The following is a 57,671-nucleotide window of genomic DNA, read 5'->3' on the forward strand; positions in this document are numbered from 1 at the left end:
ACCGATTACTAAGATGCGAGTTGCAGTTTGCGATTCGCGGTTTGCGCTATTATTTTGTTCCATTGTTTTTCTTTGTTAAATAGTTTTGAAAATTTTGATTCATTCTACAATAATGATCAATTAATTCTAAAGCTTCATTTAATTCTGCCTCTGTTATATAATTCAACTCAAAAGCTATTATTAATTGAGCTTCAACTTCAAAAGCAGAACCTTTTGAAATAGATAGAAAATTAATCATTTGCTGATTTGAATTTCTTCCAGAACCTTCCGCGATATTTGAAAGAATTGAAACAACGGCTCTTTTTATTTGAACAGTTAATCCATATTTTTCTGATTCTGGAAATTTATTCGAAAGATCGTAAACCAATCTCAAAATCTCCAAACTTTTTTGCCATATGTCTAAATTTCTATAACTTCTCATTTACACTAAGTTAATCTTAAATTCCAACATCGCAAAACGAATATCGCACATCGAGTTTTAGTGCATAAAATGTCTCATTCCTGTGAAAACCATTGGAATTTCGCGTTCGTTACAAGCATCAATAGATTCTTGATCTTTAATTGATCCACCTGGTTGAATAATTGCTTTAATTCCATTTTCTGCTGCAAAATCTACTACATCACGGAAAGGGAAAAATGCATCAGAAGCTAAAACTAAATCTTCTTCCACTTTTTCTTTTGCACGAGCAATCGCTTGTTGAGCTGCCCAAATGCGGTTTGTTTGACCTCCTCCGATTCCGTAAGCTTGACCATTCGTTGCTACAACAATCGCGTTAGATTTTACCCATTTTACAATTTTTTGAGCAAAAACTAAATCTGTCATTTGACGATCAGTCGGTTGAGCTTCTGTTACTACTTTAAGATCTGTTGAAAACTGATTATCTGTAGACTGAACAATTAGTCCTCCATCAACTTTTACATAAGTAACTTTATCTGAAACAGGATTTTTCACTTTTATAATTCGTAAATTCTTCTTTTGTTTGAAAATTTCTAACGCTTCTTCTGTAAATGAAGGCGCGATGACAATTTCTAAGAAAATTTTATTTAATTCAACCGCAGTTTTTCCATCAACTTCTCTATTGAAAGCGATGATTCCACCAAAAATTGACATTGGATCACATTCATACGCTTTTTCATAAGCTTCTAAAACATTATCTCCAATCGCCACTCCACAAGGAGTTGAATGTTTCACTGCACAACAAGTTGTTTCTTCAAATTCTGAAACCACTTTATAAGCCAAATCCATATCACGAATATTGTTGAAAGAAAGTTCTTTTCCTTGTAAATATTCGAAATCTTTCATTGCGCCATTTTTCGTTTTATCAACATAATAAGCCGCTTTTTGATGTGGATTTTCTCCATAACGTAAATCCATCACTTTTTCGTAAGAAGACTCTAAAAATTGAGGAAAATCTTCACCTAAAATGTAAGTAGAAATCGCCGCATCATAAGCAGAAGTTAAGTTGAACACTTTACCAGCACATAATTTACGCGTTTCGATAGAAGTTGATCCATTCTCGCGAATTTCATTCATCACCACTTCATAATCATTAACATCCGTTACAACTGTTACATCATAAAAATTCTTTGCAGAAGAACGTAACATTGATGGACCACCTATGTCGATAAACTCAATCATTTCAGCTTCAGAAAGACCTGTGTTCATCTTTTCGAAGAAAGGATAAAGGTTTACAATAACGATATCAATAGGATTAATTCCGTGCTCTGCAATAGTCGCCATATGGTTTTCATCTGAACGACGAGCCATAATACCACCATGAATTGCTGGGTGTAAAGATTTTACGCGACCATCTAAAATTTCTGGAAAACCAGTAACATCTTTTACTTCTGTTACTTCGATTCCATTATCTTGTAAGTGTTTGTAAGTTCCTCCAGTTGATAAGATTTTATAATCTTGCTCAATTAAGAATTTTGCAAATTCTAACAAATTTGATTTGTCCGAAACACTGATTAGCGCTTGTTTTTGCATTTTGTATTTAGTTTTTAAAGTTTTTGTTTGTTTACTATTTATCGGAAATGAAAAACCTCAATGTACAAAACATTGAGGCATTCTATATTTTATGCTTCACTAATTTGCTTTATTGCCTGAATAAAAATCTTACTTTCTACTTCGGCTACCTTTCGCTGCAAATCTGCTACTTCATCACCTTCTTCTATTTCAAAAGTTCCCTGACAAATAATTTGACCTTCATCTACACCTGCAGTTACGTAATGAACAGTTGCTCCTGATGTTTTTTCGCCAGCTTCTAAAACAGCTTTATGAACTTTTGCACCGTACATTCCTTTTCCACCAAATTTTGGTAATAATGAAGGATGAATATTAATCATTTTTGATCCCCATTTTGTAGTAAATTCTGGGGATAATATTGTTAAGAAACCTGCTAAAACAATCAAATCAATGTCTTCATCAATTAAATTGTGTTCGGCATCTTCCGAAAAAGTTTTTCTGTTCAAGACATAGGTTCTTATGTCTTTATCTAACGATCGTTCTATTGCATAACAGTCGCGGTCAGTCATTACCATCGAAATCTCGACATTTGGCAATGTTCCGTCTTCAACTGCATCAATAATATTTTGAAGATTTGTTCCGCCTCCGGAAACAAATACAGCTATTTTCATGTTTGTTTGTAAGTAATCTTGTTTGTTTTACAAAGATAAGATTTTAGTTGAAGCAAGCCGAAAAATATAACTTGGATTTAATCTATTTATTAATGATTTATTCACAATTAAAAACAAAAAAGGCTATCTCTTATCGAAATAGCCTTTTGAAAATATTTTTTAGTGACCTTGAGTTCCGTCAACTCCATGTGCGTATCCGTGAGATAATTCTTCCTCAGTTGCTGGACGAACATTTAAAACTTCAACTTCAAATTCTAATGTTTTTCCTGCCATTGGAGGATTCAAATCTGCAATAACAGCTTCTTCTGTTACCTCTACAACTGAAGCACGGAATTGATTTCCTGCATCATCAGTCAAAGGTAAAATTGCTCCAACTGGTGGTAATCCAGATTCTTTGAACATATCTAAAGGTAATTGAGCAACAGCTTCTTCTACTCTTTCACCGTATCCTTCTGCTGGAGTAATTACGAATGATTTTTTATCTCCAACTGCTAATCCTTTTAATTCTTCTTCAAATTTTGGAATCATCATTCCAGCTCCGAATAAAAAAGTTAATGGCTCTTCTGCATTTGATTGTTCTACAAATACTTTTTCACCATTCGCTTCGATGGTATGTAATGAGTAGTTTACTGATACTACATTGTTGTTTTCTATTGACATAAATTGTAAATTATGGATGCTTAATAAAAGCGTTCATTTTTAATACTTATCTTTTAACAACAATTATTCCTTTCGAATAATTTGACCAATTTTGTCAGTTATTTAGATTTTTGAACTGACATTTTTTATTTAATCTATAAAAAGTAATGCTTTTTTGATGTCTTCATAACCAATTTCACCATTGAAATAATCGTAAATTGGTTTTAAAACTTTATTCTCTTCAAATTCGATTTCACTATAAGCCAATCGAACTTTATCAATAAGTTTGTCAGAAGGTTTAAATTTTGAATAATCTAAATCAGGCTCACTTTCTTTGATTTTACCAATATGATCCACAATTGCTGAAGTAGTTAAACCTCTTTTTTCTGAGATTTGATCCAAAGTCAAGCCTTCTTTCACATATTCTAGTGTGATTTCGTAAGTCGATTTCTTTTGACCTTTTTCTTTGGTTTTATTCTTTTCGATATTTTTTGCAATTTGCTTTTTATCCAACGTTCCACCAGAATATCGAATAAAAGCAGCCCAAGAATTTTGCAATTCTTTTTCGTCTAAAAACTTATCCATTTCATTCGATAAAACTTGAAAACGTCTATCAGCCTTCATTGCAAGCGAATCAATTTCTAAAGCCGTTTGATTAAGACCATGTAACATCAACGAATTTAAATCTCGCAAACGTGAAAGTGCAACATACCCTTGACCTTTTTCGAATGCTTTCGACAAATCAATAAACGCAGAATCTAACGTCATTCCTTGCGATTTATGAATCGTAATCGCCCAAGCTAAACGCAACGGAACTTGTGTAAATGAAGCCAATGCTTTTCCGCTTTCGTCCTCTATCGCCCAAGTTTCTGGTTTTGCAACATAAAATTCTCCATCTAACGTTTTGATAATTGGCTCATCTTTTTCGGTATAACCTGATACATTTCCAAGCGTTCCGTTTACAAAACCAACTTCGAAATTGTTACGAACAAACATCACTTTTGCTCCAATCTTCAATTCTAAAATTTCTTCTGCTAAAACAGATTTTTTAAGAACCTCAACCAAAGCTGGATTTCCCGCAACTTTTGCTTCAAATGTTTTGGAAGTAGAATCAATATTAATCAATTGACCTTTGTTGATTCGATCTACATCCATATTATGCGTGTACAAACGCGTTTGCGAATCTATTTCATCAGGAAAATATTCGATTCGAGATTCTAATAAATCAACTGTTTTTTGCGAAATATTTCCCGAACGAATTTCATTCAAAATATCATTCAACGCATTATTTGTCTGACGATATTGTTCTGTCAAATAGCAAATATGCACTTTCGATTGCACCCAAGCATCCGACATAAAACAGAATTTATATTTTGACTCTTCCCACTCTTCACCAATCGGAGGTAACTGGAAAAAATCTCCCGAAAAAATCACTTGAACACCTCCAAAAGGTTCATCATTTTGCTTGAAAAATTTCAAAACATAATCCACAGCATCCAACTGATTTCGGTGCAACATCGAGATTTCATCAATAATCAAGACTTTTACTTTGTCCATCTTATCACGAAAATATTTTTTGTCACGAAGCGAAGCTAAATATCGATCTGAAACATAATCTTTTATCCCAATTCCAGCCCAAGAATGTATCGTTTGACCATTCATGTGCGTCGCAGCAATTCCTGTAGAAGCCGTTATAGCAACAGGAACGCCATGCTGTTTAAGATATTGAATGTATTGGTTTAACACATAAGTTTTTCCGGCACCCGCAGAACCTGTTAAAAATACATTTCGACCAGATTTTAGAATTGCCAAAGCCTTAGATTGTTGCATAACTTATGAGTGAATTTGGAGTTTTTGAATGAAATGCAAAGATACAAAGATTGAATGAAGTGAGGAAATGATAAATATTTTAAATAATCCTCACCCATATTTAGCTAAAATTAGTGAGTTTTTTTGAGTGACGATTTTACAACTTTGTAATACAACAACTCAAAAAAACTACTACCATGAATTTATCATCAAGCGGACCTTTTATCGAAATTATCGAGTGGATAGAACAAGATCCAAACTTATTGATGTTAAAATTTCCTAATCAAGACAAGGAGATAAAAAATGGCGCAAAATTAATCGTAAGAGAAAGCCAAGCCGCATTATTTCTTAATCAAGGAGTTTTTGCAGATGATTTTTCAGCAGGAACATTTTCTTTAGCAACCGAAAATATTCCTATTTTATCAAAATTAAAAGGTTGGAAATATGGTTTTCAATCTCCTTTCAAAGCAGATGTTTATTATTTCTCAATAAAAGATTTTGTCAATTTAAAATGGGGAACTCCTGCTCCTGTTTTGCTTCGTGACCCACAATTTGGACCAATTCGTATCAAAGCTTTTGGAACTTATAATATCAAAATTTCGGATGTCAGAAAATTCTTTTCAAAATATGCAGGAACTTTTCCAATCTTAACAGTTTTCGAGTTAGAGCATCAATTACGTGATTTTATAGCTCCTATTTTTGCCGAAGTTTTGGCTCAAGCAAATATTTCTGCGCTTGATATTGCGGGAAATCTTTCTGCACTTAATCAAAAAATTCAACCATTAATCGCTCCACATTTCGAGCAATTCGGAATCGATGTTACTCAGTTTACCATTAGTTCGGCGACTTTACCAAAAGAGGTGAACGATAACATTGATAAAATAAGTAGTATGAATATGATTGATGATATGAATAAATTTCAACAATTCAATACTTCTTTGGCGATTGGAAAAGATGGAAATCCGATGCAACAAAGTCTGCAAGACGCAGCTGCGCTTGGATTGATGATGCAAGGAATTACGCAACAAAACATTCAACAGAACACACATCAACAATCTACTCAAAATCAAGAAGAATCGGTTGTCGATAAACTAAAAAAATTAAAAGAAATCTATGATTTAGGCTTAATTGAAGATACTGAATATCAGTCAAAAAAAGCTGAATTATTAGATAAATTATAACCACTAAAAACTAAATTTTATGAAAACTATTGGAACTTACATGGCTATTTTCGGATTATTAGCAATCGTTTTGAACTTCTTTAATGCCGTTCCTCGTCTATTGGCTTGGATCTACAATTGGGGCGAAGGCGTTGCGTGGGGAATTAAAATTGCGTTCGTGATCGTAGGTGCGATTCTCTATTTTATGGGAAGAAAACAAGAAGAAAATGTCGCAAATTAAAATAATATGAATGACGAAAAGCCAAAATTATCATTGATTGAAAAATTGAAACTTCAAGCAGAAAATCAAACTAATCTTGGAGGAGATTTCATGAAAAATCAATCAAAATTAGAAACTGTAGATTGCCCAAATTGCGGTGCTGGTCGTGCAAAACAAGATGGTGTTACCAAATGTGCGTATTGCAATTACGAATTTATTAGTGGAAAATTGGACGATGGAATACATATTAAAGCTTCAGATAATTCGAGAGAATAATGGAAAATAATTTTGTAGAATTAGACAACTTAATTGATCGTTTCAAAAGCTTTTTATTGAAATTAGAACTGCGTGCTTTGGAATTAGAAACTGAAACGATAGAAGCTGGTCAACAAATAAATGATTTGGATGAAATAAGATTCATTCACTTCAAAGCTGGAATTACAGGGCAATATGAAACATTAAAGGTTAAAGCTAAAGAGATTTTTAAAGAGCAAATTGAGAAAAAATCTTTTTCATATTATTACTCAGATGAAGATGTGAGAGCGGATGATTATATGTATTCTCATGACGCTAAGATTTATGAAACTTCGCTTTTGTTAGATGATTTTGATGATAAAATTGATTCGATTTTGGAGAATATTTTTAGTCAAGTAAAAGCTGAAAGTTCTGAAGATAAACTCAAAAAATTATTAGCAGAATACGAAACAACAAAGAACAATTTTTGTTGTGTGCAATGTGGAGCGAACCTAAAAATCGAGAAAGTCTATTTTGTTTCTGCTTATGTTACATGCGAATTTTGTCAAACGCAAAACACATTTGTTCCGTCAACGAGAATGTCACTTTTACCTGATTTGGTAAGAGAAATTGCGACAGAAAAAACAGGGATTTTAGATTATCCAATTCCTGGAAATTCAGTTTTTGAAAAATTTTTGAACAATGAAAAACATGCAAGACAACAATTCTTTATAAAAAAGAATCTAATTCCAGAATTAACCGATTCTTACAAAGAAGTTTATAAAAGAGACATCAGTGATTTTGTACAAACTTTTCAGCATGAAACGGAAACAGAAGCGGCTTTTCATCAAAATATTATTGATCAATTTGGAACAAAATTTATCAATCAAAATTTGACTATAAATGATTTAGAAAAAATAGATCAACTTACTTTTGAAACACTTTTAAACAAAGAATTACTCAGTATGAATTTCATGAAAGAAGCTGTTGAAAAAACTACAATTCTGACTGATTTAGAAAACTATTATCAATCATTAAAACAACAAAATAATTATAATTAAACAACTCAAAACTATGTTCGGAAAATTAAAAAACCTTTTCAATAAAGCAGAAGAAGCAATTGAAAATTTACAAGAAAATAACACAACACAATCATCAAATTCAGAGAATGAATCTGTTCAAAGTTCTTATCAACCAGAACCAATTTATTTCGAAAATTATATTGATTATAGTAACATCATTCCAGAAATTGATGAGCATTATGTAGACAATTACGAAAATTTTTACAATGCTTTAAATTCTAATAATCGTCAAAAAGTAGAAAAAGCAATTACTATTTGGAAAAACGATCTTGAAAAATACAAAGAACAAGTGCGTAAAATGGGACCTTATGAAGGTGATGATTCGTTGCAACAACATGCTATTGCATATTTTAATGATAAGATCAAAAATATTGAAAATGATTTTGAGCCTTATGCAGAAGCTTTTTTAACGGATGCTACAAATCAACAAGAGTTATATGACAGAGCTGAGAACAATAAAATGGCTTTGTATGATCGTATTAATGATCAATTAGAAAAGTTTGTGCAAAAATATGAAGATAAAAATTCGGATATTGGAATTGAACAAATGTATCAACAACATGACGCAAAAGTGCTTGAAGACTCAAAAGACAATCCTTTGTTAGAGCCGATTCATGGAATTTCTTTGTACGATTATGCTGCAGGAGTTGTGAAAATTGGTTCTAATGTTCCAGAAGCTGATGTTTTGAAAGCTTTGGGAGTTGATAAACCACAATGGGACGAAGCAAGTTTGATTTGGAATCAACGAATGGAACAAGATACAGAAATGACTGTAATGACCTTATATAGCCAATATTTCACAAAAATTGATGAACATCCAACATTAGGAAATAACGGAAATCTTTCTGCTAATATAGCTTCAAATCCAAACTTAGAACGTTTGAAAACGGACGAACATTTCTTCTATGATTTAGCTGCCGAAAGAGATGCTGCAATGGAAGTTGGAAAAGATGGCGCGCAATATATTTTGGATAAATACGGAATTGGAATTATAGATTTTCAGGCGCAAGCTGTTGTTTGGACTCGTTCTGGAAATTATTCTTCAATGATTACTTATCAAATGGAAAAGAAAGAAGAATATTTAAAACAATTTCAAAATGAAATGGGCGGAACAATCGCTGATGATATCGAGTTTTAATATTCTACCTAAAACAAAAAAACCGGATAAGAAATCTTATCCGGCTTTTTTAAACTATTTAATCTACTATTTCAATATAATTTTGTCAGCACCCTCTTGAATTTCTCCAATCAACGCACTTCCATCAATAATATTCAATACTTTTTCAGCGTCAGTTTGGTCAACGATGACAACCATTCCGACACCCATATTAAATGTTCCAAACATTTCGTTTTCTGCAATTCCTCCGCGTTTTGCCAATTCTTGCATTATTGTTGGTACATTTATTTTTGTTTTTTCTATTACAGCCGTCAAACCGTCATTTATAATACGAGGAACATTCTCGATTAATCCACCACCTGTAATATGAGCAATTCCAGACATTTCGATTCCAGCATCTTTGATTTTGAAAATATCATTTTGATATAATTTTGTTGGAACTAATAAAGTTTCGAACAAAGGTTTGCCTTCAAATTCTTCGTTAAAATCTGGAAAGACTTTACGAACCAAAGAGAATCCATTCGAATGAAAACCACTTGATGGTAACGCAATAATTACTTGTCCAGCTTTTATTTTAGAACCATCGATAATTTCGTCGCGCTCTACTACTCCAACACAAAATCCTGCAACATCATAATCACCAACTTGGTACATCCCTGGCATTTCTGCTGTTTCTCCACCAATTAATGCTGTCCCAGTTTCTTTACAAGCCTGTGCAATTCCACCTACAATTTCTGCTGCGATATCAGAATCTAATTTTCCACAAGCTAAATAATCTAAGAAAAATAATGGTTTTGCACCATGACACAAAATATCATTTGCACACATTGCGAAACAATCAATCCCAACTGTATCGTAAACTTTAGAATCTAAAGCCACACGTAGTTTAGTTCCTACACCATCGGTTCCTGATACCAAAACAGGATTTTTGTAACCTCCTAATTGGTAAAATGCACCAAAACTTCCAATTCCATTCAACACATTTGAATTGTGTGTTGCTGCAACTGCATCTTTAATTTTCGATACCGTTTGATAACCTTCTTCCTTATCTACTCCGGCTTGTTTATATGTATTGCTCATTTTAATTATGATTTAGTTTTTTCGAAATACGAGATTCGAAATTCGTATAACTTATTAATCTATATGCAAAGGTTTTACCGCTTTACATTCTTCATTAGAATAATTTACGGGATATTTTTCTGTAAAACATCCAAAACAATGTTCTTTACTTCCTAATAAATCAATCAGATTATCAACTGTTAAGAAATCTAACGAATCGACATTCAAATAATCTTCAACCTCTTTAATTGACTTGTTTCCTGAAATTAAATCTGCTTTAGAAGGCATATCAATTCCTAAATAACAAGGCGCAATAATCGGAGGCGAAGCAGAACGGAAATGAATTTCTTTTGCTCCTGCTTCTTTTAAGATTTTGATTAATAATTTCGAAGTTGTTCCACGTACAATCGAATCATCTAAAACAACCAAACGTTTTCCTTTGATTTTATTTTTGATGGGATTCAATTTTAAATTTACCACACGCTCACGCATTTCTTGCGAAGGCACGATAAACGAACGAGACATATAACGATTTTTAATCAAAATTGGTTCGTAAGGAATACCCGAAGCTTCTGAATAACCAATTGCAGACGGAATTCCAGAATCTGGAACACCAATTACAATATCGGCATCAACAGGAGATTGTTCGTATAATTTTCGACCAGATTCTACACGTAAATCGTAGATTTCATTTCCTTCTATATTCGAGTCAGGACGTGCAAAATAAATGTACTCAAAAGCACAAATATTTCGTTGCGTTGGTTGATTTAATGAATAAGATTTCAAACCTTGTTCATTTACAACAATCAATTCTCCTGGCTCTACATCACGAATAAACTCTGCTCCGACAGCGTCTAATGCACATGTTTCTGAACAGAAAACATACGCATCATCTAATTTACCTAAACATAAAGGACGAATACCATTTGGATCGCGAAAAGCTGCCATTTGATTATTCGCTAATAACAAAACCGAATAAGCTCCTTTTACCTTTTCTGTTCCTTTCTGAATAGCTTCTACAATATCTAAATGCGAATATTTTTGAATAGAACGTAATAAAACCTCCGTATCCGAAGTTGCTAAAAATGGTAATCCTTCTGCTTCTAATTCAGCTCTCAATTCTTCAACTTCAATCAAATTTCCGTTGTGAGCAATAGAGAAATGAGGTTTTCCGTAAATATTGTACGTGTAAAGTGGCTGAATGTTACGACGACTTCCACCTCCAGCAGTTGTGTAGCGTGTATGTCCGATCGCAGCATTTCCTTGGTATTCTTCAATTTCGGCTTCCATTGTTTTGAAAACGTCTAATACCAAACCTGTTTTTTTCACCGTTTTGATGTTTCCATCTTTCAAGAAAGAAACACCACACGCTTCCTGTCCACGGTGTTGAAGCGCAAATAAACCAAACTGCGCAATAGAATACGTGTTGATGTTCTTTGGCGAATAAACCCCAAAAACACCACATTCTTCGTTTACACTATCCACAGTATCGGCTGCATATTTTTTCAATAAATTTCTTTCGTAGAAATTCGTTAAATATTCAGCTTTTAATTGGCTTTTATGTAATTTTTTATCAATCATTATAGAATGAAAAAAATGTTTATTTTAAAACTTCTGTCAAACGATTATATACTTCGTGATAAGCTTCAGAAACATCACCTAAATCACGACGGAAACGGTCTTTATCTAATTTTTTACCTGTTTCAACATCCCATAAACGACATGTATCTGGAGAAATTTCGTCAGCTAAAATGATATTACCATCAACATCTTTACCAAACTCAATTTTGAAATCAGCTAAAATTAAACCAGCTTTTAAGAACAATTCTTTCAACGCTTCGTTAATTACTTCTGTTTGTGTGTACATTTCATCTAACTCATCGTACGTTGCAGCACCTAATAAAACTGCATGATGATCGTTGATTAATGGATCTCCTAATTCATCTTTTTTGTAACAGATATCAAAGATTGTAACTGGAGATTTCGCTCCTTCTTCTAATCCTAAACGTTGAGCCATAGACCCAGCAACATAATTGCGCACAACCATTTCAATTGGAATAATTGATACTTTTTTTACCAATTGCTCACGATCATTCAACTGCTCGATGAAGTGAGTTTTCACTCCTTTTTCAATCAAATAGTTGAAAATTAAAGTCGAAATTTTGTTGTTCATTTCTCCTTTATCCTCAACAGTTCCACGCTTTTGTGCATTAAATGCAGTCGCGTCATCTTTGTAATACACAATTACTTTGTCTGCTTCCTCTGTTGAGTAAACTTGTTTTGCTTTCCCTTCGTAAATGAAGTCTTTTTTTGTTAAGCTCATCGTTGTTTGTTTTTTTCGAAGCTCGATTTTCGAAATTCGAAGTTAAAATTCATCTAACTTCTAGTTTCTAGTTTCTAACTTCATTACATCGTTTTTTTTGTTTTGTTTGAAATGAAAAAGTCCACTTCGTGTTTGTTGTTTGTTTTGAAAATTAACTTGTTCAAGGTTAACTTTCGAGATTAATTTCGATTGGTTCAGGATCGAAATTGGTATTAGTTTGTTGTTTGTTTCTTTTTTAGAAATTCGAAATGCGAGATTCGAAATTCGTTATTTTATTTCCAATTGTCATTCTGAATGAAGCTTTAGCGTAATGAAGAATCTTTTTTAGATTCCTCGATAAGCTCGGAATGACAAGTTTTTATTTAATTTTTAGAAGTTAAATTTTCTCAAATCTAACATCTAATATCTCATATCTATAAACTACCCTCTAAAATACTCCACCGCATTTTTGAAGATATTCATATATCCATTTCCTGGAATGTTCTTGAATAATCCTTCTTCGTAACGCTCTGGATGTCCCATTCGTCCATAAACTTTTCCACAAGGCGATACAATTCCTTCTACCGCAAACGTAGATCCATTTGGATTATAAGGCATTTTCCCAGCTAATTTCCCATCCAAATCAACAAACTGAGTGGCAATTTGTCCTTTATCAATTAACTTTTCTAATTCAACCTCATTTGCTACGAAACGACCTTCTCCATGCGAAAACGGAATCCAATATTCTTGTCCTTCCATTCCTTTTAACCAAGGTGAATGCGATTTATTCACTCTCACTTTCGCTAATTGTGTAATGTGACGACCAATTTCGTTGAACGTTAATGTTGGTGTATCTTCTTCTAAATCTTGAATACGTCCATAAGGCAATAATCCAGATTTAATCAAGGCTTGGAAACCATTACAGATTCCTAAAACTAGTCCATCACGCTCCAATAAATTGTGAATTGCATTTTTGATTTTCTCATTACGTAAAACCGTTGCAATAAATTTACCTGATCCATCTGGCTCATCAGCAGCTGAAAAACCGCCTGGTACAAAGAAAATATTGGCTTGATTGATTTCATTTACAAAAGCATCTACCGATTCTTCAACATCTTGTTGTGTTAAATTACGGAAAGGCAAAGTCGAAACGATTGCTCCTTCTCTACGGAACGCTTTTGCTGAATCATATTCTGAATTTGTTCCTGGAAAAATTGGAATGAAAACTTTCGGATTCTCCACTTTATGATCTGCGAATGCAAAACAAATTTGTTCAGCTTTCAAATCTTTTTCCTCTACAACTGTTTCAGAAGTTGATTTATATGGAAACAATGAATTGAATGTTTTTTTCCATTGTTGTTTCAATTCAATCAAATTGATTTCTTCTCCATTAAAGTTGAATGAAGTTGAATCATTCGTCTGACCTAAAACATGGTAATTTTGAGCAATTTCAGCAGGAATATTTAATTCTTCTGAATGTTCAATCACAATCGAAGCTGGATAATATTTTGCTAAATCTAAATCAGTGTTGATTTCAAATCCGATTTCATTACCAAAAGCCATATTTGCTACAGTTTCTGCAATTCCACCAAATTTAACCGTCATCATCGATTTTACATCAGAATTAATTGTTCCAATAAAATCAAAAATAGATTTTGCATTTGCTTCGTCAATTAAATAGTCTTCAGTCAATGGTGGAATAAAAACTGAAAGTTTAGAATTCTTTTCAACTAAAGTTCCTTGTACAATTTTTTCAGCCTTAGAAGGCGCAACTGCAAAAGAAATTAACGTTGGCGGAACATCAATATCTTGGTAAGAACCCGACATCGAATCTTTTCCTCCAATAGCAGGAATTCCAAATTGTTTTTGTGCTTCAATCGTTCCTAATAAAGCCGCAAATGGTTTTCCCCAACGCGTAGCTTCATCACGTAATTTTTCAAAATACTCTTGAAATGTTAAACGAATGTCAGCGTAATTTCCACCAGCAGCAACAATTTTTGTCATTGAATCAATTACCGCGAAATAAGCTCCGTGATAATTTGACCAACGAGAAATTGTAGGATTATAACCAAATGAAGCGATTGAAACCGCATTTGTAAATCCGTCTGTTGGGAATTTTTGTACTGAAACATCTTCTGGCGTATCCATTGTTTGTCCACCAAAAGCATTCAAAATAGTAGAACGTCCAACGTTGTTGTCAAACATTTCTACCATACCTTTTTGTGACGCATGATTTAACTCTTGCATCATTGTAATAAACGCTTCTTTATTGAAAGCTTTATTCTCAAAAGGGTTTGTATATTCTTCGTCCGTAACTTCGATTTTAGCTTGTTTACGAACGCCGTTTGTATCTAAAAATTTACGGTCTAATTCAACAATCTTTTTTCCTTTCCAAACCAAAGTCATTGTATCATCTCCCGTTACCTCAGCAACACAAGTCGCATCAAGATTTTCTTCTTTTGCTAATGCGATAAATGTATCCACATCTTTTGCCTCAACCGCAACAGCCATACGTTCCTGAGATTCAGAAATAGCTAATTCTGTTCCGTTTAATCCAGCATATTTCAATGGAACTAAATCTAAATCAACATTAATTCCGCGTGCAATTTCACCAATTGCAACAGAAACACCTCCCGCACCAAAGTCGTTACATTTTTTGATTAATGCTAAAACGTCTGGATTACGGAATAAACGTTGAATTTTACGTTCAACAATTGCATTTCCTTTTTGAACTTCTGCTGATAAATCGTCTAATTTTAAACCATCATGTGTTTTAGATGAACCTGATGCTCCACCTACTCCATCACGACCTGTTGCTCCACCTAATAAAATAATTCGGTCACCTGCAACGGGTTCTTCACGACGAACATATTCTTTTTTTACAGCTCCAGCCACAAAACCAACTTCCATACGTTTTGCTTTGTATCCTTCGTCATAAATTTCTTTCACAAAAGTTGTCGCTAAACCAATTTGATTTCCATAAGAACTGTATCCGTTTGCAGCTTCTTTCGAGATTTTACGTTGTGGTAATTTACCTGGTAACGTGTCTTCAATTTTTTCTAAAGGATTTGCAGCTCCTGTAATACGCATCGCTTGGAAAACGTAAGATCGTCCACTCAAAGGGTCGCGAATTGCTCCACCAACACATGTCGAAGCTCCACCAAATGGTTCCACTTCTGTTGGGTGATTATGTGTTTCGTTTTTGAATTGTAATAACCATTCTTCCTCAACTCCATCTACATCGATTGGAACGACAATAGAACATGCATTGATTTCTTCTGAAACATCAATATTTTTCACAATTCCTGTACGAGAAAGATATTTTCCCATCACAGTTGCTAAATCCATCAAACGAATTGGTTTTGTAATTCCTAATTCTTGACGAACTTGTTGGTAATAATTGAATGTTTTTTGAAGTGTTTCGTTAAATTTAGAATTAAATTGAACATCTGTAATCTCCGTCTCAAAAGTTGTATGACGACAGTGATCAGACCAATATGTATCTAAAACTTTTAACTCCGTTTCGGTTGGATTACGATTGATTGATTTGAAATAGTCTTGAATAAAAACTAAATCATCCATTTCTAACGATAATCCAAATTGGTTGTAAATGTCTTGTAGTTTATTTTCGTCAGCAGAAATAAAACCTTCAATAATTGGAACTTCTGTAGCTTCTGGATTAGCTGGAATTTCCATTTTAGAAAGATCTTTCTCACGCGACTCAATTGGATTGATTAAGTAATCTTTTACTTTCTTTAAATCTTCCGCAGACAAATCATCATTGAAAACATATAATAAACCAGACTTTACTGTTACATTTTCAACATTCATCAACACTAAACATTGTTCCGAAGAATCATCGCGTTGATTATATTGACCAGGTAAAAATTCGGTTGCAAAATAGTTTTTAGAATAAGGAATACTTTCGTTAACTGCGTCTTCTACGTATTTGAAAACAATGTCTGTCACAGGATCGACAAACACCTTATTTTGAACCTCTTGTAATTGGCTTTCTTCTATATTAAATAGATCATAAATAACAAAAACCTTGCACACAATTGTAGGTACAAGGTTTTTGAGTTCTATTGTAGTCTTCTGACTGATAACGTCAAAATTCGATTTCTTCTGAATGAAAAGTCTGTGGTTCATTGTATTGTTTGCTGTACTATTTGGTTTAATGTGTTTAAACCATTTGTATCATCTACATCAACAAACAAACTATTTTCTAACAAGAGTGGTTCAAGACTCATTTTGTAGAAAAAAAATTCATTTGTAGTGGCAATTTTTTATGGTCTGCCGTAGAGACGCTCAACCTTATTATGAGCTATACAAATGTTGTAAACTTTAAAAACTAAATCACCTTTAAAAGTGAACTGCAAAATTAAACATTTTAATTAGTAAAATCAAATCTAAATCAACAATATTTTATTTAATTTTTTGGTTAAATATTTTTCTTAAAATTTAAGCATGATTATCAATCAAATGTCCCATTTTACAACAAAAAAAATCCTTATCAAAATTGATAAGGATTTTTCGTTTTCCGTAATTATCTTGTAATTGTCAAATCGTATTCGTTGTCTGATTCATCATATTTATATGATAATTTCATATTGAAATCTTGCATAAACTTTTTGCAAAACGTTTCTATATTTAATGAATCTGGAAAAGTAGCTTTGTTAACTGTCATAAACAAAGTTGTCCAACTTGTATTGTCTTTAAAAATTGTAGAGAATCTTTTCTCCCAATATGTTAAAAACTTTTCTTCTTTTTCATTGATTAATATCTCTTCCATTATACCTACTTTATAAACCAATTACAAATTTACAACTATTTCTAATCAAAACCATTTTTTCACGAATTATTAACGTTTTCAGCTTCTATTTTTCATTCAAGAATCGCAAACTTAAGATTCGCTTAAGATTCACTTTTCTATGTTAATAATCTATTAAATATCAAGACATTTGAACAATAATTCAAAAACAAAATGTTTACAAATAATTTAAAAGGACGTTACAGTATTTTACTATTTTTCAGTTCGTTATTTATTCTAATTTCATTTATTCTACGCCTAATTTTTGCGATTTGGGTAAAAAGTGATTTCGATTGGAATATCGGCTCGTTATTACACACTATTTTTTATGGATTAGTGTACGACATTAGTGTTGTAAGCTGTTTCACGTTATTCTTATCATTTTATTTTATGATTTTACCAAACAAATTCGTCAATTCTTTATTTGATCGAATTTTCGTGTATTTCGTTTATACATTGTATTTGGTAATCATTTATTTTACATTTTTTGCCGAAGTTACATTTTGGGACGAATTCAAAAGTCGATTCAATTTTATTGCAGTCGATTATTTAATTTATACATACGAAGTTGTCAAAAACATTCAAGAATCATATCCATTACCTGTTTTAATTGGCGGAATTGTGTTGATTACAGGCTTGACAATTTTCGCAACAAAAAAAGGTTACTTCTTTTACAATACATTTCATAACAAACCAAAAACAAGTCAAAAAGTTAGCGTTTTTGTGTTCAATTTATTACTTGCGGTTGGCTCATTATTCCTTTTAAACAACGATAGCAGTTCAACTTCTGAAAACCGATACAACAATGAAATTTCTAAAGCTGGAATCTTTTCATTCTTTTCAGCTTTCCGAAATAATCACTTAAAATACGACGAACATTATAAATCTATTCCGATTGAAGATGCTTTTGCAGTAATGAAATCTGAATTGCAAGATTCGAAAACTGTTTTCGATCAACAATTCAAAAATCCAATACGAAGAACAATTTTAGCGAGTAATCCGTCACAAGCAGAGCAAAAACCAAACGTGATTTTTGTGTTGATGGAAAGTATGAGCGCTTCATTTTTGCAAGAGCAATTCAACGGAAAATCAATCACTCCAAACCTTAATGATATTGCAAATAACAGCATCTATTTTTCGAATATGTATGCCAACGGAACGCGTACAGTACGCGGAATGGAAGCTGTTACATTATCAATTCCTCCTACTCCTGGAAACAGTATTGTGAAACGTGTTGATAATCAAAACTTATATACTATTTCGAACGTTTTCAAAGCAAAAGGTTATCACAATATGTTCTTTTATGGTGGCGATGGATATTTTGATAATATGAATGCGTTTTATGGTGGAAATGGTTTTGACATTTACGATCGTGGTCGTGGTAGTGTTTTGAGTGATAAAATCAACACCAATCGTTTCAATATTAATGATGATGAAGTTACTTTTGAAAATGCTTGGGGAATTGCAGACGATGATATTTACAGAAAAGTAATCAAAGTTGCTGACGAAAAATACAAAACAAAACAACCATTTTTTGCTTTTGTGATGTCAACTTCTAACCACAAACCTTATACATACGAAGATGGAAAAATTGATATTCCGTCTGGAACTGGTCGTCCTGGTGCGGTGAAATATGCCGATTATGCGATTGGAGATTTAATTGCAAAAGCGAAAACAAAACCTTGGTTCAGTAATACCGTTTTTGTGTTTATTGCCGATCACTGTGCAAGTAGCGCGGGTAAAGATGCGATTGATGTTAAGAATCATCACATTCCGGCATTTATCTATAATTTGAAATCGCATACCAAAGAAAATGTCACAAAAGAAGTTTCTCAAATTGATATTTTCCCAACATTATTTTCGTTGTTCAATTGGAAGTATACATCTCAATTTTACGGAAAAGATATTTTCGATCCGCAATACAAATCGCGTTCTTTTGTTGGTACGTATATTAAATTAGGAATGAAAAAAGGAGAAGATGTTTCAATTTTATCCGATCAAAAGAAAATTAATCAATACAAATGGATTGATAAAAATTTAATTGATACAAAGGTTGATCCTATTTTCGAGCGTTCTATCATATCTAATTATCAAACAGCCGATTATTTATTTAGCAATCATTTATTAAATGAAAAATAAAATCATTTTTATCATCAATCCAATTGCTGGAAAGGGAAAAGGACGAATGATTGAAACTGAAATTCAAAGTTATTTTAATCAAAAAAATGTTGAATTCGAAACATTTTTGACTGAAAGTATTGGTCATGCAACTGAAATTACAAATCAAGTTCTAACAAAAAATCCTGATATAATAGTAGCTTGTGGCGGCGACGGAACAATAAACGAAGTCGCTCAAGCTTTGGTTGGTAGCAATGTTGCTTTGGGAATTATTCCGATTGGCTCTGGAAATGGATTAGCGGCTAATTTGCATATTCCTAAATCTACTGAAAAAGCTTTTGAAATGATTCTCAATGCAAAAATCAATAAAATTGATGCAGGAAAAATCAACGAAAATTACTTTTTTAGCAATATGGGATTAGGAATTGATGCAGATGTGATTAATAATTACGCACAAACCAAAACCAGAAACTTTTTGGGCTATGTAACTGCCAGTACAAAAGCAATTTTCAACTTTCAACCAAAAAAATTTAACATTGAATTAGACAATGAACACACATTAGATGATGATTTCTATTTTGTATTCTGCTCCAACTCTAACGAAGCGGGTTACGGCATCTCATTTTCGCCCAATGCAAAATTAAATGATGGAAAATTAGACTTTCTTGCGGTAAAAAAGCTTAATTTTATCGAACAAATTCAGTTTTCAGCGAATGTATTAGGAAAACGAATTGAAAAAATGAAGCAAGCAAAAGTATTGCAAGTTAATTCAGTAAAATTCAATTCCAAACAAACAAAAACCATTGCACAAGTTGATGGTGAAGCTGTTATTTTTAACCAAAATTCTATTGAAGTTTCGATTGTCCCGAATGCTTTAAATGTTATTGTTCCGAATTAGAAAATGAACAAACCAAAAGTTTTAATTGTTGAAGATGAATTGGGAATTGCCAATTTTATGCTTCAAGGTTTAGAAGAAGAAAATTTATCGCCAACGCACTGTTTAAGCGGCGAAGATGCCTTAGTGAAAATAAATAACGAGAAATTTGATGTTATTTTATTGGATTGGATGATGTTAAATATTTCTGGATTAGAAGTTTGTCAAACAACGCGATCTACCGAAAATCCGAATAAAAAAACACCTATTATTTTCATTACAGCGAAAGATACAGTTCAAGATACAATTGAAGGTTTGAATGCTGGTGCAAATGATTACATCAAAAAACCATTTGATTTCAATGAATTAGTAGCACGAATCAACGTTTATCTTCATCAAAATGAATCGAATAACCTTTTGAATTTCGGAAATATTTCATTAAATACCGAAACACATCAAACTTTTTTAGACAATAATTTAGTTGAATTAACACTAAAAGAATTTCAACTTTTAGCTTACCTATTCAAAAATAAAAACCGAATTTGTACACGCAAAGAAATCATTGAAAACGTTTGGGATATTCATTTTGAATACGATACAAGTGTGATTGATGTTTTTATTAATGCGATTCGTAAAAAATTGAATCTAAAAAAAGACGATCCGCGCTTACATACCATTCGTGGCGTTGGTTACATTTCGAAAGATGCTTAAAAAATTCTCGGTAAAAAATAGAATTGCGCTTTTCTACAGCCTTACTTTTTCGGTTATTTTACTGATTATCTTCTCTTTAATTTATTTTTCGGTAAACCGAGGCATCAACAAAACGATGTACGAAACGTTGGAGGAAGAAATTAACAGCCACGTTGATTATGTTTTACACGAACCAACATTAGAAAACTTTGTTCAACCGCGCGAATGGGAAGAAGTTGAACATACAGACATTGCACTGAATCCTGTTTTTATCTCAATTTATGATAAAAATTTCAAGCTGATTGAGAGTTCTCCAAACATGGTGCAAAATCAATTGGATTGGAACAATGAAGAACCAGAAAATAAGCCATTTTACGCCGAATATAATTCAATTCAGTTATTAATTTCTCAAGCAAAATTGATTCATCACGGCGAAGTTGTGGGATATTTGGTCGTCGGCGTTTCGACAAAACACAATCAATTAGCGCTAGATTATTTGAAAACTGCCTTACTTATTATCTTTCCTATTTCGGTTTTATTGACGTTTCTTTTAGCTCGTTTTATTGCTGCTAAATCGATTAAACCTGTTTTCAATGTGATTCATACAGCACAGTCTATCACAGAAAATAATCTTTCAGAACGCATTCAATTACCTAAAAATAAAGATGAATTATTTCAACTTTCAGCGACAATAAATTCATTGTTAGATCGATTAGAGTTTCAAATATTAAAAGCTAAACAGTTTTCGGCTGACGCTTCACACGAACTTCGAACACCATTAGCGATTATAAAAGGAACGTTGGAAATTTTGATTCGACGCGAACGCACGCCTGAACAATACAATGAAAAAATAGATTACACATTGAAACAAGTGAATCGTTTGGATCGTTTGGTGGAACAATTTTTATTGCTTTCTCGTGTCGAAAATAATAGTTTGGAGTTAAAAACTTCTTTATTTGAACTAAAATCCGAAGTTTTAAAATCAATTGAACGTTTTGATGTTTTGTTACAAGAAAAACAAATTTCTGTTGATACGGAACAACTTCAAGCTTATGAAATTGATAATTACCAAGAATTTTTTGAGATTATTATAGATAATATTTTGTCAAATGCCATAAAATATTCGAACTTAAAAGGTCAAATCACAATTCTTTCTAACATCGAAAATGATTGCTATGAATTGATTTTTGAAGACAATGGAATTGGAATGAATCAAGAAGATTTAAAATTTGTTCAAGAACGATTTTTCCGAATTAAAAATGATTCAACACTCCATATTTCTGGTTCTGGATTAGGATTAAATATTGCAACACAATTAGCTAAAATGTCTGATATTAAAATGCGAATTGAGAGTTCTCAAAATATTGGGACTAAAATTATTTTAACGTTGAATATAGAAAATTTTTAAGTAACTTCAATTCATCAAAAACCAACAAAATGAGCCAACACGAATACACAAACGGAGAAATCACCATAATCTGGAAGCCCAAATTATGTCAACACGCAGGCATTTGCGTAAAATCACTTCCAAATGTTTACAAACCAAAAGAAAAACCTTGGTTAAGACCAGAAAATGCAAGTAGTGATGAACTTATCAAACAAGTTCACCAATGTCCTTCAGGGGCGTTGAGTATAAAGAAGTAAAATAACAACCAACGAATTGAGAATTAATCATCTTTTGAAACGATTTGCATATGAACCAAATCTCAAAAAATATACAATAAAAGACTGGTTTTTAATTCAAGAAAGACTTTTTCGGATGCTTTTTTGGAACATACAGGTTGTCGTCCGTCTCAATATTTACGGAATATTCTTGAATAAAAAAAGCAATCCAATTGGATTGCTTTTTTACTATTATATGAAATTGATTAATTCACTTTACTTAATGTACGAACTCTAATTTCTTGTAATACGTCTTCTACAGACATTCCTACATATGCACCTTCTTCTACAATTGGATACAATTGATCATAAGACATAATACGTGTATTGTCGATACGTAAATTTACGTGAGAACGATTGAAATCTCTGTGAGATTTAACACCTGTTGCAGAAATTAATTCAGATAAAATATGCATTGTTTTCTTGTGGAAATTATACATACGAGTCGCTTTATCTTCTACATCCAAACCTTTCATCAATTCACGATCTTGCGTAGCAACACCAACTGGACATGTATTTGTATTACACTGTAAAGCTTGGATACATCCTACAGCCATCATCATAGCACGAGCCGAATAAACTAAATCTGCACCAATCGCCATTGCACGAGCAATGTGGAAAGAAGAAATAATTTTTCCAGAAGCTACAACACGAATATCTTTTTTAAGACCATAACCACGTAATGTATCAACAGCGAAAGCTAAACCATCTAACAAAGGCATACCCAAAGAGTTTGAGAACTCTACAGGAGCAGCTCCAGTTCCACCTTCACCACCGTCAATTGCGATATAATCTGGTTTGATACCAGTTTTGATCATTGCTTCACAAATTTCGATAAACTCGCGTTTAATCCCAATACACAATTTGAAACCAACTGGTTTTCCACCTGATAATTCTCTTAATTGTTTGATGAAATGTAACATTCCTTCTGCATCAGAGAAAGCTGAGTGAGATGGAGGAGAATCAACAGTTGTATATGGTTCTACAGCACGAATCTTAGCGATTTCTGGCGTATTTTTATTTGCTGGTAAAATTCCTCCGTGACCTGGTTTTGCACCTTGAGAAATTTTTAACTCAATCATTTTTACATTTGGTAAAGTAGCGCGTTCTACGTACTTATCTGGATCGAAACCACCATCAGTAGCACGACAACCAAAATATCCTGTACCAATTTGCCAAATCAAATCTCCACCTGGCTGTAAGTGATATGGAGAAATTCCCCCTTCACCTGTATTGTGAGCAAAGTTTCCTAATTTAGCTCCTTTATTCATCGCTAATACAGCATTTTCACTTAACGAACCGAAAGACATTGCAGAAATGTTTAATAAACTTGCTAAATAAGGTTGTTTACATTCGCTTCCTCCAACTTTTACACGTGGATCATCAGCATGTTTGATTTTTCCAGCATACATCGAGTGATTTAACCACTCATATCCTGGTTCATAAACATCTAATTGCGTCCCAAAAGGAACTGTGTCAATTACATTTTTTGCACGACGATACACCATACTACGCATCAAACGGTCAATAGGTTTTCCTTCAGTATCCGTTTCAACAAAGTATTGCATGATTTCTGGACGAATACTTTCTAATAAATAACGACCATGTCCTACAATAGGAAAGTTTCTTCTGATAGCGTGCTTTGTTTGCGAGATATCAGCAATTCCTAAGGCAATCAAAGGAAGAATAATTATTAAAGACCATAAGATACCTGGCCAAAAATAAGAGATTACTCCAATTGCAACAAGAGTAATGATAGATCCTACTACGAAAAGTTGTCTTACTTTCATAAGTAAAAATTTAAATGATTTTGATTAAAAATTTGGTGTCAAATATATCTAAAAAAACTCGGTTTAACGCCTTTAATTCTGAAATTATTTCTTTTAAAATATTGATTTCAAACGTTAGAGAAAACTGATTATTTCAAATAAGTTAACAATTATCTAATGTCGTGAAATAAAATGAAATATTATTTAGATTTTTTTAAAAGATGTTCAAACTTTTTGAGAAATGTCAAAAGAATTATTCTTTGTAAACTCTCGTTAAATCCAATAATTTGATTGGTCCCATCGAAAAATTCTTAACTTTTTTCTTCAAAAATAACGTTGTTTGATCATAGAATAATGGCAAAATTGGAGCGTTTTGCATCATCAATGCATCCATTTTTTGATAAATTTTGGCGCGCTCTTCAGGATTATTGGTCAAAAATGCTTGTTCATACATTTTATCAAATTCACCATTTTTGTAATGTGAATAATTTGGACCTTCTGGCGCAAAGTTTTTCGAATAATATAAGGATAAAAAGTTTTCGGCATCTGGATAATCTGCTCCCCAATTTGCACGGAACAATGTAAATTTTCCTGTTGCTTTTCCATCACGCATCGTTGGTCCAGGTACAACATTCACTTTTATTGGTAAACCTAATTTTGCCATTTCTGCCGCAATATATTCGCAAACATCTACATATTCTTGTACTGTTGTCAGCTCGATTGGCGTAATTTTTTCGTTCGTTTTTTTATAGCTATTGATTAATTCACGTGCTTTTTCGGGAGAATATTTGTAACCACTTTCTGGCGAATAACCTGGTAAACCTTTCGGAATGAAACCTCCATCTGCTTCAAAAGCTTGTCCTTTCATCATATATTTGATGATTTTGTTTTTATCAACTCCATAATTCAATGCTTGACGCAATTTCAAATCAACTGCATTTGGTGCATCAAGGTAAAAACATAAATAAACAGTACTTAAATAAGGAACTTTTTGAATGGTTAAAATATTTGAATATTTTGGATTCAAATCTCCAATTGGATTTAAAATTTCATCTTTATAAGAAGGATCCAAATCTGCCATCATATCCAAATTACCTTTGATTAATTCTAAAAATTCTGAATTCTTTTCTGGTAAAAAAGATAGATTAACCGCTTCTAAATATGGTAAACGTTGTCCTTTTTCATCAAACTCGAAATAGTTTGGATTTTTTCTGAAAACCATTTTTACATTATCTTCCCAAATCTTGAATTGAAAAGGACCTGTACCAATTGGATGTTTCAAGAATTCATCGTTTCCATTTTTGAATAATTCTTTTGGGACAACAGAAGCATATTTCATCGAAATTAATCCCAAAAATGCAGGATAAGCTTCTTTCAATTTAATTTCAAAAAGTGTATCATTTATTGCTTTATACGAATTAATATTATTCATAATCCAACCTCCAGAACCTCCAGCTTTCGGATCTTTTAAACGATTAAAACTATATTCAAAATCAGAAGCAGTCACAATTCGAGTCGAATCTTTTCCGAAAGCTTCATGTTTATGAAAAAAAACATCGTTTCTTAAAGTAAAAGAATACGTTTTTCCATCTTCTGAAATTGACCAAGATTTTGCAATATCGGGCTGAATTTCTAATTGATTATCAATTTTCACTAAACTGTTGTACATCAAATTACACGCCCAGTTATTGGCTTGCGTTCTTGCATTAATCGGATCTAAAGAAGAAATATTATCGTAACGATTTAGTTTAAATACTTTGTTTTCATCGATTTCAATTTTCTTAGAACACGAAAATATTGAAAAGAATAACATAATGTAGATAAAGTATTTAGTCATTTTGAATAGCTGATTTATTTATGTTTCAAAACTATGGATAATTTCTTAAATTTGCAGCTATGAATAATCAAACTAAAACAGTTGCATTTCATACATTGGGATGTAAACTTAATTTTTCTGAAACTTCGACGATCGCAAGAAACTTGAAAGATAATGGATATCAGAAGGTTGAGTTTACAGATTCTGCGAATGTGTACGTAATCAATACATGTTCGGTAACCGCAAATGCAGACAAAGAGTGCAGAACGATTGTGAAAAATGCAATGAAAGCAAATCCAGAAGGTTTTGTTGTCGTTGTAGGTTGTTATGCGCAGTTGAAACCGCAAGAAATTGCGGAAATGGAAGGTGTTGATTTGGTTTTAGGAGCTGCAGAAAAATTTAATATTGCTGAATATTTAGACGATATCAATAAAAAAGAAGAAACAATTGTACATTCTTGTGAGATTGAAGAAGCCGATTTTTACGTTGGTTCTTATTCAATTGGCGATCGTACGCGTGCTTTTTTGAAAGTGCAAGATGGTTGCGATTATAAATGTACATATTGTACAATTCCTTTGGCTCGTGGAATTTCGCGTTCAGATACAGTTGAAAATGTTATCAAAAATGCGAATGAGATTGCACAAAAAGGAATCAAAGAAATTGTATTAACGGGTGTAAATATTGGCGATTACGGGAAAGGTGAATTCGGGAATAAAAAACACGAGCATACTTTCTTGGAATTGGTGCAAGAATTGGATCAAGTTGATGCGATAGAACGAATCAGAATTTCTTCGATTGAGCCAAATTTATTGAAAAATGAAACAATCGATTTTGTTTCAAAAAGCAATCGATTTGTTCCGCATTTCCATATTCCATTACAATCTGGTAGCGATGAGATTTTGAAAAAAATGAAACGTCGTTATTTATCTAATCTTTATTTAGACCGTGTAACAAAAATTCGCGAAGTGATGCCAAATGCATGTATTGGTGTGGATGTAATTGTTGGTTTCCCTGGAGAAACAGAAGAATTGTTTATGGAAACATATAATTTCTTAAACGAATTACCTATTAGCTATTTACATGTATTTACTTATTCGGAAAGAGATAATACAGAAGCGATCGAATTTGAAGGAGTTGTTGATCAAGGAGAGCGTAAACGTCGTAATAAAATGTTAAGAATTTTATCGGAGAAAAAACGTCAAGCTTTTTATCAATCGCAATTAAATTCGACTCAGAAAGTATTGTGGGAACATGATAATAAAGATGGAAAAATGTTTGGTTTTACAGAAAATTATGTAAAAGTTCAGACAGATTTTAATCCAGAATTAGTCAACGAAACACAAATTGTAGATTTGGTTAGAATCAATCACAATGGAATTGTTGAAGTGAAAATTCAAGAGTTAGAATTAGCAAAATAAAATTGTAAATATTAGTTAAAAAGAAGTTCAAGTATTTTGAGCTTCTTTTTTTTGATTTACCTTTACATTTAGGAATAATAATTGTAGTTTTAAATAAAAAATCAAGGTCATGAAAATTATACATTTTACTTTTATAATTTTGTTGTCATTATTTGTAACAAGCTGTGGAACAGTTCAAGTAAGTACAGATTACGACAGATCAGCAAATTTTGCTTCATATAAAACTTATACTTTTCACCAAAAAGGATTAGATAAGTTAAAGGTTAACGATTTGGATAAGAATCGATTAATTAAAGCAATTGATGCGCAAATGGCTACAAAAGGATTTACAAAAGTAAGTTCTGATGCAGATTTAGTCATTAACTTATTGACAAGTTCTAAAGAACAAGTTTCTGTAAATAATAACAATTGGGGTTATGGACCTTATGGTTATTATGGCGGATATTACGGAGGAAATAGCGTTTCGTCTTATCAAGCAGGGACAATTGTAGTAGATATTATTGATGACAAACGTAATATATTGGTTTGGCAAGGTGTTGGTTCTGATCTTAATTTGAGTAATATTAGCGCAAAAGCAGAAAGAATTCCGCAAGCAGTACAGGAAATATTAGCTAAATTTCCACCTCAACCAAAGAAATAAATTTTCGAAAATAATATAATAAGCTCTTCATTTGGAGAGCTTTTTTTGTGAAATGAAAATTGTATTAAAAAAAGCTTTAATTTTGTTAAAATTATACAATAACTTATGAAAAATTTAAAAACCAATCTATTAAGTTTATTTCTTTTAAGTTTATCTACTTTTTCTTTTGCTCAAATCGAATTTGGAGTTAAAGGTGGTGTTGGACTTAGTAACACAACTATTGTTCATGGAGTTTCTAAAGAGAGAGTTGGATTTTTAGCTGGGGGAGTTGCAAAATATCAATTAACTACTCGAAACGAAAACCATTATTTACAAGCCGAAGTTTTATATACTACTCAAGGTGAATATTCGTTATATAAAGAAGGCGGAGAGAAATACAAAGCGTTCTTAAATTACATCAATATTCCAATTATGTATAAATACTATTTTGATGATCAAGGAAAAGATTTCTTTGTAGAAGGTGGTCCTCAATTGGGTTTCAAAGTGTCAGAAAAATTTGATGAAGATGAGCCAGAAAGAACTAATAATGTTCCAAAATCATTTGATTTAGCATTTAATATTGGTGGTGGATATTCTATTGATAGAAAATACGAAATTAATTTAAGATATCAATATGGATTAATAGATACTTACGACTATAATCGTTGGGATAACGGAACAAATCGTTCATCATTTTTAACTTTAGGAATTACATATTTCTTCAAATAAATTCAAAACCGCTTTATAGCGGTTTTTTTATTATCTTGTTTTAAAATTTAGTCAATGAATTTTAAACAAATTATTATTTTAGGTTTTCTATTAATTAGTAGTAATCTATTCGCACAGAATATGATAAAAGGAAAAGTGGTTGATGAAAAATCGCTTCCAATTATTAATGCAGAAATCTATGTCGATAATTCTACGATTAAATCAAAAACAAATGAAAAAGGAGAATTTGAACTAAATCTTCCTAATGGACAATATAACTTAATTGTTCGTGCAAGTTTGTTTGAAAATTATATTCTGAATGTCAATACAAATCAAACCAATTTTTATAAAGTTATATTAGAGCCTGAAGTGGTAGCGTTGCAAGAAACAGTTGTTCAGGCAATATCTAAAGAAGATTGGTTGTATTATTATCAAACTTTTTTAAAATTATTTTTAGGAAGTAATGAAGCTGCTAAAAAATGTAAAATCGAAAATCCTAAAGATTTGAGGTTTAAATATGATAAAAATACACAACAATTATCTGCTACTTCTAGAAATCCTTTAATCATTACAAACAATTACTTAGGTTATAAAATAGAATATGATTTGGTTGATTTTAATATTAATTTCAAGTCAAATTATGTCTTAACTCTTGGAACAGCACTTTTTACTGAGCTAAAATCATCAGCTTCTAAAGAAAAAAAATGGCAAGAAAATCGTCGTAAATCTTATTTAGGAAGTGTGACTCATTTTATGAAAGCAGTTTATGATAATAAAATTGAGGAAGAAGGATATGATATAAAACGATTGATTCGCAAGGATAATCCAGAATATATAAAGTTTAAAGAAGAAACTTTGTTAGGAGGTAGAATCGTAGGTAAAGTTCCTCCAAAAATTATTACTTATTTAGTTAATCAAAAAGTTCCATCTGATAGTTTGAAAATCGTTGATAATAATGATCAGTATCTTAATTTTAAAGGATTGTATTCAGTTGAATATAAAAATGAAAAAGAGGATTTGGACTATGCAAAACAAAATGGCGCAAAATATATTTCGAACCAACTTTCTATTTTCGCTATAAAAAGCGATTTACTAAAAATTGAAGAAAATGGAACTTATTATCATCCTGCTAATTTGGTTGTTGAAGGATATTGGAGTTGGGAAAAAATAGCAAACATGATTCCTATGGATTATAAAATTGAATAAAAAAGTCACTCAATGAGTGACTTTTTTTATAATTATCTGAATTAGTTTTTAATAAACTTAATTGATTCATTTGTTGAATCAGTTTTTATTTTTATGATATAAACTCCTTTATTTAAGAAACTTAAATCAATTTTATTATTCATAATATTGTCTGAGTTCCAAACTTTTTGACCTGCTAAATTATACACTTCAGCAGAATTTATGATAGCTTTTGTATGAATTGTCATTTCATTCATAACAGGATTTGGAGAAATTGTTGTAATAATTTTATCCAAAACATTTTCATTTGTAGACAAAGCTTCTTTCAATTCTATTACAAAACCTTTAAGATCCATTTCATCCTAATTGATTCCTATACCTCCTATATATTTTCCATTCGGAGAAATACCTGTAGGCAGCACAAAAGTAAAACTTTTGCTATCATACCCAACCTCTTTTACATAATCATCAATTTTAACAACTCCTTTATCTTTAAACCAAATAAAACCTTCTCCTTCTGTATTTGTAGCATACCAAGGCTTCCAATAACCCACCGCAGTATTTCCATCATCAGAAACAGCTACAATTGACGTGTTATAATCTGGATCTGAATGAACTATTTCTGTATAAGTATTAGTTGTTGCATTGTAAATATATGCTTCAGGTTCGTTGAAACCAACAATAATATTTCCATCAGCAGAAACTGCTAACGCCTCTCCTACAAGATTACCTTGTTTATCTTTAATAAATGTTTGTACACCGTTTTTCCAATAAACTCCTTTACGGAAACCATTTTCAGAATCTTGCCATCCTACAACAACAGTTCCATCTCCATTTACAGAATTTGGTCTTGAACTTTTACCTGCGACTGTAGAGCCCAAATCTTTCATTCCATTTGCTCTATTCCAAATAACTCCTATAGCTTGAGAAGCAGATTTCCATCCTAATCCAACGATCGTTTTACCATCGCTTGACATTCCCCATGAAGAAGTATCACTACCATTTGCACTTGCTCCTAAGTACTCCCATGTTTGCGTAGTTGTATCATATAAAGCCATTTCGTCGATTCCTGTAGCTGGATTTGTCATTGTTCCTGATACTAATTTTCCATCAGCAGAAATCGTTGTATTACCTGCTATATAATCATTATTTCCTCCAATTTCTCCAATTACTACAGGACCTTCTTCTTTTGTCCATTTAAAATGCAATACTCCTGCAGCATTTCCTACAGCTACACCGTCATTAGAGATATCTGTAACTTGAGCCCATGTACCCACATCATACACCTGAGCATTTGATTGTGAAAGTATTAACAATGTTAATACACTAAAGTAAATTTTCTTCATAATTTTATTGTGTTAATTCATTACTTTAAAATTATATTATATTTCAATATATATTAATCAGCAATAATTTAAAGAATTAATTTCCTTAAAAACAAAAACATAAAACACTTGTAATCAATAAATTAACATTTAGAAATTACATTATTTAAAAAACTGAATTTCTTTAAATCAATTACAAAAACACAAAAAAATAATATTATAAATCAAATCATTACATAAACCAAAAAAGCCATTCTTTCGAATGGCTTTCAATTTATGGATTGTTAGAATGTTTTTATGTATTACAATTCTAAAGCTCTTTTAGCGTCACCGCCCATTAATACGTTTAATGGATCTTCTACCGCTTCTTTAACTGCAACTAAGAATCCTACAGATTCGCGTCCGTCGATGATACGGTGGTCATAAGATAAAGCAACATACATCATTGGAGCGATAACGATTTGTCCGTTTTTAACAACTGGACGCTCAACAATATTGTGCATTCCTAAGATACCTGATTGAGGTGGGTTGATGATTGGTGTAGACATCATAGATCCAAATACACCACCATTAGTGATTGTAAATGTACCTCCTGTCATTTCATCAACAGAAATTTTTCCGTCACGTACTTTGATTGCTAAATCTTTGATAGATTGCTCAACACCACGGAAAGTTAAGTTTTCTGCATTACGTACTACTGGTACCATCAAACCTTTTGGTCCTGATACTGCAACAGAAACGTCAGCAAAGTCAAATTTTACTTGGTAGTCACCGTCAATCATAGAGTTTACGTCTGGGTATAACTCTAATGCGCGTGTAACTGCTTTTGTAAAGAAAGACATGAATCCTAAACCAACACCGTGTTTAGCTTTGAATTCGTCTTTATATTGGTTACGTAAAGCAAAAATTGCAGACATATCAACTTCGTTGAATGTAGTTAACATTGCAGTTTCATTTTTAACAGAAACTAAACGTTGTGCAATTTTACGACGTAATGATGATAATTTTTTCTCTGATTGAGCACGAGTTCCTTGAGTAGAAGTTCCCATTGCTGGTGTAAAACGAGCTGCATCATCTTGAGTGATACGTCCGTCACGTCCTGAACCTTTTACTTGAGAAGCATCGATACCTTTTTCGTCTAAAACTTTTTTAGCCGCTGGAGATGGAGTTCCCGTAGCGTAAGTTGCAGCTGGAGCAGCAGGTGCTGATGTAGCAACTGGAGCTGGAGCAGCTTTTACTTCTTCTTTAACCTCAGCTTTTGGTGCTTCTGCAGCTGGAGCGCTTCCTCCTTCTGGTTTAGCAGCTGATGTATCAATAAGACAAACAACTTGTCCTACTTCTACAACATCACCTTCTTCCGCTTTCAAAGTGATAATTCCACTTTCTTCTGCTGGTAATTCTAATGTTGCTTTATCTGAGTCTACCTCTGCAATTGCTTGGTCTTTTTCTACGTAATCACCGTCTTTTACTAACCACGTAGCGATCTCTACTTCTGTGATTGATTCCCCTGGTGATGGGACTTTCATTTCTAACATATCTATTAGCTTTATTTTTTAATTGAATACTTTATTAATTACCTCTTCGTAAATTGCAGCCCAACGTTTGCTTGAACCTGGCGCTGTTGCAGCACTTTCTGCTGGAGAAACTACGTCGAATGGATATTTTCTTAATTTACGTAAGATGTACATCCAAGCTCCCATATTTTCTGGTTCTTCTTGTGCCCAAACCAATTTAGCATTACCAAATTTAGAGATGATAGCATCTACTTTTTCTTCATTTAAAGGATATAATTGCTCTAAACGAATAATTGCAGTTTCTTTATCTCCTAATTCTTGGCGTTTTTTGTCTAAATCGTAGTAGATTTTTCCTGAACAGAAAACTACTTTTTTCACTTTTTTCGCATCTACTGTTACATCTTCGATAATTTCTTGGAAACCTCCGTTTGAGAAATCTGCTAATGATGATACTGCTGATGGATGACGTAATAATGATTTTGGTGACATTACAACCAATGGTTTGCGGTAATCTGTTACAACCTGTCTTCTTAATGCATGGAAGAAGTTAGCTGGAGTTGTGATATTAGCAACAAACATATTGTTACCAGCACACATTTGTAAGAAACGCTCTAAACGTGCTGAAGAGTGCTCTGCTCCTTGCCCTTCATATCCATGAGGCAATAACATTACTAAACCGTTTTGTAATTTCCATTTATCTTCTGCTGCAGAAATATATTGGTCGATTACGATTTGTGCTCCATTCACAAAATCTCCAAATTGAGCTTCCCAAATAGTTAACGCTTTAGGATTTGCCATAGCATATCCATAATCGAAACCTAAAACTGCATATTCAGATAATAATGAGTTGTAGATTCTTAATTGACCTTGTTCATCATTAATATGGTTTAATAAGATAATTTCTTCTTCTGTGTCTTCAGTTTTTACAACTGCATGACGGTGAGAGAACGTTCCGCGTTCTACATCTTCCCCAGAAACACGCACGTTACGCCCGTCTGTTAAGATAGAACCGAAAGCTAAAGCTTCTCCTAATCCCCAGTCGATTTTATCTTCCTCAATCATTTTTCCTCGTCCTTCAATTAAACGAGAAACTTTTTTAATTAATTTTTTACCTTCTGGAACGGTAGAAACAGCTTTTGCAATTTCTTTTAATTTTGCTTCGTCGTAAGCAGTATTTGCTTGTTCAAAAACTTTTGCATCATCAGCAATTTCAAATCCTTCCCACTCTTCTGGCATGAAAGGGAAAATGTGATTACGCTCAATTTCTTTAGAAGCTTCAAAATTCGTTTCTAATAAAGCTTTAAATTCCGCTTCTTTTTGTTTAACGATTTCTTCACCAATTACACCTTCTTTTAATAATTTATCCTTGTAAATTTCACGAGGATTTGGGTGTTTAGCGATTAAGTTATATAATTTAGGTTGAGTGAATTTTGGTTCATCACCTTCGTTATGTCCATATTTACGGTATCCTAATAAATCGATGAATACATCAGAACCGAATTCTGCACGATAATCTGCTGCAAAACGGAAAGCGTGAACTACCGCTTCTACATCATCAGAATTTACATGCATTACAGGAGACAATGTTACTTTTGCAACATCTGTACAATATGTAGATGTACGCGCATCTAAATAGTTTGTTGTAAACCCAATTTGGTTATTTACCACAACGTGTACTGTTCCACCTGTTTTGTATCCGTCTAATCCTGCCATTTGAACAACCTCGTAAACGATTCCTTGTCCAGCTACAGCAGCATCACCATGAATTAAGATTGGAATAATTTTAGAATAATCATCTTTGTAATCTTCCTCAACTTTTGCACGTGTAATCCCCTCTACAACTGCATCTACAGTCTCTAAGTGAGATGGGTTTGGTGCTAAATTGATTCGGATATCTTTTCCATTCAATGCTTTGATTTGATTTGATGATCCCATGTGATATTTAACATCACCAGCCATTAAATCCGTATCAAAAGCTTTTCCTTCGAATTCTGAAAAGATTTGAGAATATGATTTTCCAAAAATGTTAGCCAAAACATTCAAACGTCCACGGTGAGCCATCCCTACGATAACCTCTTGTACGCCGTGATCTGCAGAACGATTAATCAATGTATCCAAAGCAGGAATCAAAGATTCATTTCCTTCTACCGAGAAACGTTTTTGTCCAACATATTTCGTGTGCATAAAGTTTTCAAAAGCAGTTGCTTCATTCAACTTTTCTAAAACACGTTCTTTCTCCTCCTTAGATAATTTTGGTTGATTCAAGTTTTGGTTTAACCAATTCTGAATCCAATTAATTCTTTGAGGTTCTCTTACATACATATACTCGATTCCGATAGATTCGCAGTACATGTTTTCTAAGTGTCCAATGATTTCACGTAAAGTGATTGGTCCACCGATACCTAAAATTTCACCAGCGTTGAACGTTAAATCTAAATCAGCATCAGATAAACCAAAGTTTTTGATGTCTAAAGAAGGTTCAAAAGTTCTACGCGCTCTAACCGGGTTAGTCTTTGTAAATAAGTGTCCACGCGTACGGTAAGCATCAATCAAATTGATGACTTTAAATTCTTTCTGTACGTTGTCTGGAACTTGAGATACTACTGCAGGATTAACTACTGCTTGCGTTGTTTGACTAGCTCTGTTAGGAGCTGTTTGTGTTGCTGGTGCAAATAATGGCTCTCCATCATATGTTGCATTCGCAAAGTCATACCCTTGGAAAAAAGCTTTCCAACTTGGTTCAATACTATCCGGATATTGGACGTATTGATCATATAAGTCGCCTATAAACTCTAAATGAGCGGCATTTAAAAACGAAAAACGATCCATAAATTTTACTCTCTATGAGATTTAGCTACAAAAATAAACTATTTAAGGCTTTAAAAAAAATTACTTTCATCATATTTATCTTATCTCGCCATAAAAATATATTATAATCAAATAATCATTACATTTGATATAAATTTAAGAAAGATTTTACATTTAGATGAGAAATTTTCTAACAAAAAAAATAAACAAACGTTGGATTGGCTTCTTTATAATATTTGTGATTTTCGCTATTACAATATGGTCGAGTAACAAAATTGTACAAGAGCTAAAACGTGAAGAACACAAACGTGTAGAGAATTATGCGCGATCGTTAGAGTTAATAAGCTCATCCGAATTTTTAGATCCGAAAACACAAGATTTTCTATTCAAATTAATTGAAGACAACAAATCAATTCCTGTTGCACTTGTAGACGAAAAAGGCATTATTGTAGACACCAAAAATATTGATGAATCAATCGTAAAAGATTCAGTTCAATTAAAAAAATATGTCAACAAAATGAAATCGTCCGAACAAACAATCGATGTTGAATTAATCGGAACTAAAAATTATGTTTATTTCAAAAATTCAAAACTTCTTAGTCAATTACAATATTATCCGCTCATCATTATTTTATTGATTTTATTGTTTTTTGGATTTTCGTATTGGTATTTCAAAACAATTCGTGACACCGAAAAAAGTTATTTATGGGCCGGAATGGCAAAAGAAACAGCGCATCAAATTGGAACTCCACTTTCTTCTTTAATGGGTTGGGTCGAATTATTGAAATTAGAAGAAATCGATCAAACTTCGGTTATAGAAATTGAAAAAGATGTGGATCGATTGAAACATATTGCCGAACGTTTCTCGAAAATTGGTTCAACTTCTGAGCTCAAACAAACTGATATTATTTCAACTTCCAAACAAACAGTGGATTATATTTCCCAACGCATTTCTAAAGGAATTGAAGTGAATTTTGCTACCGATGTCGAAGAATTTAATATTAATCTTAATGATTCTCTATACAGTTGGGTTATCGAAAATTTGATGAAAAATGCAGCTGATGCCATGCAAAATAAAGGCGTTTTGGATATCGATATAAAAACGAAAGGTAAATTTGTCGAAATTTCTATTGCCGATACAGGTTCTGGAATTCCAACCAAATTGCAAAAAAAGATTTTTCAACCTGGCTTTACAACCAAAAAACGTGGTTGGGGATTGGGATTATCATTAGCCAAACGAATTATCGAAGATTATCACAAAGGAAAAATATTTGTTGCCAAATCATCCAAAGAAATCGGAACTGAGTTTAAGATTTTATTGAAAAAATAATCAGAAATATTACACAAAATCTTGATTATATAATAAGGTATACTTTTTGTAACTTTGTTAGAACGACAACTGTTTTGTAAAATTAATAATTATGAATGCAACGACTATTGAACAAGTGAATTCTAAATTGAAACAACTTCCTGAATCACTTTTGGAAGAAGTTGAGCGTTATATTGATTTTTTAACTTATAAACATAATCAAGAAACTGAATTTGAGTTAACGGAAGAACAAAAGGAAATTTTGGATAATCGACTTAACGAGCCAAAAGAAAATTTTTTGAATGCAAAAGATGTATTGAAAGAATTGCACGGAAAATATGATTTATAAGATTAGAATTTCTTCCGAAGCTGCCCAAGATATTGAACAAGCTATTTCTTATTATTCAAACTTTTCTACATCTGCTGCAAAATCATATTTAGCTGAATTGACAAAAGTTTTGGAAGCTTTGGAAATAAATCCTTTTTATCAAGTAAAATATAGAAATTTGCGTGCAAAACCTTTTAAATCTTTTCCTTATTTGGTTTTATTTGAAACTAATGAAGAAGAAAAAACTGTATTTATTTATGCAGTTTTTAATACACATAGAAATCCTACAAAATATCCAAAATAAAAAATGAGCTGAAAGTAAAACTTCAACTCATTTTTTAAATATCATTTTCTAATATCTAAATTCTAGTATCTCAGTACTAATTACTATTCTTTCACACCAATATAAATCTCAATTTCTGCATCAGCAGGATTTTGAGCTTTTTCGGTGTACAATTCGTAATCATATTTATACGTGCGATTTAGATTTGCATCATCATTCCAAATTTCTGCCCAAGTTTTTCCAACTGCTTCATGTAATTCTCCTTTGGCAATATATTTTTTGAATGTTTGTGGCTCAAATTCTCGCCCAACCATCCCTTCTGGAATTTCATCTAAAGAAGAAACTCCTAAACCAATAATCGTCGTATATTTTCCTGTAAAATCACTTTCGTAATCTGTGTAAACAGAATAAATATTAGAACTAATTGCATTTGGAATTTTAGTCATTATATTCTCACCAAAAAATTGATTCCACAATTTTCCTAAATCTTCAATCGCTTGACTATCATTATTAGACGTTTGAGTTGCTATTCCTATAATTTTTAACTTATTCATTTTTAAAGTTTTTAAAATCCTAAAATCATTTTCGCAATCGAAAAGTAAATCAACAAACCAAAAATATCATTACTTGTTGTGATAAATGGACCTGTTGCAATCGCAGGATCAACACCATATTTATGCAACATAATTGGAATAAATGTCCCAATCAAACTTGCTAAAATCATCACAATAACTAAAGCTAATACAATGGTTGAGGAAATTTCGTAACTCGTACTCATTAAGAAATGTGTCGCCAATAAAAGCACAAAAGCTAATAATGTACTATTTAATAAAGCCAATAACATTTCTTTTCCTAATCTTTTCCAAATAGAACCCGAAATATTACTATTCGCCAAACCTTGCACAATAATAGCAGAAGATTGCACACCAACATTTCCTGCCATGGCAGCAACCAGCGGCGTAAAAAAGAATAATTGCGGATACAAATTCATCGCATCACTAAAACTTTGCGACACATTAACAGCTACAAAACTACCTACCAAAGCCAATAAAAGCCAGGGCAAACGAGCGCGAGTTAATTTTAAGATATTATCATCAGAATCGACATTTTGAGTAATCCCGGCTGCTAATTGATAATTTTCTTCAGCTTCTTCACGAATCACATCAATCACATCATCCACCGTAATTACACCAACCAAACGCATTAATTCGTCTACTACAGGCACTTCGTACAAATCATATTTTTCGATTACTTTCGCAACCTCCATATCTTTTGTATAGGTCTTTACATATTGAATCTTTTCATTGTAAACATCCGCCACTTTTGTATTCGCAGAAGTCGTCAACAAACGCTTCAAACTCAATGTTCCAAGTAATTTTTCATCTTCATCAACCACATAAATTGAGAAAACCTCTTCTAAATCCTCAGCTTGTTTTCGCATTTGTTTTACTGCTGTGATTACCGACCAGTCTTTGTTGACTTTTATCAACTCTTTTCCCATCAAACCTCCAGCTGTATCTTCGTCGTAGCGTAAAAGATCTACAATTTCGCGGGCGTGTTCTTGATCTTCTAATTGCGCAATTACCTCATCTTTCTTTTCATCAGAAAGCTCATTAATGACGTCAACAGCATCATCGGTATCCATCTCATTAATGACATCTTCAGCAATTTCTTTTGCAGTAAGCGTTTTCAGGAATTTACGTCGATCATCTTCTTCTAATTCAAGAAGGATATCTGCAGAAATTTCATTATCGAGTAAATCAATTACAAAAGATTGTTCTTTGGTCGAAAGCTCATCAAACAATTCAGCAATATCGGCGGGGTGCAAATCTTGCAACATCTCCTTAACTGCTTTTGCATTTTGCTGATTAATACTTTCGTTTAAATCTTCAATAAAATCTTTTGTAATTTTTACCTCCATAATCTATTTCATTCTTTTCGTTAACTCAATAAAATCTTCGACAGATAATTGCTCTGCGCGCATGTTCAAAAACTCGTGATCGTTTAAATCTTCAGGAATTCCCAAAGCTTTCAACGAATTACGAAGCGTTTTTCTTCTTTGTCCAAAACCAGCTTTTACGACTTGAAAAAATCGTTTTTGTTCGATTCCTTCAATTTCTGTTCGGTAGCGTTTCATAATAATTACGCCCGATTTCACTTTTGGTGGTGGTGTAAAAACGTGTTCTGGAACGGTGAACAAATATTCACAATGATAATAAGCTTGCGCTAATACAGAAAGTATACCATAATCTTTTGTACCTTTTTTAGAAGCGATACGTTCGGCTACTTCTTTCTGAAACATTCCACAAACTTCGGGAACAGTGTAACGCTCTTCTAAAGTTTTAAAAATAATTTGCGAAGATATATTATACGGAAAATTTCCTAAAATAGCAATTTGTTCATCAAACTTTGATGAAAAGTCCATTTTCAAGAAATCTTCGGAATGAATTTTAAATCCTGGATAAAATGGTTGATAATATTCTTTTAAATATTCGACTGATTCTGTATCAATCTCCACAACCTCTATATTTTTCTTTGCTTGTAAAATATATTTTGTCAACACGCCCATTCCTGGACCAATTTCTAAGACACGATCATAGCCTTCCCAAGTTAACCCTTCGGCGATGTCTCGTGCAATATTTTCGTCATTCAAAAAATGCTGACCTAAATGTTTTTTAGCTTTTACTTTCAAAAATTCTAAATTTTAAGTTTTCTTTAACCAACTTACCGTAGAATATATACGGAATATCTTTCTTGCGAAATAAGTTTTTTTTATCTTAGCCCCAAAATTAACCCAAATGTCAAAAACGAACGATAAATTTGAGAAAAAAAGACTGCGATCTTCAAACATCACTGTTGTGATTAGTATTTCGCTTGTTTTATTTCTATTAGGTATTTTCGGCTTAATTGTCATTAATGCACAAAGTTACGCAGAACATCTAAAAAGAGAGTTAAAAATCGAGGCATATTTTAAAGATGTCGAAGATCCAAAATTAAAAGATAAGGAGCTTGATTTACAGAAATCTTATATCGATTCGTTGAAAGTGAAGTATCCTTTTGTTGAAGCTACACAGTATATCAGCAAAGAGGATGCAGCTAAAATTGCGAAAAAAGATTTGGGTACGGATGGTAGTGATTTCTTCGAAGAAAGTATTTTCCCTGCATCAGTTCAAATCACATTGAATCCTGCATTAATACAATCTGTAGAACAAATTGATTCTATTAATAAGGTATTGGCAAAAAATCCGATTGTAGACGAAGTAAAAAGTGACAAAGAAGCGATGGTAACGATTTACCACAGCATCAATAAAATTACATTCTGGATTATGATTTTTGCTGTTATTTTCTTAGTAATTGTAGTTGTATTAATCAACAACTCTATTCGTCTGAAAATTTACGCAAAACGTTTCAGCATCAAAACAATGCAATTAGTTGGTGCGCGTAGACGTTTTATTGTAAAACCTTTCTTGATAGAAGCCGCAGTTTTAGGTTTCTTAGCAGCATTTATTGCAGCTGTAGGATTAGGTTTCTTATGGTACATTTTAGCAACAAAAGTTGGTTTAGTACTTTGGAACCCAAGTTTTACTCCACTTATTCTTATTTTAATTGGAATTGGAGTTGTTATTGCCGTTTTCAGTACATTGTTTGCTGCATGGCGTTATTTAAGATTAAAAACTGATCAACTTTATTAATGAAATCAAATTCTATCGATACAACAAAAAAATCAGCATCTACAAATGATGCTGGTTTTACTTTTTTATTCGGAAAAAGAAATTACATTTTCATGGCAATTGGTGTAGCGCTAATTGGTCTTGGATTTTTATTAATGACAGGACACGACGCAAACACAAGACCAGATGGAACGTGGGACGCAAATTATTGGAACGACGAAATCTATTCTTTTCGTAGAATTAGATTAGCGCCATTCTTAGTTGTCGTTGGTTTCATCGTCGAGATTTATGCCATTTTAATCAATCCGAATAAAGAAAAATAATGAATACTTTACAAGCAATTATTATTGCTATTATAGAAGGTCTTACCGAATATTTACCAATTTCTTCTACAGCACACATGGGATTCACAGCAGCTTTGATGGGAATGCCAGAAAGTGAATTCTTAAAAATGTTTCAAGTTTCGATACAATTTGGAGCAATTTTATCAATTGTCGTTTTATATTGGAAAAAATTCTTTGACTTCAAAAATTTCAATTTCAATTTTTACATCAAATTAGCTTGTGCGGTTATTCCTGCACTTGTTTTAGGAAAATTATTTGATGATAAAATCGAAGCTGTTTTAGGAAATCAAGTTGCTATTTCTGGAATGTTAGTTTTCGGAGGAATCATTTTATTATTTGTAGATAAATGGTTCAAAAATCCTAAAATTAATGATGAAAAAGATATTACATTAAAACAAGCAATTATTATCGGTTTTTGGCAATGTTTAGCGATGATGCCTGGAACTTCTCGTTCTGCCGCTTCTATTATTGGTGGTATGACACAAGGTTTATCGCGTAAAGCAGCTGCAGAATTTTCATTCTTTTTAGCGGTTCCGACAATGTTAGCGGTTACAGTTTATTCTATTTTTGTGAAAACTTGGGGAGAAGATACAGCAACACCAATGAAAGGTTATGAAATGATTTTGCAAGATCAAAACCATATTATATTATTCATAATTGGAAATGTTGTCGCATTTATTGTGGCATTAATCGCAGTAAAAACATTTATCGCAGTTTTAACAAAATACGGTTTCAAATTTTGGGGTTGGTACAGAATTATCATCGGTATTATTTTACTGATTTATTTCTCATACAATTCTCCAACACAAGCAGAAAAAGACAATGCCGCTTCAGTAGAAACTACAATGATTCAGCACAAATAAGATGAACGTAGAAAAAATACAAGAAGGTCACGTTTTTTTGATTGATAAACCACTTGATTGGACATCGTTTGATGTTGTGAACAAGATTCGTTGGAACATTAGAAAAGCATATAATTTAAAGAAAATAAAAGTTGGACATGCTGGAACTTTAGATCCAAAAGCTACTGGACTTTTATTGGTTTGTACAGGAAAGTGGACAAAACGCATTGATGAATTTCAGGCGCAAGAAAAGACCTATACTGGTACAATCAAATTAGGTGTTACAACACCAACGTATGATTTGGAATCGGAAGAAGATCAAACTTTTCCTACGGAACATATCACAGAAGAAATCATTCACGAAGCAACGAAGCAATTTATTGGAGAAATTGAACAATTTCCACCAATGCATTCAGCTGTAAAAGTGGATGGAAAACGTTTGTATGAATTGGCTCGCGAAGGTCAAGAAATAGAACGTAAAGCACGTAAAATAACGATTCACGATTTTAAAATCACAACTATCAATTTACCTTTTGTTGATTTTGAAGTAAATTGTAGCAAAGGAACCTACATTCGTTCTTTAGCTTTTGATTTTGGAAAAGCAGTCAATTCTGGAGGATATTTAATAGCACTTCGTCGTACAAAAATTGGCGAATTTGATGTTATCAATGCTGAAAATTTTGCTTTAGAAAAAAGTTATTTCGAAGAAGAAAGCACAACAGAAGAAGTATAAAATTGGAAAAGCTTGGACAAATGTTCAAGCTTTTCTATCTACTTATTATTTGTTTTTGATGATGTTTTAAATGGTTAATGTAATCTTCCATTAATAAATTAAGTGAAATATCATTACATATTTTATCCAATTTATTCTCTCGAATAATTTTCAAAAATAAAAATAAAAGCTGTTCGTTAATAGATTCCCATAAATTCAAAAGTTGTTTTTTTTCCGAATTCTGATAATCTGCTACATTACAATAATCATTTTGTTCATAATAAATTTGTGGATTATTTTGAAATTGAGCTATTATGAATCTTAAATAATTTATAACACCAGAATCTATTAAATGACCTAAAATTTCTTTTTTACTCCACTTTTGAATAGATGGTTTAAAATTGAATTCATGTTCATTAATTTCTTCTACCTGTTTAGGAAAATCATTTATTATTTTTTCGAATTCTATTAGCAATTCATCCATAAAATAATTATTTATAAAGTGATTAATACTTTATTTATTTCGTCGCTCACTAATTTTGGCTTTTGCATCACCATAATATGTGTTCCGCCTTCTATTTGTATTGCATCTTTAATATATTCAATCGGAAAAACAATATCTTTTGTACCATGAATATGTGTAATATTTTCTTCGTGATAAGCTGTAGAATGTTCCCAATTTACAATCTTATGAATCGACCAACTTAAATATTCTTTGTTTCGAAACTCAAAAATATCGTCAATGTTATCTTTATCACGATCCGTATAATACAATTTTCGCATCATCATGTACGAAAATGTTCGATCCGAAGTTAAGAAACTCATCGGAATTATTTTATGCGCATTAATAGAAGCCGAAAATCGAAATAACTTCGGAAGCTCTGCCCTATTCTTCACTGTCGAAATCAGAAATGTATGTTTTGGATTGATAAAACGATTCATTTCCTGCACAATTATTCCTCCAAAAGATAATCCCATCAAAAGAAAATCTTCTGTGGGATTTATTTTATCTAATAATCTTTCGGCATAATGAGCCAAAGTTTCATCCTTCTCTGGATCTAACCAAGGAATATAAACTTGCTCAAAATCTTGTTCCAAGCGTAGATTTCGAAAAGCATTTGCATTTGCACCTAATCCACTTACTTGATAAATTTTCATACCTTAATTTATAATATATCTTTTTTCTTTGAGTAATCTGTTGGACGAACCCCAATTACTTTTTGGAATGTATTACTAAACGTTGGCAAACTATTATAACCAACCATTGTCGAAATTTCACTGATTGAATACGTATTATCAATTAACAATTGTAAAGCGCGTAACATTCTCAAAATTGTAAAATATTGGACGAATGTCATATTCAAATCTTTTTGAAATAATCGTGATAATGATCGTTCAGAAAAACCGAATTCGGCTGTAATTTTCTTCATTGTAATAGAAGAATCCATATTATCATCTAAGAATTGAACGATTTTTTTCAGACGCTCGTCGTGAGGAAGTGGTAAAGCCAATCGTAAACTACTTTTGCTTACTTTAGGTAATATTTCTTTGAAAGCTTGTGCGATTACATATTCGCTTCTATTTTCTGGAACAATATCTCCTTTCCATTGGTTAGAAAATAATAAAAGTTCTAACAATAATCCATCAGCAGGATAGATTCCTACTTTTTTATAAAACGAATTATCACTTTCATTAATAGGGAAATATAAATTTCTCATAATCACCTCTGGTGTATTTGGGTGTATACTATGTTCCACATGAGGCGGTATCCACATATAGTGTCTTGCAGGTAAATAAAAGGTATCTTTTCCTATTTTTACATAAACTATTCCTCCCTCACAATAAAGAAATTGCGCTTTGTTATGTTTATGTTCTACCACGTATGCTTCCGAAATTTCCTTATGGTAACAGAAAATTGAGGTTGGTAATTTGTCAATTTCGGTTAGGTAATATCGTGTTTCGAACTTATTATCCAAATGTATATTCATAGTTTCTTTAATCTGCGAACTAATATAATAATTTATTTGATATAATGTATAATGTACACAAATAAAAGTGTCTGAAATGAATAATTATTTGACTATTTTTGATATTAACTTTTTATTAATTAGTCCAATATTTGTAATTCCCTCCGTTCAGAAGGGAACAATTATTGAATAGTATTAGAAAGAAAAAGTTGCATTATGTTGGAAAGAATAAAATTAACTGACTTACAGTCAAAAGTAATGACAGCAGAGGAGTCTGCCAAATTTTTTGAAGATGGAATGACTGTTGGTTCTAGTGGTTTTACAAGAGGAGGCGATACAAAAGTTGTATTAAAAGCTGTTGCGGAGCGTGCCAAATCTGAAAATTTAAAAATCACTTTAGTAACAGGAGCTTCATTAGGACATGGTACAGACGCGGCTTTAGTAGAAAGTGGAGCATTAAAAAAACGTTTACCATTCCAAGTAGACACTGTAATGCGTAAAAATATAAATGCAGGTAATGTTTTATTTATCGATCAGCATTTAGGTGAAACAGCCGAACATATTTTAGATGGACAATTTAAAATTAATTTAGGTGTTTTAGAAGTTGCTGAAATTTTAGAAGATGGTTCTTTGGTACCTACAACTTCTATTGGTAATAATGCAGAAATTGCTGCAAATGCAGACAAATTAATCATCGAGATTAACACATCTATCCCTACAAATATCAAAGGTATTCACGATATTTATAGTGTAGAAGAATACGGAAAACGTACACCAATTAACATCACTTCTTGTGATACAAAAATTGGAACAGAAACAATAAAAGTAGATCCTTCTAAAATTGTTGGAATTGTTTTTCACGACATTCAAGATGCTCCTGGAGACATTCAACCAGCTGATGAAGCGACTGCTGCAATTGCTCAAAACATTGTAAAATTCTTCGAAAATGAAGTTGAAGAAGGTCGTCTTACAAAATCATTAATGCCATTACAATGTGGAATTGGTAAAGTTGCAAACGCCGTTTTAGGTGGTTTAGAGCATTCAGATTTCGAAGATTTAGTAATGTATTCAGAAGTTTTACAAGATTCTACATTTGATTTAATCGATTCTGGAAAAATGAAATTTGCTTCAGCATCTTCTATGACAGTTTCACAAGAATGTTACGATCGTGTAATTGGAAACATCGACAATTATAAAGATAAAATTGTTTTACGTCCACAATCTATTTCTAACTCTGCCGAAGTTATTCGTCGTTTAGGAATTATTGGAATCAATACATCTTTAGAGTGTGATATTTATGGTAACGTAAACTCAACTCACGTTTCTGGTACTCACATGATGAACGGTATTGGGGGATCTGGAGATTTTGCTCGTAATGCATTTATCTCAATCTTCGTTACAGCTTCTATCGCAAAAGGTGGAAATATTTCGTCTATCGTTCCTATGGTTTCTCACACAGACCACACAGAACATGATGTAGATATTATTGTAACAGAGCAAGGTTTAGCTGATTTGAGAGGTTTAGCGCCACGCGAAAGAGCCATCGAAATCATCAACAACTGTGTTCACCCAGATTATAAAGCAGAATTATTATCTTACTTCGAAAGAGCTTGTGCAGAAAGAGGTGGTCAAACGCCACATATCTTAGAAGAAGCGTTCTCTTGGCACACAAGATTGAAACAAACAGGTTCTATGAAAAAAGAAGAATTATTAGTTTTGAATCATTAGAATAATAAATAATAAAACTATACTTTTTTTAAAGCATAATTCAGAATTTCTGGATTGTGCTTTTTTTGTGAAATAATGTAACTTTGTTAGAAGTCTAAGAAACATGAAAAAAATACTTTTAATAACACTACCATTGGCAACTTTTTTTGCGTGTCAATCTAATCAAAACGAAAATCAAAATTTAGAACAAATTGATAAAAAATCAGCTCGTGAAGTTATTTTAACAACCGAAACAAAAGGCGATTCTGTTTTACATATTACCAAACAAAAAATTTGGTCAAACGATTTGATGATTGCAGAAAAAGTAGACACGTTGATTACGCACAAACAATATACACCTACCGATTCTACCAAAATTCCTATTTACGTAACCATTCAATAATCTATCATGAATAAAAGAGAAAAAAGAGCAAGTAAAGTAGTGACTTTAGTGTTAATTTCTTCGGTTCTTAGTTCGTGTATGAATCGTGAAGAAGCGCCCGTTACGAACAATGCGCAAAAGGTATATATGCGTGCAGATTCTACTGCGCCTTACACAGATGTAACGTCAAATTATTCGTCGCATTCAGGTGGTTCGCATCATGGCGGAATGGGAAGTTCGTTGCTTTGGTTTATGGCTTTTCGTAGCTTAACAGGTGGCGGAATGGGCTATGCAAGTCAAGGTTTGCATCAACAATCTAATGTCGGAACAAACGCAGCAAAAGCTCAAGCGTACAAAAGTCAAACTGTTCGTGGTGGATTCGGAAAATCTGCTTCTTCTCGTTCAGTTTCATCTTAAACTAATTTTATGCAATTAAAAAGAATAAAAGCTGACGAAAACTGGCAAGAAAGGTTAGAAAATATTGGCTTTGGCTATCATACAGACGAAAATAAACAAACCTATTGGGTAGAAGATTATTACTATTCGATTTCGGAAAAAGAAGCGGACAAAATCTTTGAAGCGACAAACGAATTATGGGAAATGTGCTTGAATGCTGTCGAACATGTGATTCAGAATAATCGTTTGGACGAATTTAAAATTCCAAAATTTATTCAACATTATTTGATTGATACATGGGAAAATGATGCGCCAAGTATTTATGGACGTTTTGATTTTGCTTACGATAATGATCAATTAAAACTATTAGAATTCAATGCTGATACGCCAACTTCTTTGTTCGAATGTGGTGTTGTACAATGGCTTTGGATGGAAAATTATTTTGGAGAAACGAAAGATCAATTCAATTCTGTTCACGATAAATTAATTGAAACATGGAAAATGTTAAAACCTTATTTGAAAGGTGAAACCTTGCATTTTTCTTGCGTGAGAGAATCGTTAGAAGATTTGACGAATATCGAATATATCAGAGATTGTGCAATACAAGCCGGAATTAATACCAAATTAATTTACGTTGACGAAATCGGTTGGAATAATGTCAATTTTGTTGATTTAGAAGAAGAACCAATTACAGATATTTTCAAGCTTTATCCGTGGGAATGGATGATGAACGAGTTATTTGCGTACAACATCAAAAATGATGAAATCAACGCGAATTGGATAGAACCAGCTTGGAAAATGATCCTTTCGAACAAAGCTATTTTACCAATTTTGTGGGAATTATATCCAAATCATCCGTTGTTGTTAGAAGCTTATGCAGATTCACCAAAAGAGATGAAAAATTATGTCAAAAAACCATTGTTATCACGTGAAGGTGCAAATGTAGAAGTTGTAAAAAACGGAACTATTTCGGAGCAAACTTCGGGTGAATATGGCGAAGAAGGTTTTATTTATCAAGCTTTGGCAAATTTACATCACGAAGAAACGGGTTATACCATTATCGGAAGTTGGATTATTGGGCAAGAATCGTGTGGAATTACGTTCCGTGAAAGTGACCAATTTATTACAACCGATAAAAGTCGTTTTGTTCCGCATATTATTAAGTAGTTAATTCGAGTTTTATAAATCAATAAATGTTTAAGAGATTTAACCTTTTCGTAAAAAGAATATTCAATTCTACAAATTCTTTAGATTTTAAAAATCTAAGTAAAAATGAAATTATTGATTGTTTTTTATTAGCCATCAATACAAAAGATGTTAGTTTACTTCAACAGGTTCTTCTGATTGCTTATAAAAATGGATTAGATATAGATTATTCAGATATAATTGTCAAACTATTATCAGAAGATTGGCACGATGAACATGAAGATTTAGTAAATGCAATATATTTACAGGATATTAAATCAGATGATTTTATTGAACCTTTAAAAAATATTATTGAGAACAAAAATCGTTTTAGAAAATATGATGATGAAACTGAATCTACATTAAGGAAATGTATTCATGCACTAAAAACTATTGACTCAATTAAAGCTAATAATCTCATTAACGAATTAAAACAAACAAATAATCCCAATATTCTAAGTGCTTTAGAAAATTATAACTAAAAATATCAAAAAGTCTAATTTCTACTCCGAATTAGACTTTTTTAGTTTGAAGAAATTCAAATAATTAACTAATTTGGTTAAAAGTTTAATTCCTAACTATGAACAAACTAATTTTTTCTCTCCTATTCATACTTTCTGGTTTCTGTTTAAATGCTCAATCCATTGAAAGTTTAAGAACAGAAATCAATCAAATTCTTTCTTCAAAAAATCTAACAGCAGGTATTTCATTAAAAAATCTTGAAAATAAGGACACTTTAAGTATTAACGGAAATCAAATGATGCCAATGATGAGTGTCTTCAAATTTCATATAGCGTTGGCTGTTTTACATGAAGTGGATCAAAATAAATTACAACTTAATCAACGATTTTTTATCAAAAAAGAAGATTTATTACCTAATACTTGGAGTCCAATTCTTGAAGATTATCCAGAAGGAAATATGTATCTAACACTTGATCAACTCCTAAGATATACAGTTTCTCACAGCGACAACAATGGTTGTGACATACTTTTAAAGATTATTGGCGGAACTAAAACTGTTCAAAACTTCATTAATAAACAAGGCATTAAAGATTTTATTATAAAAGTAAACGAACAAGAAATGCAAACTTGGGATAATTTATATCTCAATACAACTTCTGCAAATGCTACAACAAAATTACTTGAGAAATTTTATGCAACAAAAGTGCTCAAAAAAAATTCTACAACCTATTTATATCAGCTTATGGTGGAAACATCGAGAGGCTTAACTTGGATGAAAGCTGGCTTACCTGAAAATACAGAGTTGGCTCATAGAACTGGAATTAGTGATACAAATAACCAAAATCTAAGAGTTGCAATGAATGATATTGGAATCATAAAACCTATTAATCATCAACCAATTATTTTATCGATTTATTTGAAAAATATAACAGAAGAAAGAACTGAAACTGAAAAAGTAATTACTGATATTACAAAAGCTGTTTGGAATTATTACAATAAATAGTATTCTCATTCAAAATACCAAAAAAATCTAATTCCACTCCGAATTAGACTTTTTTAGTTTGAACAAAATCAAATAATTAGCTCAAAAATTGCAAATAGTTTAAAAATTTGTAGTTTTCATCGTATTTATTTCATAAATTATAAAAAGATTCTGTTAAAATGTTTTATCAATTAAAGGTTTAAGAAATAAAACGTTAGATAATTTTTTCACGAATCAAAACCAGCTAAATACAAACTAAAAAGTAGAAATATGGATTTTTTAGATGATTTGTTTAACTCTTCAACCTTTCCAACAGAGCGCATTTCGCGTATGCTTGAGGAAGATTTGTTTTGGCAAATTATAGAAAATTCTTTGCTCGATGCTAACAATTTGCAAGATCAAGAAAAGGCTTTGGCGCAAGAATTAGAAGATCTAACTGCCGATGATATTATTGGTTTTCAACTTCGATTAGAGTTCTATTCATATTCGTTGCATTCGCCTGAAATATGGTGTGCGGCTTGCATTATGAATGATGACACAGATCCAACGCATTTCTACTATTTCAAAAATTGGATTATTTCGCAAGGACAGGAATTGTTTGAAAAGGCAATTTTGAATCCTGATAATTTAGCCGATTATTTTAATGAAGGTTTCAACGAAGATGATTTATATGAATTTGAAGATTTTCATTTAATCGCTGATGATGTTTTCTACGAAAAATTCGAACACAAGATTATTGACTTTGTAGACAAAGAATGTTTTAAATTTTATACAGAAAAATCTCCAAAACCTGAGTTTGATTGGGATGACGAAAATTTAACCAATTTGCAAATCATTTGTCCAAGATTATTCAAAGTTTTTATCGAAGATTATTCTCCAGACGACGACGAAATGGAAGATGATTTTGATGATGAGGACGAGTTTTTGTAATGATAAAATTTAATACCCATTTTATTCCTTCAAGGGAAGATAGTGCTCTAAGGAAAATTGTTACATTAATTTCAGTAGTTGCCTATTTCTTTTTTATATTAATAGGATATAGCGCTTTTAATTATTTTTTAATTTCTGGACTTATTATAGTTCAACTTTATTTTATAATTAGTAATAGTAAAGAGTCTTATGAATTTAATAACAACAGACTTATTTATACTAATTTAGTATATAAGAAAACGATAGATTTCACAAGCTATAGTATTACAAATGGTGAATATAAAGATTCTTATAAAAGGAATTCTAATGGACAATTAATTCAATTGTATGCTGATAATAAAATAGTTTGTCGTATTAAAGAAGTTCATAATCAATATGTGTTTGATGAGATTCTATCTTATTTAAAAACTAATTATCCTGAGATAAAAAAGAATGAAGACTTTGAAATAAGTTTTGTAGAAAAAGAATACATTATAATTACATCATTGATTTTCTCCTCTTTAATAATATTTATTTTATCTTTTAGCATAGAAAATTATCATCCTGATAAAATACTAGAATACAAAACCATTAAAGGTCATATGGCTTATCAGCCAGAAATAGATTTTAGTGGAAAAAGGAAAAATCGAAAAGAATATTTAATCTTTAAATTAAAAGAATATCCTCAAATAAAATTCAACTTACAATATGAAAATTTCAATAAAATTAATGGATATGAATTTGTTAAAACAAATCATCAAAATAATTTGATTGAATTCGAAATTTTTAAAGAGGATAATGATTACGAAATCAAAAATTTGACGCAACCTTATTTTTATTCTCATTTAAATAATAAGAAAATAATATCAATACAAGCTTTAAAATATCAAAACAAAGAGTTAATACAAATTGATTTTTCTAATAAATTTCGAAGCCAATTTGATTTATTATTAATGTTTGGAGGAGTATTATTGATTGTATTGATTACATATAATATTTATTGCATAACAAGAATTTTAAAATAAAAAAAGGAACTCAAATTTGAGTTCCTTTACTATTTTGATTAAGAATATTCTTATCCTAAAACTTTTGCTACTGTAGCTCCGATATCAGCAGGAGATGCAACAACGTGGATTCCACATTCTTCCATAATTGCCATTTTAGCTTGTGCTGTATCATCAGCTCCACCTACGATAGCTCCAGCGTGTCCCATTGTACGACCTTTTGGTGCAGTTTGTCCTGCAATAAATCCTACAACTGGTTTAGTTCCATTTGCTTTAATCCAACGAGCAGCCTCAGCTTCTAATTGTCCACCAATTTCACCAATCATTACGATACACTCAGTTTCTGGGTCATTCATAAATAATTCAACAGCTTCTTTTGTTGTAGTTCCAATAATTGGATCTCCACCAATTCCAATTGCTGTAGAAATTCCGTAACCAGCTTTTACTACTTGGTCAGCAGCTTCGTAAGTTAAAGTTCCTGATTTAGAAACGATACCAACTTTACCTTTTTTGAAAATGAAACCTGGCATAATACCAACTTTAGCTTCCTCAGAAGTGATAACACCAGGACAGTTAGGTCCGATTAATGTTACATCTCTTTGGTCAACATAAGCTTGTACTTTTACCATATCTTCTACTGGAATACCTTCTGTAATACAAATAATTACTTTGATACCTGCTTCTGCAGCTTCCATTACAGCGTCAGCAGCGAATGCTGGTGGAACGAAAATAATAGAAACGTCTGCTCCTGCTTGATCAACAGCATCTTTTACTGTGTTAAAAATTGGTAACCCTAAGTGAGTTTGTCCTCCTTTTCCTGGAGTTACGCCACCTACTACTTGTGTTCCATATTCAATCATTTGCTCAGCATGAAAAGTTCCTTCTTTCCCTGTGAAACCTTGAACGATTATTTTTGAATCTTTGTTTACTAATACAGACATTGTGATTTTTAATTTACACAAATATAAAAGGAGTTTTGCATTTTAAAAAATATTCAATGTAAAAAATACACTAAGTCTTTATTGGAACGGGACAAAAAAGTATAAGATATTTATCATAAAAAAAGCCGACCAAACGGTCGGCTGCAAATATATTCTATAAATAATTTTATTTTCTCTTGTAATCGCGAACCATTATCTCTGTGACAGCCATTTTTTTATACAAGCCACGAGCCTCTTCTGCTGGATAACCAAAATATGTTTTTCCACCTTCCAAAGATTTACTAACTCCAGCTTGTGCTAATAACACCGCTTTTGTACCGATTGTTACACCACTTGTAATCCCAACTTGTCCCCAAATAGAAACTTCGTCTTCTACATTTACACAACCCGCAATTCCGACTTGCGAAGCAATCAAACATTTTTTACCAATAATTGTATCGTGCCCAATCTGAATTAAGTTATCCATAATTGTTCCTTCTCCAATAATTGTAGAAGCAGAAACTCCTCTATCTATCGTACAATTCGCACCAATTTCTACATTATTTTCGATGATAACATTTCCGACAGATTTTAAACGATCAAAACCTGTTTCGCGATTTTTGTAATAAAATGCATCAGCTCCTAAAACTGTTCCCGAACGAATAATTACATTATCTCCGATAATTGCATAATCATTGATTGATACATTAGAATGAATCACACAATTTTTTCCAATTTTAACATGATTTCCAATAAATGCGCCTGGCTGAATAATTGTTCCTTCACCTATTTCTGCAGAATCAGAAATTTGTTTTGTAGCAGCTTCAAACGCCATAAAATGTTGCCCAATTTTGACAAAATCACGAAAAGGATCATCAGAAATCAACAAAGCTTTTCCTTCTGGACAATCAACTTCTTTGTTAATCAAAACGATTGTTGCATTCGATTGTAACGCTTTATCATAATATTTTGGATGATCAACAAAAACTATATCTCCCGCTTCTACACGGTGAATTTCATTGATTCCTTCTACTGGAAAATTTTCGTCTCCAATAAATTTCGCATCGATAATTGATGCTATATCTTTTAATTGATGTGTTTGTGGAAATTTCATCTTTCTCTCCTTTTAAAAAGTATACAAATATAAAAATAAAAAAGCTGTCAAAAAATGACAGCTTTAATGATTTATGAATTGAATTCTATTATTTTTTCTTGAAAACCATTGTTTTAACATCATTTGCAAACAAAACTAATTTTCCGTCTACAATTTCATATTTATTTACATTATTAAAACGCTCTCCAAAAGCATCAGAATCTACACCTTGACAAGCCATACGCGTTGTTGCGATGTTTTTTACTGTCAATGAATTGCCTACTGCTACATAAGCTCCTGTCAAATTATTACATCCATCATTACCAGAAACCTTGTTATTTTGGAATGTTAATGTAGGTTTTTGATTTGGGAAACGATCGTCTAATGATTTTGCACTTCTATCTTTACCAATAAATTCTTCTAATTCCCAAGAACCTGCTAAAGTACCAGGACGAACAAAAGTCATGATGACAATATCTCCTTGAATTAATAACAATTTATTATCTGAAATAGAGTATTTTAATTTTCCATTTAATTTTGAACTGAAATTAGAATCTTCAACATTTTGACAAGCTTTCATCGTAGACATCATATTACCAAATGTAATTTCATTTCCAGAAATTGTAACTCCTCCATTCAAAGTGTTACAACCATCCGAAGCATTTAACATACTATTCGAGATAAAATTAAGGTAAGGAGTTCCCATTGGATAAGCTTCTGCAATAGAACCTGCCTTCATAAAATTGATTTGGCTCAACTCCCATTTTCCTAAAATAGAGTTGTTATTTGTGTTTTCAGTATTACCTATCACATTATTTACAGTAGAACAAGATGTTAAAAATCCTGTTGCTAAAATTGCTGCAAAAGATATTTTTAAAATTGTTGATTTCATAAAATTTAATTTCAAGTTTCAGTCTAATATACGAATATCATACCAAAATCTCAAAAATGTTAAAATTCGTTTCTACAAAGGTTTTGAAAAGATGGAGCCAAGTAAAGAATTTGTTTTAATTTTGAGAAATAATTTGTTTATTCAATTCGCTAAAAATAATTCAATTTGATTTCTCAAAGAACGATAGATATAATTTTCGAAACAGCTCGTGTAGAAGAAGTTGTTGGTGATTTTGTAACCTTAAAACGTGCAGGTTCTAGCTTAAAAGGACTCTCGCCTTTTGGGAACGAAAAAACGCCTTCTTTTGTTGTTTCACCTGCCAAACAAATCTGGAAAGATTTTTCTTCTGGAAGAGGTGGAAATGTTGTGACTTTTTTGATGGAAGTTGAACAATTTACTTATCCAGAAGCGTTGCGATGGTTGGCAAAACGCTATAACATCGAGATTGAAGAAGATGGTGAATATACTTTTGAACAACAACAAGAGGAAAAAGACCGCGAAAGTTTATATATCTTGACTGATTTTGCGAAGAAATTCTTCACTAATCAATTGCATAATTCGGAAGAAGGAAATTTGATTGGATTAAGTTATTTCCGCGAACGTGGCTTTACCAAAGAAACCATCGATAAATTTGAACTTGGTTATTCGCCAAAACAATGGGATGCTTTTGCTGAATATGCCTTAAAAAATGGTTATTCGAAAGAATTGATTGAAGAAGCTGGTTTAGCAACTTTCAAAGAAGATAATAAGAAATATGACAAGTTTCGCGAGCGTGTTATGTTTCCTATTTATAGTTTTTCTGGACGTACATTAGGTTTTGGTGGAAGAATTTTGCGAAATGATGCCAAAGCTGCTAAATATTTAAACTCTCCCGAAAATAAAATTTACCATAAAAGTAAAACGCTTTACGGATTATTTCAGGCGAAACAACACATTACAAAAGCCGATCAATGTTTTTTGGTCGAAGGTTATACAGATGTTTTGTCGTTGCATCAAGCAGGAATTCAAAATGTAGTGGCGAGTTCTGGAACAGCGCTTACAAATGAACAAATTCGTTTGATAAAACGTTTGACAGAGAACATCATTGTGATGTACGATGGTGATAATGCTGGTATCAAAGCGTCTTTCCGTGGAATTGATATGATTTTGGAACAAGAAATGAATGTCAAAATTCTTTTGTTGCCAGAAGGTGAAGATCCAGATTCGTTTGCGAAAAAACATTCAACAACAGAAATCGAAGCATATATAAAAGAAAATGCCTCCGATTTTATTCGTTTCAAAGCAAATGTTTTGTTGGAAGATGCGAAGAATGATCCAATCAAAAAAGCTGAATTAATTAGAGAAATTGTAAAATCAATTTCGCTTATTCCAAATATTATCAAGCAAGAAGTTTACATTGCAGAAACTTCTAAAATTATGGAAATTCGAGAAGAAGTTTTGTTCAAAGAGTTAGCTCAATTGCAAAATTCTGGCGATAAATCGACTTCTTCGTCTTCTCATATTACCGATAATGCGCGAACGAAAAAACCTGCTATTTCGGTTGTTCCGTCTACAAAAGAAGTCATCAATGTTCAGCAAACTGTAGAAAATGAAATCATTAAGTTGATTATGCAATTTGGTGATTTAGAAGTTGATTTGAAAAACGAGAACAACGAGCTATATAAAACAACAGTTAACCAAGAAATCATTTCTCAATTTGATGAAAACGAACTGAGTTTGAGTAATCCGCTTTATCAATCTATTTTAGAAGAAGTGAAAGTTGGTTTGGAAAATGATGAATTGCGAACAGGAACTTATTTTTCTCGATTAACTAATCCAGAAATTGTACAGCTTGCTTCGGAAATGATGTTGGAAAAACATAGTTTAAGCGAAAACTGGACAGTAAAACAAGGCATCAACATTAAGAAAAAAGAAGAATTTGTACACAAAGATTTATTTGATGTTTTACTTCGCTTCAAAATTATTTACATAGATAATATGATTAAAGAATTGATGCATCAAACAAAAAATCCTGAATTATCAATTGAAGAAACAAGTCAAATTCTTCAACAAATTATGCATTTTACTGGATTAAAAAATATCTTAAATCAACATCTTAATCGCGTCATTTAATTTAACATTTACTTGTTAAAAAGTTAATAAATTGATTAATAAATGTTTAAGTAATAGTTGTAAATAATTCTTAAAAATTTTAATAAGTAACTATATTTTTAACTTATAGTTAACAATTCTTTCTAAAGCTACTAAACATAGACATTTAGATATCTTTTCTTTTCTAAAAAACATTAGAAAAAACTATGCATGTACAAACAAAATCTATTATGCTTATTTTAGATAAAGATTCAGAAAGAACTAAAGAATGACAAAGAATATTTTAACATTATTAGTAATGCTGATGATTATCCCAATGGCTCAAGCTAAAGGAAAATCAAACTTTTCAATAGAAAATCCGTTACCAGTTGCTATAACTAAAAATTTGAAACTTAATTTAATCAATAAATTTTCAGATTTTAACAAAACAGATAATACTGCGATTTCGGAAATTGTTGAAAAAGCTGGAAAAAAAGTAAGTGGAATTGTATCCTGGTATGCTGATAAATTTCACGGTAAAAAAACTTCTAGTGGCGAGTTATATAACAAAAACAATTTAACTGCAGCACACAAAACTTTACCATTCGGTACAAAAGTCAAAGTAACCAATACAA

The 57,671-nt window shown here is 32.0% G+C and carries 57 protein-coding genes and 1 riboswitch (2 of these 58 only partly in view); of the genes, 31 read left to right on the top strand and 26 right to left on the bottom strand.

The annotated features are described in order from the left end of the window. The 6 genes from purD to HXZ74_RS06365 all read right to left on the bottom strand — a co-directional run. Positions 1-63, bottom strand: partial view of a phosphoribosylamine--glycine ligase gene (purD, locus tag HXZ74_RS06340; protein ID WP_286474406.1) — the start only. Its footprint begins 1,230 nt before the window's first position; the window shows 63 of its 1,293 coding nt (coding positions 1-63); the start codon lies at positions 61-63; its stop codon lies beyond the left edge, outside the window. Further along, complete coding sequence (locus tag HXZ74_RS06345) at positions 50-421, bottom strand: four helix bundle protein (RefSeq protein WP_280036527.1); 372 nt, start codon at positions 419-421, stop codon at positions 50-52. Before HXZ74_RS06345 ends, purD begins: the two co-directional genes overlap by 14 nt. A gap of 57 nt (positions 422-478) precedes the next feature. Continuing rightward, positions 479-1,990 (bottom strand): bifunctional phosphoribosylaminoimidazolecarboxamide formyltransferase/IMP cyclohydrolase, encoded by a 1,512-nt coding sequence (purH, locus tag HXZ74_RS06350; RefSeq protein WP_286474408.1) that lies wholly within the window; start codon positions 1,988-1,990, stop codon positions 479-481. A gap of 89 nt (positions 1,991-2,079) precedes the next feature. Further along, positions 2,080-2,640: a phosphoribosylglycinamide formyltransferase gene (gene purN / locus HXZ74_RS06355; protein ID WP_286474412.1), complete on the bottom strand. Its 561-nt coding sequence runs from the start codon at positions 2,638-2,640 to the stop codon at positions 2,080-2,082. Between the two features lie 159 nt (positions 2,641-2,799). Then, positions 2,800-3,300, bottom strand: coding sequence for an FKBP-type peptidyl-prolyl cis-trans isomerase (locus tag HXZ74_RS06360; protein ID WP_286474414.1), 501 nt, complete (start codon positions 3,298-3,300; stop codon positions 2,800-2,802). Positions 3,301-3,429: 129 nt separating this feature from the next. After that, entirely contained in the window at positions 3,430-5,109 is a 1,680-nt protein-coding gene (locus HXZ74_RS06365) for a DEAD/DEAH box helicase (RefSeq protein WP_286474416.1), read from the bottom strand. A gap of 176 nt (positions 5,110-5,285) precedes the next feature. On the opposite strand from HXZ74_RS06365, the gene HXZ74_RS06370 reads away from it, so the two are divergent. From HXZ74_RS06370 to HXZ74_RS06390, 5 genes are read left to right on the top strand one after another with little or no spacing between them, the layout of a single operon-like run. Further along, positions 5,286-6,269: an SPFH domain-containing protein gene (locus HXZ74_RS06370; RefSeq protein ID WP_286474419.1), complete on the top strand. Its 984-nt coding sequence runs from the start codon at positions 5,286-5,288 to the stop codon at positions 6,267-6,269. 19 nt (positions 6,270-6,288) lie between these two features. Continuing rightward, complete coding sequence (locus tag HXZ74_RS06375) at positions 6,289-6,489, top strand: hypothetical protein (RefSeq protein WP_286474422.1); 201 nt, start codon at positions 6,289-6,291, stop codon at positions 6,487-6,489. 6 nt (positions 6,490-6,495) lie between these two features. Beyond that, positions 6,496-6,744, top strand: a complete 249-nt coding sequence (locus HXZ74_RS06380; RefSeq protein WP_286474424.1) for a hypothetical protein — start codon at positions 6,496-6,498, stop codon at positions 6,742-6,744. Then, positions 6,744-7,763: a hypothetical protein gene (locus HXZ74_RS06385; RefSeq protein ID WP_286474426.1), complete on the top strand. Its 1,020-nt coding sequence runs from the start codon at positions 6,744-6,746 to the stop codon at positions 7,761-7,763. Before HXZ74_RS06380 ends, HXZ74_RS06385 begins: the two co-directional genes overlap by 1 nt. Before the next feature lie 13 nt (positions 7,764-7,776). Continuing rightward, positions 7,777-8,922 carry a DUF6620 family protein gene (locus HXZ74_RS06390; RefSeq protein ID WP_286474430.1) on the top strand — a complete coding sequence of 382 codons (1,146 nt, stop codon included), beginning with the start codon at positions 7,777-7,779 and terminating at the stop codon, positions 8,920-8,922. A gap of 66 nt (positions 8,923-8,988) precedes the next feature. On the opposite strand, the gene purM is transcribed toward HXZ74_RS06390, so the two are convergent. The 5 genes from purM to HXZ74_RS06415 all read right to left on the bottom strand — a co-directional run bounded on the left by purM (position 8,989) and on the right by HXZ74_RS06415 (position 17,054). Next, a complete protein-coding gene (gene purM / locus HXZ74_RS06395) occupies positions 8,989-9,981 on the bottom strand; it encodes a phosphoribosylformylglycinamidine cyclo-ligase (RefSeq protein WP_286474433.1) in 993 nt (330 codons plus the stop codon). 54 nt (positions 9,982-10,035) lie between these two features. Beyond that, complete coding sequence (gene purF, locus HXZ74_RS06400; RefSeq protein WP_180904879.1) at positions 10,036-11,541, bottom strand: amidophosphoribosyltransferase; 1,506 nt, start codon at positions 11,539-11,541, stop codon at positions 10,036-10,038. A gap of 19 nt (positions 11,542-11,560) precedes the next feature. Then, on the bottom strand, positions 11,561-12,283 hold the full coding sequence (gene purC, locus HXZ74_RS06405) for a phosphoribosylaminoimidazolesuccinocarboxamide synthase (RefSeq protein WP_038332381.1): 723 nt from the start codon (positions 12,281-12,283) through the stop codon (positions 11,561-11,563). Positions 12,284-12,703: 420 nt separating this feature from the next. After that, positions 12,704-16,411 (bottom strand): phosphoribosylformylglycinamidine synthase, encoded by a 3,708-nt coding sequence (locus HXZ74_RS06410; protein WP_286474435.1) that lies wholly within the window; start codon positions 16,409-16,411, stop codon positions 12,704-12,706. 104 nt (positions 16,412-16,515) lie between these two features. Beyond that, positions 16,516-16,614: riboswitch (purine riboswitch) on the bottom strand. 194 nt (positions 16,615-16,808) lie between these two features. After that, positions 16,809-17,054, bottom strand: coding sequence for a hypothetical protein (locus tag HXZ74_RS06415; RefSeq protein ID WP_038332385.1), 246 nt, complete (start codon positions 17,052-17,054; stop codon positions 16,809-16,811). A gap of 192 nt (positions 17,055-17,246) precedes the next feature. Here HXZ74_RS06415 and HXZ74_RS06420 point away from each other — a divergent pair, with 192 nt between their 5' ends. Genes HXZ74_RS06420 through HXZ74_RS06440 form a run of 5 tightly spaced genes read left to right on the top strand, consistent with a single transcriptional unit; the run spans position 17,247 to position 22,398 of the window. Next, complete coding sequence (locus HXZ74_RS06420) at positions 17,247-19,211, top strand: LTA synthase family protein (protein WP_286474437.1); 1,965 nt, start codon at positions 17,247-17,249, stop codon at positions 19,209-19,211. Continuing rightward, positions 19,201-20,088, top strand: coding sequence for a diacylglycerol/lipid kinase family protein (locus HXZ74_RS06425; RefSeq protein ID WP_286474439.1), 888 nt, complete (start codon positions 19,201-19,203; stop codon positions 20,086-20,088). The genes HXZ74_RS06420 and HXZ74_RS06425 overlap by 11 nt, the downstream gene beginning before the upstream one ends. Before the next feature lie 3 nt (positions 20,089-20,091). Further along, positions 20,092-20,775 (top strand): response regulator transcription factor, encoded by a 684-nt coding sequence (locus tag HXZ74_RS06430; protein ID WP_286474441.1) that lies wholly within the window; start codon positions 20,092-20,094, stop codon positions 20,773-20,775. Then, positions 20,768-22,162 carry a sensor histidine kinase gene (locus HXZ74_RS06435; RefSeq protein ID WP_280048994.1) on the top strand — a complete coding sequence of 465 codons (1,395 nt, stop codon included), beginning with the start codon at positions 20,768-20,770 and terminating at the stop codon, positions 22,160-22,162. Before HXZ74_RS06430 ends, HXZ74_RS06435 begins: the two co-directional genes overlap by 8 nt. 29 nt (positions 22,163-22,191) lie before the next feature. Beyond that, positions 22,192-22,398: a (4Fe-4S)-binding protein gene (locus HXZ74_RS06440; protein WP_286474443.1), complete on the top strand. Its 207-nt coding sequence runs from the start codon at positions 22,192-22,194 to the stop codon at positions 22,396-22,398. A 224-nt stretch (positions 22,399-22,622) separates the two neighbouring features. Here HXZ74_RS06440 and HXZ74_RS06445 read toward each other — a convergent pair whose 3' ends face one another. Together HXZ74_RS06445 and HXZ74_RS06450 are read right to left on the bottom strand one after the other, a co-directional pair. After that, the gene (locus HXZ74_RS06445) at positions 22,623-24,206 is read right to left on the bottom strand and encodes an FMN-binding glutamate synthase family protein (RefSeq protein WP_114999527.1); all 1,584 of its coding nucleotides are present in this window, start codon (positions 24,204-24,206) and stop codon (positions 22,623-22,625) included. Between the two features lie 232 nt (positions 24,207-24,438). Then, positions 24,439-26,022: an ABC transporter substrate-binding protein gene (locus tag HXZ74_RS06450; RefSeq protein WP_286474447.1), complete on the bottom strand. Its 1,584-nt coding sequence runs from the start codon at positions 26,020-26,022 to the stop codon at positions 24,439-24,441. Between the two features lie 59 nt (positions 26,023-26,081). On the opposite strand from HXZ74_RS06450, the gene mtaB reads away from it, so the two are divergent. The 4 genes from mtaB (at position 26,082) to HXZ74_RS06470 (ending at position 29,952) form a co-directional block, all read left to right on the top strand. Then, a complete protein-coding gene (gene mtaB, locus HXZ74_RS06455; protein WP_038332401.1) occupies positions 26,082-27,419 on the top strand; it encodes a tRNA (N(6)-L-threonylcarbamoyladenosine(37)-C(2))-methylthiotransferase MtaB in 1,338 nt (445 codons plus the stop codon). Positions 27,420-27,528: 109 nt separating this feature from the next. Continuing rightward, the gene (locus HXZ74_RS06460) at positions 27,529-28,059 is read left to right on the top strand and encodes a DUF4136 domain-containing protein (RefSeq protein ID WP_280061596.1); all 531 of its coding nucleotides are present in this window, start codon (positions 27,529-27,531) and stop codon (positions 28,057-28,059) included. Positions 28,060-28,164: 105 nt separating this feature from the next. Beyond that, entirely contained in the window at positions 28,165-28,767 is a 603-nt protein-coding gene (locus HXZ74_RS06465; RefSeq protein ID WP_280061595.1) for a porin family protein, read from the top strand. A gap of 54 nt (positions 28,768-28,821) precedes the next feature. Beyond that, positions 28,822-29,952: a carboxypeptidase-like regulatory domain-containing protein gene (locus HXZ74_RS06470; RefSeq protein ID WP_280061594.1), complete on the top strand. Its 1,131-nt coding sequence runs from the start codon at positions 28,822-28,824 to the stop codon at positions 29,950-29,952. A gap of 41 nt (positions 29,953-29,993) precedes the next feature. Here the strand turns inward: HXZ74_RS06470 and HXZ74_RS06475 are convergent, their stop codons facing one another. From HXZ74_RS06475 to HXZ74_RS06490, 4 genes are all read right to left on the bottom strand, one after another. Continuing rightward, a complete protein-coding gene (locus HXZ74_RS06475; RefSeq protein ID WP_114999519.1) occupies positions 29,994-30,287 on the bottom strand; it encodes a T9SS type A sorting domain-containing protein in 294 nt (97 codons plus the stop codon). Positions 30,288-30,293: 6 nt separating this feature from the next. Next, the gene (locus HXZ74_RS06480) at positions 30,294-31,277 is read right to left on the bottom strand and encodes a secretion protein (protein WP_114999517.1); all 984 of its coding nucleotides are present in this window, start codon (positions 31,275-31,277) and stop codon (positions 30,294-30,296) included. Between the two features lie 281 nt (positions 31,278-31,558). Then, entirely contained in the window at positions 31,559-32,791 is a 1,233-nt protein-coding gene (gene odhB, locus HXZ74_RS06485) for a 2-oxoglutarate dehydrogenase complex dihydrolipoyllysine-residue succinyltransferase (protein ID WP_181816285.1), read from the bottom strand. Positions 32,792-32,809: 18 nt separating this feature from the next. Further along, positions 32,810-35,599, bottom strand: a complete 2,790-nt coding sequence (locus HXZ74_RS06490) for a 2-oxoglutarate dehydrogenase E1 component (protein ID WP_114999514.1) — start codon at positions 35,597-35,599, stop codon at positions 32,810-32,812. A gap of 157 nt (positions 35,600-35,756) precedes the next feature. Here HXZ74_RS06490 and HXZ74_RS06495 point away from each other — a divergent pair, with 157 nt between their 5' ends. From HXZ74_RS06495 to HXZ74_RS06505, 3 genes are all read left to right on the top strand, one after another. After that, the gene (locus tag HXZ74_RS06495) at positions 35,757-36,908 is read left to right on the top strand and encodes a sensor histidine kinase (RefSeq protein ID WP_114999512.1); all 1,152 of its coding nucleotides are present in this window, start codon (positions 35,757-35,759) and stop codon (positions 36,906-36,908) included. Between the two features lie 91 nt (positions 36,909-36,999). Next, positions 37,000-37,236 carry a DUF2281 domain-containing protein gene (locus tag HXZ74_RS06500; protein WP_114999511.1) on the top strand — a complete coding sequence of 79 codons (237 nt, stop codon included), beginning with the start codon at positions 37,000-37,002 and terminating at the stop codon, positions 37,234-37,236. Beyond that, a complete protein-coding gene (locus tag HXZ74_RS06505) occupies positions 37,226-37,519 on the top strand; it encodes a type II toxin-antitoxin system RelE/ParE family toxin (RefSeq protein ID WP_114999509.1) in 294 nt (97 codons plus the stop codon). The genes HXZ74_RS06500 and HXZ74_RS06505 overlap by 11 nt, the downstream gene beginning before the upstream one ends. 83 nt (positions 37,520-37,602) lie before the next feature. On the opposite strand, the gene HXZ74_RS06510 is transcribed toward HXZ74_RS06505, so the two are convergent. Genes HXZ74_RS06510 through rsmA form a run of 3 tightly spaced genes read right to left on the bottom strand, consistent with a single transcriptional unit; the run spans position 37,603 to position 40,190 of the window. Then, the gene (locus HXZ74_RS06510) at positions 37,603-38,052 is read right to left on the bottom strand and encodes a GyrI-like domain-containing protein (protein ID WP_114999507.1); all 450 of its coding nucleotides are present in this window, start codon (positions 38,050-38,052) and stop codon (positions 37,603-37,605) included. A gap of 11 nt (positions 38,053-38,063) precedes the next feature. Further along, positions 38,064-39,419 (bottom strand): magnesium transporter, encoded by a 1,356-nt coding sequence (gene mgtE / locus HXZ74_RS06515; RefSeq protein WP_114999505.1) that lies wholly within the window; start codon positions 39,417-39,419, stop codon positions 38,064-38,066. A 3-nt stretch (positions 39,420-39,422) separates the two neighbouring features. Next, positions 39,423-40,190 (bottom strand): 16S rRNA (adenine(1518)-N(6)/adenine(1519)-N(6))-dimethyltransferase RsmA, encoded by a 768-nt coding sequence (gene rsmA, locus HXZ74_RS06520; protein WP_114999503.1) that lies wholly within the window; start codon positions 40,188-40,190, stop codon positions 39,423-39,425. 106 nt (positions 40,191-40,296) lie between these two features. Here rsmA and HXZ74_RS06525 point away from each other — a divergent pair, with 106 nt between their 5' ends. The 4 genes from HXZ74_RS06525 to truB are packed head-to-tail and all read left to right on the top strand — an operon-like array spanning position 40,297 to position 43,088. Beyond that, on the top strand, positions 40,297-41,190 hold the full coding sequence (locus tag HXZ74_RS06525; RefSeq protein ID WP_114999502.1) for a cell division protein FtsX: 894 nt from the start codon (positions 40,297-40,299) through the stop codon (positions 41,188-41,190). After that, on the top strand, positions 41,190-41,492 hold the full coding sequence (locus HXZ74_RS06530) for a DUF3098 domain-containing protein (protein WP_052217597.1): 303 nt from the start codon (positions 41,190-41,192) through the stop codon (positions 41,490-41,492). Before HXZ74_RS06525 ends, HXZ74_RS06530 begins: the two co-directional genes overlap by 1 nt. After that, positions 41,492-42,376 carry an undecaprenyl-diphosphate phosphatase gene (locus HXZ74_RS06535; protein ID WP_286474449.1) on the top strand — a complete coding sequence of 295 codons (885 nt, stop codon included), beginning with the start codon at positions 41,492-41,494 and terminating at the stop codon, positions 42,374-42,376. Before HXZ74_RS06530 ends, HXZ74_RS06535 begins: the two co-directional genes overlap by 1 nt. A gap of 1 nt (position 42,377) precedes the next feature. Continuing rightward, positions 42,378-43,088, top strand: a complete 711-nt coding sequence (truB, locus tag HXZ74_RS06540) for a tRNA pseudouridine(55) synthase TruB (protein ID WP_280061586.1) — start codon at positions 42,378-42,380, stop codon at positions 43,086-43,088. 34 nt (positions 43,089-43,122) lie between these two features. On the opposite strand, the gene HXZ74_RS06545 is transcribed toward truB, so the two are convergent. Genes HXZ74_RS06545 through HXZ74_RS06555 form a run of 3 tightly spaced genes read right to left on the bottom strand, consistent with a single transcriptional unit; the run spans position 43,123 to position 45,055 of the window. After that, positions 43,123-43,551 carry a DinB family protein gene (locus HXZ74_RS06545; RefSeq protein ID WP_280061585.1) on the bottom strand — a complete coding sequence of 143 codons (429 nt, stop codon included), beginning with the start codon at positions 43,549-43,551 and terminating at the stop codon, positions 43,123-43,125. 11 nt (positions 43,552-43,562) lie between these two features. Continuing rightward, on the bottom strand, positions 43,563-44,225 hold the full coding sequence (locus HXZ74_RS06550; RefSeq protein ID WP_280061584.1) for an alpha/beta fold hydrolase: 663 nt from the start codon (positions 44,223-44,225) through the stop codon (positions 43,563-43,565). Between the two features lie 8 nt (positions 44,226-44,233). Next, positions 44,234-45,055 carry an AraC family transcriptional regulator gene (locus tag HXZ74_RS06555; RefSeq protein ID WP_180906175.1) on the bottom strand — a complete coding sequence of 274 codons (822 nt, stop codon included), beginning with the start codon at positions 45,053-45,055 and terminating at the stop codon, positions 44,234-44,236. A gap of 195 nt (positions 45,056-45,250) precedes the next feature. Between HXZ74_RS06555 and scpC the strand changes: the two genes are divergently transcribed. The 8 genes from scpC (at position 45,251) to HXZ74_RS06595 (ending at position 52,082) form a co-directional block, all read left to right on the top strand. Then, a complete protein-coding gene (scpC, locus tag HXZ74_RS06560; RefSeq protein WP_286474452.1) occupies positions 45,251-46,762 on the top strand; it encodes a succinyl-CoA:acetate CoA-transferase ScpC in 1,512 nt (503 codons plus the stop codon). A gap of 103 nt (positions 46,763-46,865) precedes the next feature. Further along, on the top strand, positions 46,866-47,144 hold the full coding sequence (locus HXZ74_RS06565; RefSeq protein WP_125349730.1) for a hypothetical protein: 279 nt from the start codon (positions 46,866-46,868) through the stop codon (positions 47,142-47,144). Positions 47,145-47,150: 6 nt separating this feature from the next. Next, complete coding sequence (locus HXZ74_RS06570; protein ID WP_125349731.1) at positions 47,151-47,540, top strand: hypothetical protein; 390 nt, start codon at positions 47,151-47,153, stop codon at positions 47,538-47,540. A gap of 9 nt (positions 47,541-47,549) precedes the next feature. After that, positions 47,550-48,686: a glutathionylspermidine synthase family protein gene (locus HXZ74_RS06575; RefSeq protein WP_286474454.1), complete on the top strand. Its 1,137-nt coding sequence runs from the start codon at positions 47,550-47,552 to the stop codon at positions 48,684-48,686. 26 nt (positions 48,687-48,712) lie between these two features. Then, positions 48,713-49,186 (top strand): hypothetical protein, encoded by a 474-nt coding sequence (locus HXZ74_RS06580; RefSeq protein WP_286474456.1) that lies wholly within the window; start codon positions 48,713-48,715, stop codon positions 49,184-49,186. A 98-nt stretch (positions 49,187-49,284) separates the two neighbouring features. Continuing rightward, positions 49,285-50,169: a class A beta-lactamase gene (bla, locus tag HXZ74_RS06585; protein WP_286474458.1), complete on the top strand. Its 885-nt coding sequence runs from the start codon at positions 49,285-49,287 to the stop codon at positions 50,167-50,169. 249 nt (positions 50,170-50,418) lie between these two features. Further along, a complete protein-coding gene (locus HXZ74_RS06590; protein ID WP_286474460.1) occupies positions 50,419-51,078 on the top strand; it encodes a DUF4240 domain-containing protein in 660 nt (219 codons plus the stop codon). Continuing rightward, the gene (locus HXZ74_RS06595; RefSeq protein WP_286474462.1) at positions 51,078-52,082 is read left to right on the top strand and encodes a hypothetical protein; all 1,005 of its coding nucleotides are present in this window, start codon (positions 51,078-51,080) and stop codon (positions 52,080-52,082) included. Before HXZ74_RS06590 ends, HXZ74_RS06595 begins: the two co-directional genes overlap by 1 nt. A gap of 50 nt (positions 52,083-52,132) precedes the next feature. Here the strand turns inward: HXZ74_RS06595 and sucD are convergent, their stop codons facing one another. From sucD to HXZ74_RS06610, 3 genes are all read right to left on the bottom strand, one after another. Then, the gene (sucD, locus tag HXZ74_RS06600) at positions 52,133-53,002 is read right to left on the bottom strand and encodes a succinate--CoA ligase subunit alpha (RefSeq protein WP_038337297.1); all 870 of its coding nucleotides are present in this window, start codon (positions 53,000-53,002) and stop codon (positions 52,133-52,135) included. A 166-nt stretch (positions 53,003-53,168) separates the two neighbouring features. Beyond that, positions 53,169-54,095, bottom strand: a complete 927-nt coding sequence (locus HXZ74_RS06605) for a UDP-3-O-(3-hydroxymyristoyl)glucosamine N-acyltransferase (protein ID WP_114999484.1) — start codon at positions 54,093-54,095, stop codon at positions 53,169-53,171. An 88-nt stretch (positions 54,096-54,183) separates the two neighbouring features. Then, on the bottom strand, positions 54,184-54,966 hold the full coding sequence (locus HXZ74_RS06610) for an META domain-containing protein (RefSeq protein WP_280061579.1): 783 nt from the start codon (positions 54,964-54,966) through the stop codon (positions 54,184-54,186). A 165-nt stretch (positions 54,967-55,131) separates the two neighbouring features. On the opposite strand from HXZ74_RS06610, the gene dnaG reads away from it, so the two are divergent. Both dnaG and HXZ74_RS06620 read left to right on the top strand, forming a co-directional pair. Then, positions 55,132-57,078 carry a DNA primase gene (gene dnaG, locus HXZ74_RS06615; protein ID WP_286474464.1) on the top strand — a complete coding sequence of 649 codons (1,947 nt, stop codon included), beginning with the start codon at positions 55,132-55,134 and terminating at the stop codon, positions 57,076-57,078. A gap of 247 nt (positions 57,079-57,325) precedes the next feature. Continuing rightward, on the top strand, positions 57,326-57,671 hold the 5' portion of the coding sequence (locus tag HXZ74_RS06620; protein ID WP_221408230.1) for a septal ring lytic transglycosylase RlpA family protein. It continues 146 nt past the right edge of the window; only the first 346 of its 492 coding nucleotides appear in the window; it begins with the start codon at positions 57,326-57,328; its stop codon lies beyond the right edge, outside the window.

Source organism: Empedobacter sp. R750, from assembly GCF_030324345.1.
GTDB lineage: Bacteria > Bacteroidota > Bacteroidia > Flavobacteriales > Weeksellaceae > Empedobacter > Empedobacter falsenii_C.

Coding starts and splice junctions, on each gene's coding strand:
- HXZ74_RS06500 (WP_114999511.1), top strand. CDS start 37,000: ATGAATGCAACGACTATTGAACAAGTGAATTCTAAATTGAAACAACTT.
- purF (WP_180904879.1), bottom strand. CDS start 11,541: ATGATTGATAAAAAATTACATAAAAGCCAATTAAAAGCTGAATATTTA.
- HXZ74_RS06480 (WP_114999517.1), bottom strand. CDS start 31,277: ATGAAGAAAATTTACTTTAGTGTATTAACATTGTTAATACTTTCACAA.
- mtaB (WP_038332401.1), top strand. CDS start 26,082: ATGAATAATCAAACTAAAACAGTTGCATTTCATACATTGGGATGTAAA.
- HXZ74_RS06345 (WP_280036527.1), bottom strand. CDS start 421: ATGAGAAGTTATAGAAATTTAGACATATGGCAAAAAAGTTTGGAGATT.
- HXZ74_RS06490 (WP_114999514.1), bottom strand. CDS start 35,599: ATGGATCGTTTTTCGTTTTTAAATGCCGCTCATTTAGAGTTTATAGGC.
- HXZ74_RS06390 (WP_286474430.1), top strand. CDS start 7,777: ATGTTCGGAAAATTAAAAAACCTTTTCAATAAAGCAGAAGAAGCAATT.
- HXZ74_RS06545 (WP_280061585.1), bottom strand. CDS start 43,551: ATGGATGAATTGCTAATAGAATTCGAAAAAATAATAAATGATTTTCCT.
- HXZ74_RS06530 (WP_052217597.1), top strand. CDS start 41,190: ATGAAATCAAATTCTATCGATACAACAAAAAAATCAGCATCTACAAAT.
- purH (WP_286474408.1), bottom strand. CDS start 1,990: ATGCAAAAACAAGCGCTAATCAGTGTTTCGGACAAATCAAATTTGTTA.
- HXZ74_RS06495 (WP_114999512.1), top strand. CDS start 35,757: ATGAGAAATTTTCTAACAAAAAAAATAAACAAACGTTGGATTGGCTTC.
- HXZ74_RS06365 (WP_286474416.1), bottom strand. CDS start 5,109: ATGCAACAATCTAAGGCTTTGGCAATTCTAAAATCTGGTCGAAATGTA.
- purC (WP_038332381.1), bottom strand. CDS start 12,283: ATGAGCTTAACAAAAAAAGACTTCATTTACGAAGGGAAAGCAAAACAA.
- HXZ74_RS06440 (WP_286474443.1), top strand. CDS start 22,192: ATGAGCCAACACGAATACACAAACGGAGAAATCACCATAATCTGGAAG.
- HXZ74_RS06410 (WP_286474435.1), bottom strand. CDS start 16,411: ATGAACCACAGACTTTTCATTCAGAAGAAATCGAATTTTGACGTTATC.
- odhB (WP_181816285.1), bottom strand. CDS start 32,791: ATGTTAGAAATGAAAGTCCCATCACCAGGGGAATCAATCACAGAAGTA.
- HXZ74_RS06475 (WP_114999519.1), bottom strand. CDS start 30,287: ATGGATCTTAAAGGTTTTGTAATAGAATTGAAAGAAGCTTTGTCTACA.
- HXZ74_RS06380 (WP_286474424.1), top strand. CDS start 6,496: ATGAATGACGAAAAGCCAAAATTATCATTGATTGAAAAATTGAAACTT.
- HXZ74_RS06435 (WP_280048994.1), top strand. CDS start 20,768: ATGCTTAAAAAATTCTCGGTAAAAAATAGAATTGCGCTTTTCTACAGC.
- HXZ74_RS06370 (WP_286474419.1), top strand. CDS start 5,286: ATGAATTTATCATCAAGCGGACCTTTTATCGAAATTATCGAGTGGATA.
- HXZ74_RS06420 (WP_286474437.1), top strand. CDS start 17,247: ATGTTTACAAATAATTTAAAAGGACGTTACAGTATTTTACTATTTTTC.
- HXZ74_RS06375 (WP_286474422.1), top strand. CDS start 6,289: ATGAAAACTATTGGAACTTACATGGCTATTTTCGGATTATTAGCAATC.
- bla (WP_286474458.1), top strand. CDS start 49,285: ATGAACAAACTAATTTTTTCTCTCCTATTCATACTTTCTGGTTTCTGT.
- mgtE (WP_114999505.1), bottom strand. CDS start 39,419: ATGGAGGTAAAAATTACAAAAGATTTTATTGAAGATTTAAACGAAAGT.
- HXZ74_RS06360 (WP_286474414.1), bottom strand. CDS start 3,300: ATGTCAATAGAAAACAACAATGTAGTATCAGTAAACTACTCATTACAT.
- HXZ74_RS06595 (WP_286474462.1), top strand. CDS start 51,078: ATGATAAAATTTAATACCCATTTTATTCCTTCAAGGGAAGATAGTGCT.
- HXZ74_RS06465 (WP_280061595.1), top strand. CDS start 28,165: ATGAAAAATTTAAAAACCAATCTATTAAGTTTATTTCTTTTAAGTTTA.
- purN (WP_286474412.1), bottom strand. CDS start 2,640: ATGAAAATAGCTGTATTTGTTTCCGGAGGCGGAACAAATCTTCAAAAT.
- HXZ74_RS06450 (WP_286474447.1), bottom strand. CDS start 26,022: ATGACTAAATACTTTATCTACATTATGTTATTCTTTTCAATATTTTCG.
- HXZ74_RS06570 (WP_125349731.1), top strand. CDS start 47,151: ATGAATAAAAGAGAAAAAAGAGCAAGTAAAGTAGTGACTTTAGTGTTA.
- HXZ74_RS06510 (WP_114999507.1), bottom strand. CDS start 38,052: ATGAATAAGTTAAAAATTATAGGAATAGCAACTCAAACGTCTAATAAT.
- HXZ74_RS06445 (WP_114999527.1), bottom strand. CDS start 24,206: ATGAAAGTAAGACAACTTTTCGTAGTAGGATCTATCATTACTCTTGTT.
- HXZ74_RS06555 (WP_180906175.1), bottom strand. CDS start 45,055: ATGAATATACATTTGGATAATAAGTTCGAAACACGATATTACCTAACC.
- HXZ74_RS06575 (WP_286474454.1), top strand. CDS start 47,550: ATGCAATTAAAAAGAATAAAAGCTGACGAAAACTGGCAAGAAAGGTTA.
- HXZ74_RS06385 (WP_286474426.1), top strand. CDS start 6,744: ATGGAAAATAATTTTGTAGAATTAGACAACTTAATTGATCGTTTCAAA.
- HXZ74_RS06425 (WP_286474439.1), top strand. CDS start 19,201: ATGAAAAATAAAATCATTTTTATCATCAATCCAATTGCTGGAAAGGGA.
- HXZ74_RS06505 (WP_114999509.1), top strand. CDS start 37,226: ATGATTTATAAGATTAGAATTTCTTCCGAAGCTGCCCAAGATATTGAA.
- truB (WP_280061586.1), top strand. CDS start 42,378: ATGAACGTAGAAAAAATACAAGAAGGTCACGTTTTTTTGATTGATAAA.
- HXZ74_RS06415 (WP_038332385.1), bottom strand. CDS start 17,054: ATGGAAGAGATATTAATCAATGAAAAAGAAGAAAAGTTTTTAACATAT.
- purM (WP_286474433.1), bottom strand. CDS start 9,981: ATGAGCAATACATATAAACAAGCCGGAGTAGATAAGGAAGAAGGTTAT.
- HXZ74_RS06550 (WP_280061584.1), bottom strand. CDS start 44,225: ATGAAAATTTATCAAGTAAGTGGATTAGGTGCAAATGCAAATGCTTTT.
- HXZ74_RS06535 (WP_286474449.1), top strand. CDS start 41,492: ATGAATACTTTACAAGCAATTATTATTGCTATTATAGAAGGTCTTACC.
- HXZ74_RS06460 (WP_280061596.1), top strand. CDS start 27,529: ATGAAAATTATACATTTTACTTTTATAATTTTGTTGTCATTATTTGTA.
- HXZ74_RS06580 (WP_286474456.1), top strand. CDS start 48,713: ATGTTTAAGAGATTTAACCTTTTCGTAAAAAGAATATTCAATTCTACA.
- sucD (WP_038337297.1), bottom strand. CDS start 53,002: ATGTCTGTATTAGTAAACAAAGATTCAAAAATAATCGTTCAAGGTTTC.
- HXZ74_RS06565 (WP_125349730.1), top strand. CDS start 46,866: ATGAAAAAAATACTTTTAATAACACTACCATTGGCAACTTTTTTTGCG.
- scpC (WP_286474452.1), top strand. CDS start 45,251: ATGTTGGAAAGAATAAAATTAACTGACTTACAGTCAAAAGTAATGACA.
- HXZ74_RS06470 (WP_280061594.1), top strand. CDS start 28,822: ATGAATTTTAAACAAATTATTATTTTAGGTTTTCTATTAATTAGTAGT.
- HXZ74_RS06590 (WP_286474460.1), top strand. CDS start 50,419: ATGGATTTTTTAGATGATTTGTTTAACTCTTCAACCTTTCCAACAGAG.
- HXZ74_RS06605 (WP_114999484.1), bottom strand. CDS start 54,095: ATGAAATTTCCACAAACACATCAATTAAAAGATATAGCATCAATTATC.
- HXZ74_RS06525 (WP_114999502.1), top strand. CDS start 40,297: ATGTCAAAAACGAACGATAAATTTGAGAAAAAAAGACTGCGATCTTCA.
- HXZ74_RS06610 (WP_280061579.1), bottom strand. CDS start 54,966: ATGAAATCAACAATTTTAAAAATATCTTTTGCAGCAATTTTAGCAACA.
- HXZ74_RS06430 (WP_286474441.1), top strand. CDS start 20,092: ATGAACAAACCAAAAGTTTTAATTGTTGAAGATGAATTGGGAATTGCC.